Below are 56,546 nucleotides of genomic sequence, written 5' to 3'. Positions count from 1 at the left end.
GCCAGGCGAGGATCGCAAGGCCGGCGACGATGGCACCGGATGCTGGCGTGCCATCGGTGATCGCGCGGATCGCGCCGATGCTGCTCAGTGCCGCGGCGATCACGTGCTGGCCGATCAGCATTGCGCGGCCGACGGGGCCCACGCCCAGCGCCGGCCCCGCCGTCTCAGACCCCGACAGGGGAAGGTGCACGATGCTCACGGCTCGATTCTCTCCCCTCCGGGTGCGTGCCGCCGGGCCACCAGATGCGGTCGCCCAGGATGCCGAACAGCGCGGGCACGATCACCGTGCGCACCACCAGTGTGTCGACCACGACGCCGAGGCCGACGATGAGGCCCAGTTGCCCGAGCGTCACGAGCGGCAGCACACCCAGCGCGGCGAACACGGCGGCCAGCACGATGCCCGCGCTCGTGATGACGCCGCCCGTGCTCGCGACCGCGCGCACCATGCCGTCGCGCGTCCCGTGCATGCGCGACTCGGCGCGAGCGCGGTGCACGAGGAAGATCGTGTAGTCGATGCCGAGCGCCACGAGGAAGAGGAACGCCAGCAGCGGCACCTGGAGGTCGAGCGCGCTCTGATCGAGCAGCACGCGGCTGAGCCAGGCTCCCGCACCGATCGCCGCGAGCGCACTGGCGCCGTTCACCAGCAGGAGCACCACCGGTGCCACGATCGACCGCAGCAGCACGAGCAGCACGATGAAGCTCACCGCCAGCACGAGCGGCGCGATAACCAGCAGATCCTGCATGTTGCCGGCCCGCGCATCGAGGTCGGTCGCGGCGCCGCCGCCGACGAGCGCATCCGCGCCCGACACCGCGTGCACGGCGTCGCGGAGCCGCTCGGTCAGCGCGAGGCTCTGCTCGGTGCCCGGCGCGAACGCACCGGTCACCATGATCTTCGTGAGCGCGCCATCGCCGGTCCCCGCGACGGGGTGGGCGCGCACGACGCCCTCGATGCCGTCGATCGCGTCGAGCACCCGATCCGCGTGCCCGCTGTCGGACACCACGAAGGTGGGTTGTGCTTCCCCTGGCGGGAAGTGCGCGGAGAGCGTCTCGAGGCCCTCCGCCGACTCCGACTGCACGCGGAAGCGCTCGAGCTGGTCGAGTCCGACCGTCGTGCCCACCAGGCCACCGGCCATGACGGCGAGCAGCGCGAGGCCGGCGCCGAGACTGATCGCAGGGCGGCGCATCACGCCTCGGGCGATCGCCCTCCATGCCCTGCCGTGCGATGCCGCAGCGCCCGGGCGCGGGATGAACGGCCAGAAGACCCGCCGGCCCAGCAGCGCCAGCAGCGACGGCAGCGCCAGCAGCACCGCGCCGACGGCGATGAGCAGGCCGACAGCAGCGGAGAGCCCGAGGCCGCGCGTACCGGGGATGACGGCGAGCACGAGCGTCAGCAGCGCGAGCACGACGGTCACGTTCGACGCCAGGATCGCGGGCGCGGCGTGGCGCCACGCGTCACTCATGGCACGGCGGTGGTCGCCGGTGAGGAGCAGCTCCTCCCGATAGCGCGAGATCAGCAGCAGCGCGTAGTTCGTGCCAGCGCCGAAGACGAGCACGCTGATGATGCCTGCGTCGAACTGCAGTCCGAGCGCCGAGCCGAGCGCAGCGGTGGTGACGCCGGCGACGCGATCGGCGAGGGCGACGACCGTGAGCGGGATGAGCCACAGGATGGGCGAGCGGTAGGTCACGATCAGCAGCACGGCGACGATCAGGATCGTCACGAGCAGCAGCGTGAAGTCGGCGCCGTCGAACGCCGCCGCGACATCGGCACCGAAGGCCGGGCCGCCGGTGACCTGCAGCTGCAGCCCGGTGATCGGATGATCAGCGATCGTCGCTCGCAGCGACGAGATCGTCTCCGCCGTCTCGCCGTTGCTCTCCCCCACCGTGATGGGAGCGACCAGCAGCGCCGCGGCACCGTCATCGCTCACGAGCGGGCCCTGAGCATCGGCCGCGGTCTCTGTGCCGAGCACGGGCACGAACGCCTCGAGGGCGTCGAGGTCGGATGTCGCGAGCGCGCCGCCGTTGACACGCGACGCGACGACGAGCACCGACTGCTGGTCGGCGTTCGGGAACTCCTCAAGCAGCGCGGCGACGCGCGACGACTCCGAGTCCGCCGGCGCACTGTCGCTGCCGGCCGGCTGCTCGGCGCCACTGAACAGCCCGAGCAGCGCAGTGAAGCCGAGCAGCACGAGAACGAGACTCACCCACGCTCCGCGTCGGGAGGTCAAGCGGTCGGAGAGGGGCACGCGCCCGGCAGCAGCAGTCATGCATCCATCCCACCGAGGATCGCGGCGCGTGGCATCGTGCGCTTGACCGCGCCCGGTCTCCATCGTTCGATGGATGCGCGGGCATGCGCGGGCGGCGGTCACGTGACTGCGCGGCGACGGCGGCGTCCCGAAGCGAGGAGATGTCGCGGATCGAGGACGATCGCTCCTCTCCCGGAGACCCCTGCCGAATACGTCCGCTGCTTGGGACGCCGCGGGCAGGAGCGGGTGGGCAGGCGCCGCGGGAGCACGGCGAGAGCCGCAGGAGCGGGGCGCGGGAGCCGCAGGCGCGAGAGCCGCAGGCGCGAGAGCCGCCGGCGCGGTGCCGCGGGCGCGGTGCCGCAGGCACCGCCCGGAAACAGCGAACGGCCCCGGGGTGGAGCCCGGGGCCGATCGTGCGCGAGGGGGGACTTGAACCCCCACGCCCTTGCGGGCACTGGCACCTGAAGCCAGCGCGTCTGCCAATTCCGCCACTCGCGCGAAGCCCAGTCGGAACCGGGCAACTTGACGAGAATATCAGGTTCTTAGGCTCGGCAGGTACGCTAACGGCGGCTGAAGGGAGGTGATGGCACGCAATGGGATTCCTCGATTCGATCGAACGCGGTCTGGAGAAGGCCGTCAATGGCGCCTTCGCGAAGACGTTCCGCTCCGGCGTCGAGCCGGTGGAGATCGCCAGTGCGCTCAAGCGCGAGCTCGACACGCAGGCAAGCGTCGTCTCGCGCGACCGCATCCTGGTGCCGAACCGGCTGACCGTCCGTCTCTCGTCCACCGACTTCCAGAAGCTGCGCCGCCTGGGCGATGCGCTGCTCGACGAGCTGACCGACAGCGTGCAGGCGCACGCGCGCCAGTCGGGCTACTCCTTCCCCGGCCCCGTCGACCTCGGCCTGGAGCCCGATGAGGCCCTCACGACCGGGATGCTCGAGATCCGCTCCGACTCCGAGGCCGGCGAGGTGGTCTGGACGGCGGTCGTCGACATCAAGGGCAAGCGGCACAGGCTGCGCATGGGCCGCACCGTCATCGGCCGCGGCTCGGACGCCGACATCACCGTCGATGACGCGGGCGCTTCGCGCAATCACGCCGAGATCATCTGGGACGGCACACGGGCCCAGGTGAGCGACCTGGGCTCCACGAACGGCACGACACTGAACGGCAGGGCGCTGAAGCACGCGCTGCTCGAACCCGACTCGATCATCGACATCGGCGCAACGCGGATCGTCTATCGCCTCCTGGCGCAGCCGAAGGAGCAAGCGTGAGCGAACTGACCCTCATCGTCATCAAGATCGGCTTCCTCGCCCTCCTGTGGCTGTTCATCTTCATCGTCCTCTACTCGCTGCGCAGCGATCTCTTCGGTCCGCGCCTCACACAGCTCCAGCAGGTGGCCGTCCGCAGTGCCCGCACGCGCGAGGCCGGCGCAGCGTCGGCGGGCGCTGACGCGCCCACCACCGCGACGGAGCGCGCCGCTCCGCAGAGCGCTCCGAAGGCGGCGTCCGGGCAGGCACGGCGCATCGTGGTCACCTCCGGACCGAAGTCAGGCCTCGAGCTCGAGCTGCCGGAGACGGGGCTCACGATCGGGCGGTCGTCGGGCAGCGGGCTGCAGATCAAGGACGACTACACCTCGAACGCGCACGCCAAGATCGCGCGCTGGCGCGACCAGTGGGTGGTGCAGGATCTCGGATCGACGAACGGCACCTTCGTCGAGGGCAAGCGCATCAGCGAGTCGACGGCCGTGCAGGTGGGCACCTCCGTGCGCATCGGCACCACCACGTTCGAGCTGAGGCGCTGAGCTTGAGCACTCCGCTGTCCGCAGCGATCAGCCACGTCGGCCGGATCCGCACCGAGAACCAGGACTCCGGCTATGCCGGGGCCCGGCTGTTCTTCGTCGCGGACGGGATGGGCGGTCACGCCGGCGGCGACGTCGCGAGCGCGATCGTCACGCGCGGCGTGCGCGAGGCCGACAGGGAGTACGAGTCTGCGGAGGAGGCCGCGCAGACGCTCGCTCGAGCGCTGCGCGAGGGCAACGATGCGCTGCAGCAGGCGATGCTCGAGCATCCGGAGCTCTCCGGCATGGGCACGACCGGATCCGGCATCATCCGCGTCGGGGATCAACTGGGCATCGCGCACATCGGCGACAGCCGCATCTACCGCTACCGCGTGGGCGCGCTCGAGCAGATCTCGACCGACCACACGTTCGTGCAGAAGCTCGTCGACGCCGGCCGCATCACGCGCGAGGAGGCCGAGCACCACCCGCGTCGCAATGTGGTGATGCGCATCCTCGGCAACGTGGAGCACGACCCCGAGATCGACACGCTCGTCGAGGACGCGCTGCCCGGCGACCGCTGGCTGGTCTGCTCCGACGGCCTCTCGAGCTACGTCGACGAGGAGCGGATCCGCACGATCCTCGCGCAGGGTCTCGACACCCCGGCGACCGTGCAGCGGCTGGTCAACGAGTCGCTCTCGCGCGGCGCCCCCGACAACGTGACGGTGGTGCTGTGCGACATCGACGAGCGGCGCTCCTCGTCGATCGAGCCGACCACGGTCGGCTCGGCAGCGGCCCCCATCAGCTACGAGGCGGTCGAGCCCGAGCGCACCTTCGTGAGTCTCGGGCAGCTCATCATGCACCCGCGAAAGTCGCGAATGCAGCCGGCCTTCGAGCACTTCGAACCGGAGAGCGAGGAGTTCCTGCAGGAGCTGCTCGCCGAGCAGCGCCGCATGCGCCGCACCCGCCGCATCATCTGGAGCATCGGTGCGATGCTGGTGCTGATCAGCGTGCTCGTCGTCTCCACCGTGTTCTACAGCTGGACCCAGGATCGCTACTTCGTCGGGGTGAACGACACCGGCAACGTCGCGATCTACCAGGGCATCCAGCAGCAGATCGGCCCGTTCGTGCTCGCCACCCAGGTGGAGGAGACCGATATCGCCGTCGACGACCTCACCCCGTTCAATCAGCGCAACGTCGATCAGACGATCTCGGCCGGATCGCTGGAGGCTGCCCGCGCGATCGTCGAGCGATTGGAGCCGTCGCCATGACCGATCAGACCGCTCCGAACGCGCTGCAGACCGGCATCGTGCAGCTGCGCGATGTGACCGAGGCCATCAAGGTCCGCATCCGCAACCCCGCGAAGCTCCGCAACCTGGAGCTCTTCCTGCTGGTGATCGCCTGGGTCATCGCCGGTGGCGCGATGGTGCTCGTGCAGCTCGGCGCCCTGCAGCGCGTCGATCTGCTGCCGCTGCAGCTCGCGGCCGGCCTCGGGGTGCTCACCCTCGCGATGCACGTCGCGCTGCGCGTCGTCGCCCGCGAGGCGGACGCCATCATCCTGCCGGTCGCGACCGTGCTGAACGGCCTCGGGATCGCGATGATCTACCGGATCGACATCGCCGACGGCGTCACCGGGTGGGATGCCTCCTCGATCCGGCAGATCATCTGGACCGGCCTTGCCCTCGTGATCGCCATCGCCGCGATCGTGGTCGTCCGCAACCACCGGGTGCTCGCGCGCTACCGGTACCTCGCGATGGCCATTGCGCTCATCCTCCTGATCCTGCCGCTCGTCCCCGGGCTCGGCCGCACCATCAACGGCGCGACGGTCTGGATCAACATCGGCAGCTTCGCCTCCTTCCAGCCCGGCGAGCTCGCGAAGATCGCGCTGGCGATCTTCTTCGCCGGGTACCTGATGACCGCGCGCGATTCGCTCTCGGTGGTCGGCAAGCGCTTCCTCGGCATCCGCTTCCCGCGGCTGCGGGATCTGGGGCCGATCCTGCTCGTGTGGGGCATGTGCATGCTCGTGCTGGTCTTCCAGCGCGACCTCGGCACCGCGATGCTCTACTTCGGCCTGTTCCTGGTGATGATCTACGTCGCCACCGGGCGCCGCTCGTGGATGTTCATCGGCGTCGGCCTCGTCGCCGTCGGCGGTGTCGCCGCCTACTTCTCGCTCGGCTACGTGCAGCGCCGCATCCACGCCTGGATCCACGCCTTCGATCAGGATGTCTACAGCGCGCAGGGCGGCTCGTTCCAGATCGTGCAGGGCGTGTTCGGGATGGGCCACGGCGGCGTGCTGGGCACCGGTCTCGGCCTCGGTCGGCCCGAGATCACCCCGTACGCCAACAGCGACTACATCGTGCCGTCGCTCGGCGAGGAGCTGGGCCTCACCGGCCTGTTCGCCATCCTCGGCCTGTACCTGATCCTGGTCTCGCGCGGCGTGCGCATCGGCTTCCAGGGTCCCGACGACTTCACGAAGCTGCTGGGCGTCGGCCTCGCGTTCGTGATCGGCCTGCAGGTGTTCATCGTCGTCGGCGGCGTGACGCGGCTCATCCCGCTGACCGGGCTGACGACGCCGTTCCTGGCCGCCGGCGGTTCATCGCTGCTGGCCAACTGGCTCATCGTGGCGCTGCTGCTGCGATTGAGCGACTCGGTGCGCGGAAGGGGGATCGCATGAGCAACGTCGCGCAGGAGCAGAGCATGCGCCGGCCCATCCGGCGGGTGAGCACCCTGCTGCTGATCATGTTCGTCGGGCTGTTCGGGTCGTCGACGATGATCCAGGCGGTGCAGGCGGATGCGCTGCACGCGGACCCCCGCAACACGCGCACGCTCTACGACTCGTTCGCGGTCGAGCGCGGCTCGATCGTGGTCGACGGCGTGCAGGTCGCGCTGTCAGAGCCGTCGAACGACCAGTTCGAGTGGCAGCGCCAGTACCCGGCGGGCGAGCTCTACGCGCACGTCACCGGCTACAACACCCTCGGGCAGGGCAACACCGGCATCGAGGGCGCCATGAACTCCGAGCTGACGGGCACTGCCAGCAGCCAGTTCCTCGACCAGGTGCTCGCGACGCTCACGGGAGAGAGCCCGGCGGGCTCATCCGTCGAGCTGACGATCGACGCCGAGGCGCAGCGGGCGGCGGCGGCCGCGCTGGGCGACCGGGAGGGCGCGGTCGTCGCGCTCGATCCCGACACGGGCGACGTGCTGGCGATGTACTCGAGCCCCACGTTCGACCCCAACGCGTTCGCCAGCCACGACACGGCCGCGGTGACCGAGGTCTACGACCGACTGATCAGCGACCCCGAGGAGCCGCTGCAGAACCGCGCGATCGCCGGCGACCTCTTCTTCCCCGGGTCGGTGTTCAAGGTGGTGGTGCTCGCGGCGGCGCTGGAGTCCGGACGCTTCACGCTCGAGTCGGAGTTCGACAACCCCGCGGAGCTGCAGCTGCCGCAGTCGACGAGCGTGATCCGCAACGCATCGCGCGAGACCTGCGGCCCGGGTGAGACCGTCACGCTCGAGACGGCGTTCATCCTCTCCTGCAACATCCCGTTCGCGCAGCTCGGCCTCGAGCTCGGGCAGGATGCCATCGCCCAGCAGGCGGCCGAATTCGGGTACGGCGAGACGCTCTCCATCCCCCTCACCGTGCTCCCCAGCACCTACCCCACGGATCTCGATGATGCACAGACCATGCTCACCTCCTTCGGCCAGTACGACGTGCGCGTGACGCCCATGCAGATCGCGATGACGACCGCCGCGATCGCGAACGACGGCACCATGATGCAGCCGAACATGATCGATCGGGTGCTCGCCCCCAACCTGGACGTGGTCGCCGCTCCTGAGCCGACCATCCTCGGCAACCCCATCTCGGCGGATGTTGCGGTGCAGATGCGCGAGACGATGGAGCTCGGCGTCCGTGAGGGGCTCGCGACGAATGCGCAGATCCCCGGCGTCACCGTGGGCGGCAAGACCGGCACCGCGGAGACGGGCGAGAACAACGAGCCCTTCAACCTGTGGTTCACGGGGTACGGAGAACTGGACGATCGGAGCGTGGCGGTCGCCGTCGTGATCGTGCCAGATGAGAACATCGTCGGGGACACGTCGAACGTCGTCGCCGCGCCAATCGGGAGAGCAGTGATCGAGGCGGTGCTGAACTCATGAGACCATCCAGCGGACTCACCTTCGGTGGGCGATACCAGCTGACCAGCCGGATCGCCATCGGAGGCATGGGCGAGGTGTGGCAGGCGACCGATCAGGTGATCGGGCGCACGGTCGCGCTCAAGATCCTCAAGGACGAGTACATGGGAGACCCGGGCTTCCTCGAGCGCTTCCGCGCCGAGGCCCGGCATGCCGCGCTCGTCAACCACGAGGGCATCGCGAACGTGTTCGACTACGGCGAGGAGGAGGGCAGCGCCTTCCTGGTGATGGAGCTCGTGCCAGGGGAGCCGCTGAGCGCGATCCTCGACCGCGACCGCACGCTGTCGGCCGACAAGGTGCTCGACATCGTCGCGCAGACCTCCGCGGCGCTGCACGCCGCACACCAGGCGGGCCTCGTGCACCGCGACATCAAGCCGGGCAACCTCCTCATCACGCCGGAGGGTCGGGTCAAGATCACCGACTTCGGCATCGCTCGCATCGCCGACCAGGTGCCGCTGACCGCGACCGGCCAGGTGATGGGCACCGTGCAGTACCTCTCGCCGGAGCAGGCATCGGGCCAGCAGGCGGCGCCGTCGACCGACATCTACTCGCTCGGCATCGTCGCCTATGAGGCACTCGCCGGCAGGCGCCCCTTCACGGGCGAGTCGCAGGTCGCCATCGCGATGGCGCACATCAACGATGCACCGCCGGACCTGCCGGGCACCGTCCCGGAGCCGGTTCGCAACCTGGTCCTCTCCTGCATCGCCAAGACCCCCGCCGATCGGCCGACCTCGGCCGCGCACCTCTCGCGCGCGGCGACCATGCTGCGCCGCGGAGACATCGCCGGAGCCGCCGCGATCGTTCCCGGCATCGCATCGACGGACTCGTTCGCCACCATCGACTCCCCCACCCAGGCGGCGACGCGCGTGATCACGACGCAGTCGACGCCGGTGACTGCAGCCCTGCCCCTCACCGCGACGGTGCCGGCGAGCCGCGCGACCGAGCGTCGCCGCACCAACCCGTGGATCTGGCCGGTGGTCATCCTCGCGGTGCTGCTGGTCGCCGCGGGAGCGGCGATCGTCTGGATGATGATCAACAGCAACCAGGATCAGCCGCAGCCGACCGACACCTCTCAGGTCGCCGAGGAGCCGGATCAGGTGACGATCGATCTCGCCGACTTCGAGGGCATGACCGAGACCGAGTTCCGCAACGCGATCGAGGCGCTCGGTCTGGTGGCGAGCGTCACCACCGGTGACCCGGCGCCCAGCGCCGCGGACGTTGCGCGCGTCTACGCCGTCGACCCGACCGGACCCGTGGACGAGGGCTCCACCATCACCGGCACCATCCATGCACCGGTCGCGGCGATCGCGGATCCCACCGCTGCGCCGCGCCTGCAGGGCGATGCCGACCCGGCCGACCTCACCGCGGGTGAGGCCTACACGGTCGTCTGGGATGCGGCCACCTGTCCTGCCGGCTACACGCTGGCGGGCTACGACGTGCTCATCGAGTGGGCCGTCGGCGAACCGCAGACCCTGCAGATCAACGGGGCGCAGCTGAACATCACCGAGATCCCAGCGGGTGAGACCACCGTCTCCTACACCTACCGGTGCGATATCCAGGGCGGCCAGACCCTGACCAGCGGCTCCTCACCGGTGCTCGCGATGAGCGCATCGGAGCCGGAGCCGGAGCCGGAGCCGGAGCCCGAGCCCACCCCGACACCGACGCCGACGACCGAGCCGGAGCCCACGCTGCCGGTCGAGCCGCCGGACGGCCCGTGACCGCGCGGCTGACGTAGAATCGACCGATCCCTGCGCGAGCCGGGGCGCCCCAGGACCAAGGCACGAGCGGAGGAGCAACGATGACCGACAGCATCATCGCGTCGTTGCGCACGCTCGGCGACCGGTATGAGATCGGCGATCTCATCGGGCAGGGCGGCATGGCAGAGGTGCACCTGGCGCGCGACACCCGGCTCGATCGCCAGGTGGCCGTCAAGCTGCTGAAGCCCGATCTCTCGAAGGATCCGGAGTTCCGCACGCGCTTCCGGCAGGAGGCGCAGTCGGCGGCGCGGATGTCGCACCCCACGGTCGTGCGGGTGTTCGACGCCGGCGAGGAGCCGGCCGTCGACGCGGAGGGCGAGCCCGCCGCCGTGCCGTACATCGTGATGGAGTACGTCGACGGCCGGATGGTGCAGGACATCATCGCGGAGGGTCCACTGCCGGAGGCGGAGGCCGTCCGCATCACCAAGGGCATCCTGACCGCGCTCGAGTACTCGCATCGCTCCGGCATCGTGCATCGCGACATCAAGCCCGGCAACGTCATGGTCACGCCGGGCGGACAGATCAAGGTGATGGACTTCGGCATCGCGCGTGCCGTGAGCGAGACGAGCGCCAACGTCGCCCAGACCGGCACGATCCTCGGCACCGCCGGCTACTTCTCACCCGAGCAGGCTCGCGGAGAGTCGGTCGATGCCCGCACCGACCTCTACTCGACGGGCGTCATGCTCTTCGAGCTGCTCACGGGCAAGCCGCCGTTCGAGGCGGACACCGCGGTGGGCGTCGCGTACCAGCACGTCGCCCAGGAGGCGCCGACCCCGTCGTCCGTCACTCCGGGCATCACCCCGGAGATGGACTCGGTGGTCGCCAAGGCGCTCCGCAAGCCGCGCGACGACCGCTTCCAGACGGCCACGGAGTTCAAGCAGTCGCTCGACGACGCGCTGGCCGGCGTGCTCGAGCCGTTCGCCAAGCCCGTGACCGCGCCAACCGAGATCGGAGCGGCGACGACGATGTTCGCCGCGCTCGCCGCCGACGAGCCGGAACCGGAGACCACCGCGATCGCGACGCGCGAGCGCGCCCCGCACGTGGCCTGGTTGGTCGGCGCGGTGGCGCTCATCGCCCTGCTCGTCGTCGGCGCCGGGGTCTGGGCGTTCAGCATCGGCAACCTGCCGATCGCCGGCCTGTCGACGCCCGTTCCAGAGGTCGTCGGCATGCAGGAGGATCCCGCGGTCGCCGCTGTCGAGCAGGCCGACCTGGTCGCCGAGGTGCGGCGCACGATCGACGCGGCACCCTCCGGCACCGTGCTGCGCACCGAGCCAGAAGCGGGCATCAACATCGCACCGGGCTCCGCCGTCACGCTCGTGGTCTCGAACGGACCACCGCCGGCACCGCTCATGAGCGTCGCGAACCTCACCGAGGCGCAGGCGCGCCAGGCGCTCGAAGCTGCGGGGTACACGGTGGGCGAGGTGACGCGGTCCACGTCGCAGACGGTGGCCGCCGATCTCGTGATCAGCACCGATCCCAGTGCCGGCACTGATGTCTCGCAGGGTGACAGCATCGACCTGGTGCTCTCCAATGGACTCGTGACCGTCGGCGATGTGATCGGGCGACCGATCGCCGCGGCCGCGACCGAGATGCAGGAGCTCGGCCTCACGGTCGAGCGGCGGTACACGCTGCGCTGCATGGGCGGCGACGTCGTCGAGCAGTCGCTGCCCCCGGGCGATCATCCGCAGGGCAGCACCATCACGCTGCTCTACTGCAACGGCCAGCCACCACCCCCGCCTCGACCGGCTCCCGCACCGGCACCGCCGTCGAACCCGGACCCGGAGCCTGAGCCCGAGCCGGAGCCTGAGCCGAGCCCGCCTGGCGATGGCGGCGGCGACGACGAAGGCTGAGAGGCGCTCGGGGCGTCAGGCGACGTGATCCGGCGGCGGTGCCAGCGTCACGAGCGGGGCGCGCCCCATCGCACGCGCGGCGGCGCCGGGGAGGCCCGCGGCCTCGAGCCAGTTCCCGAGCATCCGGTACCCACCCTCGGTGAGCACCGACTCGGGGTGGAACTGCACGCCCCAGACGGGCGCGTCGCGGTGCTCGACGGCCATGATCACGCCCGCGCGCTCCGTGTCGGGCGCGTCGGGCACCGTGCGCGCCGTGACGCGCAGCTGCGCCGGCACGGTGCCGTCGACGACCGCGAGCGAGTGGTACCTGGTCGCGGTCAGCGGGCTCGGAAGCCCCGCGAAGACGGTGGTGCCGTCGTGCTCGACTCGGCTGGTCTTGCCGTGCATCAGCTCCGGGGCATGCGTGACGACCCCGCCGAGCGCCTCGGCGATCGCCTGATGGCCCAGGCAGACGCCCAGCAGCGGTGTGCGGCTCTCGATCGCCGCGTGCACCATCGGGATCGAGACCCCGGCATCGGCGGGTGCGCCGGGGCCGGGTGAGAGCAGCACGGCATCCCACTCCCCGATCGTCGCGGCGTCGACCCGGTCGTTGCGCATCACCTCGACCTCCGCGCCGAGCTCCTGCAGGTAGCCGGCGAGCGTGTAGACGAAGGAGTCGAAGTTGTCGACGACCAGGATTCGGGTCATGGGAGGTCCTCTGTGGAAGCGGGCAGCATGGATGGGGACGACGCAGGGAGGTGCGGCGCGGGCGAGGCGATGGCAGCGTCGAGCACCGGGTCCGGCGTCGGGAACCACTCCTGCATGATCCACGGATACACGTGGAAGACGAGCAGGTACGCGGCGCCCGCGACGAGCGCCACGGCGACGAGGAGCCGGAGGGGCCACGGCCCCGGCAGCGCGCGCCAGATCGCTGCGGACATCAGGCGCTCCCGAGCGACGCGGCGAGCTCGGCAGGCATGCCCGCATCGATGCTCTGCCAGCCGACGAGCGTGGCGTAGGCGATCAGCCGCCCCTCAGCCGACCACTCTGGGTTGCAGGTCGTCAGCGTCAGGTAGTGGCCGTCGGCGGGCGTCTGCGGCTGCTGCGGCACGGGCGCGACGACGCCGACGCTCGTGGGCGGCACGTACTCATGGTTGCGGAACTCGTAGACGTACCATGCGTCTGCCGTCTGCACGGTGATGCGGTCGCCCACACGCAGCTCGTCCAGCTGCGTGAACGGCCCGCCCTGGCCGTTGCGATGGCCGGCGACGGCGAAGTTGCCGCGTTCCCCGGGCATCGCGGAGTCGGCGTAGTGCGCGAGTCCCTGCTCCAGCGAATCGAGCACGAGCCGGCTCGTGCCCTGCCCGACCGTGCGCTCGAACTCGCCGAGGCGCGGGATGTACATGACCGCGAACGACTCGGTCTCGCCCGGTGCCGCACCGACAGGCGCCTCGTCGGTGCGCAGCGGCGCATCGGAGGCGGCGACGTGCATCGGCCCGAGGTCGGCCGCGAAGTCGCGCGCCGCGTCGTGCTGCTGCTGACCGAGCACCCCGTCGGCGAGCCACAGGTGCCAGCCCGCGTAGCCCAGGGCGAGCACCCCGACGGTCAGGAGCAGCTCGCCGAGCACGCTCGCGACCGTGGCGCGACGCCGCGGTCGGCGCCGGCGTTCTCGCTGCTGCCCGGCCACAGCACAATCCTAGGGCTCGCCTGCATTACCATGGCATGCATGAGCCCCAGCGAGAAGTCGGTCGAGAAGGCGTCGGCAGCGAAGTCCAAGCAGACCCGCGAGCGCAGTGCCCACGACCAGCAGCAGAACCCCGCGTGGTTCAAGCCCGTCATGTTCGGCTTCATGATCGTCGGGTTCCTGTGGGTCATCGTCTACTACATCTCGCTGCAGACGCTGCCGATCGCAGCGCTGGGCGCCTGGAACATCGTCATCGGCTTCGCCGTCATGTTCGTGGGCTTCATCATGACCACGAAGTGGAAATGACCGAATGACATCGGTGTAGTTCTCCCCAGCTGTGGAGAGAACTGTGGATAACGCTCAGAGGATGAGGGCGATCCGCAACCAGAACAGCAGCGCCAGGACGATCGCGACCCCGCCGATGACGAGCCACGCAGCCTTGCCAGCCTGATCCCCGCGCATGCGCTTGTGCACGAGGCCGATCCCGAAGCCGAGCGCGAGGCCGATCACGAGGCCGCCCACGTGCGCCGGCCACGAGATGCCGCCGAAGAGGAACGTGATGGCCAGGTTCACACCGACGATCAGGAGCAGCGCGGGCTGCACGCGCCCGACCATCCGCTGCATGCCGATCATCATGCCGAACAGCGCGTAGATCGCTCCGGAGGCGCCCACCACCGCCGTCGTGGGCGTCAGCCACGCGACCGCCACAGCGGCGCCCGCAGCACTGACCACGTAGGCGGCGAGGAAGGGCAGCTTGCCGATCCTCTGCTCGATGGTCGGGCCGACCATCCACAGCACGATCATGTTGAAGGCGAAGTGCAGCACGCCCGCGTGCACGAGCGCGTAGGTGACGAAGCGCCACGGCTCGACGAGCGAGTACCCCAGGAAGAACAGCAGCGAGCTCGTCAGGTCACCCGGCAGCAGCTGCAGCACGCCGACGAGCGCCGTGACCGCGACGATCGCGATCGTGACGGGCGCGGGCTGCGCGAGCCACTGTCGCGTCCGCCTGCCCACCGCCGTGCGCGGCGCACCGCTTGCGACGCGGGTCTCGCGCTGCAGCGTGCGCTGCTCCTGAGCGAGCTCGCGCACGCAGTCGGGGCAGCGCACGCCGACCGGCGCCTGCTGCTGGCACTCGCCGCAGATCGTGCGCCCGCAGCGCGAGCACAGCACCCAGCTGACCCGATCGGGGTGTCGGTAGCACCGATCGGAGGATGCGGCTGCTGTCACGGGAGGATCAGGCCTGTGCGATCTCGACGGTCTCGATGACGACGTCCTCGAGCGGCTTGTCGCGGCCATCGGTCGCCACGGCCTGGATCGCGTCGACCACGCGCTGCGATGCCTCGTCCTCGACGAGGCCGAAGATGGTGTGCTTGCCCTGCAGCCACGGCGTGGGAATCGTGGTGATGAAGAACTGGGATCCGTTCGTGCCGCGGCCCGCGACCTTGCCCGCGTTCGCCATTGCGAGCACATAGGGGGCGTTGAAGGTGAGGTCGGGGTGGATCTCGTCATCGAAGTTGTAGCCGGGGCCGCCGACGCCCTGTCCGAGCGGGTCGCCGCCCTGGATCATGAAGTCGGGGATGATGCGGTGGAAGATGACGCCGTCGTAGAGCGGCGCGGTGGACGTCTCACCCGTCTTCGGGTGCGTCCACTCCCGCGCGCCGGTCGCGAGGTCGGTGAAGTTCTTGACGGTCGTGGGGGCATGGTCGCCGAGGAGATTGACCTTGATCTCGCCGAGATTCGTGCGGATCGTTGCGACAGCAGTGTGATGAGCCATGGCTCGATCATCCCACAGGCGCACCGCCCCGACCCGGCCGGCGACGACCGGTTCGTGCACAGCGGAATCGACGGACGCTGGGTGACGGTCTCAGAAAAACCTGCAAAGATGGCGCCCAGGCTTCGACCACGGAAGGACAGATATGTCACTCGAACTCTCGCGCAAGCGCGCCAAGGAGATCAAGAAGCTCCGCAAGAAGGCTGACAAGCTCTGGGCTGAGCAGCGCGTCGTGAGCCAGCACGCCGCTGAGATCGCCCGCCAGGCCACCGACCAGGCCCGCGCCTACAGCAACGAGTCGCTCATCCCGAGCGCCGAGCGAGCGGTGCACCGCACCGTCGACGCTGGCCGCGACACCCTCTCGAAGGCGACCAGGGGCTGGAACCGCAGCGTCGTTCCCGCGATCGCCGGCGGTCTGGGCTCGTTCGCCGCCATGGCGCAGGTCGCCAAGGATGACCGCGTGAAGGATGCGATCAAGAGCGTGCGCCAGTACGCGACCGTGCCGGAGATCTCGCCGTCGCGGTCTGCGCGTTCGGGACCGAACGCCGTGCAGTGGATCCTGATCGGGGTCGGTGCGGTCGCCGTTGCAGGCGCCGCCTACGCCGCGTGGCAGACGCTGCGAGCCGATGACGACCTCTGGATCCCGGACGCCGACGACTCGGCGATCGACGCTCCGCGCTCGACCGACCAGAGTGCTGGTGGCCTCGCTGACGGCCCCGAGGCCGGTGCGCCGCAGGCCTGACCGGGACGACTGACGCAGGGGGCTCCGCCGAGAGGTGGGGCCCCTTCGTCGTGCCGGGCTGGTCCGACCACGCCCGTGGCTTGGTGCGGCCAGGCCGCAGCGGCCCGCTCAGCCCTGCACGAGCCCGATGATGACGAGGATCCCGCCCCCGATCAGCAGCGCCGCCGAAATGAGGAACGAGCGCAGCCGGCGCTCCGGCTCGCGACCCTCGCGGATGGTGCGGAAGATGTCGTACCCGCTCACGACGAGGCTCGCGACCATGAGCATGAGACCGATGGGGATGAGGGGATGCATCGTCAGCGCAGCGGGCTTCCCGCGTCGTCGAGGTGACGGATCGCCCAGTCGACCGCGTGCACGTGGCGGAGCGCGGGCACATCGGCCAGCCGGTGCCACGCCACATCATCCGTCGACCCATCGGCCTCGGCCGTCATCCGGCCATCGACGATCTCCGCGCGGTAGAGGATGCGCAGCGCCTGCAGCCGATCACCGCGACCGCTCGAGGGCAGCTGCGCGGAGTCGACGCCCAGCAGGCTCACGAGGCGCACGTCGTAGCCCGTCTCCTCCTTGACCTCCCGCACGGCGCCGTCGGCCGGATGCTCGCCCGGCTCAAGGCCGCCGCCCGGCAGCGTCCAGCCGCTCATCCCGCTCTCGTTCCAGTGCGGCAGCAGGATCTCGCGCTCGTCGCCATCGCCCCTCGTGATAAGGGCGTAGGCGGCCACACGCATGCGCATCGCCCCAGTCTAGGCGTGGCGGGGCGGAGCGCTCCCCCGGATCCGAACCACCGGCGACCGCGTCAGCGGATGCGGCCGCGCGCGCGCACGCGGCTCTGCACGGTGTCGCGCAGCGGCGCGCCGAGGAACAGCCCGAGCGACGAGCCAGCTGCGAGCGCGATGCCGATCGTCCCAGCGCCGATCAGCGTCGCGACCCCGAGCACCAGGCCCTCGGTGCCGCCATCCGACTCCACGAGCTCCAGCAGCCCCCGGAACACCGCGGAGCCGGGCACCATCGGCACGATCGCCGCCGTCGCGACCGCGATGGAGGGCACGTGCAGGCGGTGCGCGACGAGGATGCCGATGAAGCTCGCGACCAGCGCGCCGATGGCGCTCGCGACCGCGACCTCGAGGCCCGCGGCCGCGCTGGCGGAGTAGCCGGCCCACGCGATGCTGCCGAGCACGGCGCTCACGAGGATCGTGCGCAGGCCCGCGCCGTTCCACACCGCCACCGCAACGGCGACGACGAGCACCCCGAAGAACTGCACGGGCAGCGCGCCGAGCGCGGTCGCATCGCTCGAGACCACGAATCCCATGCCGAGCGCCCGTGCCACCCACAGGCCGCCGACGATGCCGATCACGACGCCCAGCGTCAGCAGGGCCAGGTCGAGGATGCGTCCGCCCGCGGTGAGCGCGAAGCCGTCGATGGCATCCTGCGCCGCTCCCACCACCGACATGCCCGCGAGCATGAGCACGATGCCCGCGGCGACGATGATCGAGGGCCGCGCATCCTCCAGCAGCGGCACCCCGAGCTGCGCGAGTCGACTCGTGCCCGCGGCCACCGCCGTGACGACGAAGGCTCCGACGATCTGGGAGAAGAAGAACGGCATGCGGATGCGAGACATGAGCCGCTGCGCCATCGCCGCCCCGCACGCCGCGAGGAACGCCACCACGGTGATGATCCACGATGCGCCGAAGAGCAATGCGACGCCCACCGAAAGGGCACCCTGGGCGAGCACGATGATCGCTGGCCGGTACATGAACGGCAGCCGCCGGATCGCGTGGAATCGCACGCGCGCCTGCTCGAGCTCCAGCCCCGCCTCGATCTCCGCCACGAGCGCCTGCAGCTGCTGCAGCTTCGAATGGTCCGGGACCGGCGCGTTCACCACGCGCAGCAGCGTGATGGGCACATCGGTCTCGTAGCGGTGGTAGGAGACGCCGATGGAGTTGTAGGTCACGTCGACATGCACGGGGCGGATGCCGAGCGAACCCGTGACGCGGATGGTGGCGAGGGCGACGTCGTTGGCGGAGGCGCCCACCGAGGTGAGCAGCTCAGCGATGCGCATCGCGAGGTCGATGACCTTGCGGGCATACACCTCGTCGATGGTGAGGATGGCCTCGGTCATCGGCCGTGATGCGGCGTCCGTGCGGATCGCCCCGACGATCCGCTGCCGCCAATCCTTGCGCCTGTCCATTCCGTCCATCCTGGCATTTCGCGTGCGACAGCGAGAAAGAGCCCCACCGAAGTGGGGCTCTCTCACCGAACTGTGGAGCCTGGGAGAATCGAACTCCCGACATCCTGCTTGCAAAGCAGGCGCTCTACCAACTGAGCTAAGGCCCCGTGGCACATGTGCCTCAGGAAGTGTACTTGGTGGGGCTACCTGGACTCGAACCAGGGACCTCTTCGTTATCAGCGAAGCGCTCTAACCGCCTGAGCTATAGCCCCAAGCACAAGCATCAACGCTACCATGTCGACGCGGTGCCCGGGAACACGCGGTCACTGGTTCGCGTAGCCCACCTGCAGTCCCCCGGTGACGCGCACCGAGAGGTTGTAGAGCACCGCGATGACCGCGCCCATCACCGTGATGACGACGAAGTTGAGCACCGCGACCAGCAGCGAGAACATCATCACCTGCGGCAGCGAGAGGATCGACGCGATCGCGAAGTCGGGCTGCGCGAGGATGTCCCGCAGCACCTCGTCGAGCTTGGCGAAGAGCCCGACGACCTGCAGCAGCGTCCACATGACGAACACGACCACGAGCTGCACGATGCCGAGCACGAGCCCGAGCACGGCGGAGACCTTCATCGCCGACCAGAAGTCGACGTGCACGAGGCGCAGCCGCACCTGCTTGTTCGATCCGCTGCGTCGAGGCGTCTTGCTCTGCAGCTTCTCGGCAATGCTCATGCGTCGTTCTCCTCGGGTGTGTCGTCCGCAGCGGTGTCGTCCGACGCGGTGTCGTCCGACGCCAGAGCGTCGTCCGTGGCGTCAACGATAGCGCCATCGCCCTCCGCCTCGGCGGCGGCCTCGACGACCTCCTCCTCCTCGACGTTGCGCGCGATCTGGATGACGAGGTCGGTCTCGGAGCGCTCCGCGAACTGCACCCCCATTGTGGTGCGCCCGGTGGCGCGCACCTCGTCGACGTGCGAGCGGATGACCTTCCCGGAGGTGCGGATGAGCAGCAGCTCGTCGCCGTCCTGCACGATCGTGGCTCCCACGAGCGCCCCGCGGTCGTGACCGCCGGAGGAGAACGTCAGCACGCCCTGCGTGCCGCGGCCCTTCGTCGGGTAGTCGGCCACGGCCGTCTTCTTGCCGAAGCCCTGCTCGGTGACGACGAACACGTAGCCCTCGTCCCCGATCACCATGGCGCCGAGCGCCTTGTCACCATCACGCAGTCGGATGCCGCGCACGCCGCCGGTCGCGCGGCCCATCGGCCGCAGCGCCTCGTCGGTCGCCTGGAAGCGCGCGGCGCGACCCTGCGTCGAGATCACCAGGATCTCGTCGTCCGAGTTCGCGAGCATCGCCGAGATCAGGCAGTCGTCGTCGGCGAGGTTGATGGCGATGATGCCACCCGTGCGGTTCGTGTCGTACAGCTCGAGCTTCGTCTTCTTGACCTGCCCCTGCTGCGTGGCGAGCACGAGGTACTCGGCCTGCTGGTAGTCGCGCAGCGTGAGCACGGTCTGCACGCGCTCATCCGGCTGGAACGCCAGCAGGTTCGCGACGTGCTGACCCTTCGCGTCCCGGCCGGCCTCGGCGATCTCGTAGCCCTTCATGCGGTAGACCCGGCCGAAGTTGGTGAAGAAGAGCATCCAGTCGTGCGTCGAGTTGACGCTGAAGTGCTCGACCACGTCGTCGCTGCGCAGCTGTGCGCCCTTCACGCCCTTGCCCCCGCGATGCTGCGCGCGGTACTGGTCGATGCGGGTGCGCTTGATGTAGCCGCCGGTCGTGAGACTCACGACCATCTGCTCCTCGGGGATGAGGTCCTCGATCGAGACGTCGCCGCCGTAGCCATACATGATCTCGGTGCGGCGGTCGTCGCCGAACTTCGCCACCAGCTCGCTCAGCTCGTCCACGATGATGGTGCGCTGGCGCTCGGGGCTGGCGATGATGCCCTGGTAGTCGGTGATCTTCAGCGCCAGCTCGGTCGCCTCATCCTGGATCTTCTGACGCTCGAGCGCTGCCAGGCGGCGCAGCTGCATCTCGAGGATGGCCTCGGCCTGCGCCCGGTCGAGCTCCAGCAGCTCCATCAGTCCCTCGCGCGCGGCCTCGGTCGTCGCGGAGCGGCGGATGAGCGCGATCACCTCGTCAAGCGCGTCGAGCGCCTTGAGGTAGCCGGTGAGGATGTGCATCCGCTCCTGCGCCTTGGCGAGGCGGAACTCCGTGCGCCGCACGATGACCTCGACCTGGTGGTCGGCCCAGTGCAGGATGAAGCCGTCGATCGGCAGCGTGCGCGGCACGCCGTCCACGATCGCCAGCATGTTCGCGCCGAAGTTCTCCTGCAGCTGCGTGTGCTTGTAGAGGTTGTTCAGCACGACCTTCGGCACCGCGTCGCGCTTGAGCGTGATGACGAGGCGCTGGCCGGTGCGGCCGGAGGTCTGATCCTCGATGTCGGCGATGCCCGAGAGCCGGCCGTCCTTCACCAGGTCGGCGATCTTGCGCGCGAGGTTGTCGGGGTTCACCTGGTACGGCAGCTCGGTGATCACGAGCGCCGTGCGGTTGTTCACCTCTTCGACCGTCACGACCGCGCGCATCGTGATCGAGCCGCGGCCGGTGCGGTACGCCTCCTGAATGCCCTTCGTGCCGAGGATCTGCGCGCCGGTCGGGAAGTCCGGGCCCTTGATGCGCTCGATGAGCGCATCCTGCAGCTCCTCGCGCGAGGCGTCGGGGTGCTGCAGGTGCCAGATGGCGCCGTCTGCCACCTCGCGCAGGTTGTGCGGGGGGATGTTCGTGGCCATGCCGACCGCGATGCCCACAGAGCCGTTGACGAGCAGGTTCGGGAAGCGGGCCGGCAGCACGGCGGGCTCCTGCGTGCGGCCGTCGTAGTTGTCCTGGAAGTCGACGGTGTTCTCGTCGATGTCGCGCACCATCTCCAGCGACAGCGGCGACATCTTCGTCTCGGTGTATCGCGGGGCGGCGGCCTCGTCGTCACCGGCAGAGCCGAAGTTGCCCTGGCCGAGCGCGAGCGGGTAGCGCAGGCTCCAGGGCTGGACGAGTCGCACGAGGGCGTCGTAGATCGCCGTGTCGCCGTGCGGGTGGAACTGCCCCATGACGTCGCCGACGACGCGCGAGCACTTGGAGTAGGCCTTGTCGGGGCGGTAGCCGCCGTCGTACATCGCGTAGATCACGCGGCGGTGCACGGGCTTCATGCCGTCGCGCACCTCCGGCAGCGCGCGGCCCACGATCACGCTCATCGCGTAGTCGAGGTAGGAGCGCTGCATCTCGAGCTGCAGGTCGACCTGCTCGATCGCGCCGTGGTTGGGGGCGTCGCGGTCGAAGGGCTCGGCCGCAGGAGTCGTCTCGTCAGTCATCGGTCTCTCTCACTCAGGGTCTCGGCGGCGTGCCGCCTGCGGCAGCGCGCTCCTCGACCTTGCTGCTTCCGCGCGCAACGCGCCTTCGTCGCATTGCGTGCTGCAGCATCAAATATCCAGGAAGCGGACGTCGCGGGCGTTCTTCTGGATGAACGTGCGGCGGGCCTCGACGTCCTCCCCCATGAGGGTGGAGAAGATCGCATCGGCGACGGCCGCGTCGTCCAGGGTCACCTGCTTCAGGGTGCGCGTCTCTGGATCCATGGTGGTCTCCCACAGCTCCGAGTAGTTCATCTCGCCCAGGCCCTTGTAGCGCTGCACGCCGTTGTCCTTGGGGATGCGCTTGCCGCCAGCCTGGCCGGCCTCGATCATCTCGTCGCGCTGCCGGTCGCTGAAGGCGTACTCGTGGTCGGCATTCGTCCACTTGATCTTGTAGAGCGGCGGTGCCGCCAGGTAGACGTAGCCCATGTCGATGAGCGGCCGCATGTAGCGGAACAGCAGCGTCAGCAGCAGCGTCGTGATGTGCTGGCCGTCGACATCGGCATCGGCCATGAGCACGATCTTGTGGTACCTGGCCTTCTCGGGGTTGAAGTCCTCCCCCAGCCCTGCGCCGAACGCCGTGATCATCGACTGGATCTCTGCGTTGCCGAGCGCCCGGTCGAGCCTCGCCTTCTCGACGTTGAGCACCTTCCCACGCAGCGGCAGGATCGCCTGCGTGTAGGGGTTGCGCCCCTGCACGGCCGAGCCGCCTGCCGAGTTGCCCTCCACGATGAAGATCTCCGAGATGGTCGGATCCTTCGACTGGTTGTCCTTGAGCTTGCCGGGCATGCCGGCCGATTCCAGCAGGCCCTTGCGGCGCGTCTGCTCGCGCGCCTTCCGCGCGGCGATGCGAGCGGTGGCAGCGCCGATCGCCTTGCGGACGATCTCCTTCGCCATCACGGGGTTCGACTCGAACCAGTGGCCGAGCTCCTCGCCGGTGACCTTCTGCACGAATGACTTCGCCTCGGTGTTGCCGAGCTTGGTCTTCGTCTGGCCCTCGAACTGCGGCTCGCCGAGCTTCACCGAGACGATGGCGGTGAGGCCCTCGCGCACATCGTCGCCGGAGAGGTTCTCCTCTTTTTCTTTCAGCAGGTTCGTGCTGCGGGCGTAGCGGTTCACGAGCGTGGTGAGCGCCGCGCGGAAGCCCTCCTCGTGGGTGCCGCCCTCGTGCGTGTTGATCGTGTTCGCGTAGGTGTAGACGGCCTCCTGGTAGGAGCTCGTCCACTGCATGGCGATCTCGACCGAGATGCGTCGCTCGGGGTCCTCCGACTCGAAGTCGATGATCTCGTCGTGCACCGGCTCCGACTTCTTCGACTCGTTCAGGTAGGCGACGTAGTCCTTCAGCCCCTGCTCGTACAGGTAGGCGTCGGCGCGATGCTCGGCCTCGGCGCTGTCGTCGCCGTCCGGCTTGATGAGCGATTCGGGACGCAGGTCCTCGATCGCGATGCGCAGGCCCTTGTTCAGGAAGGCCATCTGCTGGAATCGCTTCGCGAGCGTCTCGTAGTCGAACTCCACGGTCTCGAAGATGTCGGTGCTCGGCCAGAAGGTGATGAGCGTGCCGGTCGAGTCGGTCGCCTCACCCGTCTGCAGGGGGCCGACGGGCTCGCCGACCTCGAACGACTGGCGATGCACGTGGCCCTGCCGGTGGATCACGACATCCATGCGCGACGAGAGCGCATTCACGACCGAGCTGCCGACGCCGTGGAGTCCGCCGGAGACCGCGTAGCCGCCACCGCCGAACTTGCCGCCGGCGTGGAGCACCGTGAGGACGACCTCGAGGGTCGACTTCGACGGGTCCGAGGAGTGGGGATCGACCGGGATGCCGCGGCCGTTGTCGCTCACGCGGAGGCCGCCGTCGGCCAGGATCGTGACCTCGATGTTGTCGCAGTGGCCGGCCAGGGCCTCGTCGACCGCGTTGTCGACGATCTCATAGACCAGGTGGTGCAGCCCGCGCGGCCCGGTCGAGCCGATGTACATGCCGGGGCGCTTCCGCACCGCCTCCAGTCCCTCGAGGATCTGGATCTGGTCCGCGCCGTAATCGCCCTGCTGGGGGGTCGGTGCCAGCCGGGCCTGCATCGCCTCGGTGGACTCGGTCGCCGGCTCTCCGGGCTGTGCGTCGTGCTCGTTCGCCATGGGTGTCGCATCCGCCTTCCGCGCCATCCACCCGGGACGGCGCAACCCTCCGATTCTAGCCTGTTTCCGCGTCTTCGTCAGTCTCCAACGCGCGTCTAAGCCACGATCAGGGGGCACGACGACAGGAAACCCTGCTTCGATGCCGTTCCGGGGTGCAGCAGGCCTCCACAGGCCTGCACGGGGCCGCTCAGAAACGGCATCCATCCCCCGGCAGGAGCAGCACGGATGCGCTCGCCGGGATGCGAGGGGTCAGCGGCTCAGCGTGCGGACGACGCGCGCGAGCGACGCCGTGTCTCCGACGTTGCCCGCGAAGACCACGAACGGGATACCGATCGCAGGGCCATCCTGGGGCTGCCAGAGCGAGACGATGCCCGGCAGCATGGGGCCGACGACCCGCGCGCGGTGGATCCTCAGCGCTGCCGACGCGATGTCGCTGGAGGTGATCCCGCCCTTCGCGATCGCGAAGCGAGGTGGCGCGATCTCGAGCACGCGTGCGACGAGCTCGACGATCCCGGCCGACACCCGGCGCGCGATCTCGAGGCTCTCGTCGCCGTTCCGCCCCGTGACGAGCGCACGACTCGTGTGGACGATCACGGAGCCCGATTCGATCGCGCGCGCCGCCGCATCCGCCTGCGCCGCGAGGTGCTCGTCGCGTCGGTGGTCGATCAGCGCACGGACATCGAGCTCGATCGTGACCGTGCCCGGCCGGTCGATGATGAGCGCGTCGAGCTGCGCGGTCGTCAGTGGGACGTGGCTGCCCACCACGATGAGACCGCCGCGCTCGTGCACGAACTCGATGCGCTCCGCAGTGACAGGCTCGGCGATCTCCTGGCCGATGTGTGCGCGCAGGTAGGGGGACCGATGCGCAGCAGGGCCGCGATGCCTTCGCGATCGAGGGCGTGGAGCGCCAGTGCCACCTGGCGCATGTCGTGCTCGTCGACCGCGTCGACGACGACGACCGTTCCCGCCGGCAGAGCCCGCAGGAACGACACGACGGCATCGGTGCCGGCTCGGATGATCGAGAGCGTCAGCGCGGCTACGTCGTCGCGCCGCACACGGCCGGCGGTCTTCTCCTCCACCCACTCGCGCAGGTCGGACGATCGGTAGCCGAACGTCGCGTCGGCGGCGAAGGGCGTGGCACCGACGGGCGTCGCCTCGCCATCGACCACCCAGTAGTGCACGCCGTCGACCGTGATGCGCCCCGCATCCGGGAACGCGGGCACCAGCATCGTGAGCTGTGGTGCGGTTCCGCGCTGCTCGGCGATCGCCTCGCGCAGGACGTCGGTCTCGAGCGGGAAGTGGCCGCGCAGGGTCGAATCGCCGCGGCTGACGAACGAGAGGCGCACGCCGGCTCGTTCGGCCGCGGCCGTCGCGGTCGCCACGACATCCCGATTCCGCGCTGCCGCAGCATCCGCACCCAGCGCGCGAGTGTTCGTGAGCACGTACACCGCGGGAGCGCGCTGCGCGAACGCCCAGTCCAGATCCGCGGGCTCCCAGCGGGTGAGCACGGGCAGTGCCTCGACCGACTGCGTTCCCGTGGGGTCATCATCGAGCACGACGACCACGAGGTCATCGCTTCGCGCCGCCGCAACCTCCGCGGCTGCAATGGTGAGCGGTGCCGGCAGCTCGGCCAGCAGATCATCGATGCGCACGTGCATATGCCGAACCGGACCGTCAGTCGAGCACGAGCGCGAGCAGGTCCTCGCGGGTCTGCACCATGTGTCGGGCCATGGCGGCGCGCGCAGCCTCGGGATCGCTGCGGCGGACGGCATCCAGCACGCCCTGGTGCTCATCGATCGCGTGCGAGCGGATCTCGGGGACAGCGCTCGTCTCACCGCGCGTCTCGGTGAGGATCGACGTGAGCGGCAGGAGTGCCGCGATGAGGATGCGGTTGTCGGCTGCGTGCAGCACGGTGTCGTGAAATTCCAGATCGGCTGCCACGAAGGCATCGATCTCTGCCGCAGCGTGGTGGTGCTGCATGCGTTCCAGTGCGTCGTCGAGCGTCGCCAGGTGCTCGTCGGTGCGCCGCTCGGCCGCGAGCTGCGCGGCACCTGTCTCGATCATCATGCGCACCTCGAGCAGCTCCAGCGATGAGGTGCGCCGCTGACCGGCGCTTCGCGCGTGCCGCACCACCGCGTCCATCCCCGTCCACTGCGCCACCGGCGCGATCCGATGGCGACTGCCGGGCACCTGCACGATCACGCCCTGCGCCTGCAGCAGCCGCACCGCCTCGCGCATCGTCAGGCGGGACACGCCGAAGTCGACGGCCAGCTCTCCCTCGGGCGGCAGGGGCTCCCCGGCCGTGAGCGTGCCGGCGATGATGGCGTCCAGCAACTGATCGACCGCGTCCTGGGTGCGCGATGGCCTTGGCATGTCTCCTCCTCGAGGCAGGTATCTGACAGCGTAGCCGCCGGCCGTCCATCCACGATTCGTCGGCCCTCAGCCCCAGGTGTCGCGCGGTCCCCGGCCGGGAACGGAGCGACGCCCCCGCTGGAAGGTGGGCAGGTCGGGCCCGATGAAGCGCACCGAGGTGAGCCCGCACTCAGGGAAGCGAGCGAGGATCCGGGTGGTGGTCTCTGCACGCAGGATGCGCATCTGCTGGGTCCACGCGGTTGACGCGCAGCGCACCGTGAGCACCCCCTCCTCGAAGGCGATCGGCTCGGTGCGTGTGGCGTTCTCTGCTCCCACCAGCTCGGGCCAGTGCGCCATCACATCCGCCCTGGCGAGCGTCGCCGTCCAGCCGCGATCGTCCGCGAAGCCGGCGAGCACGTCCCCGATGCCACGGGGGTCTCTGCCCTTCCCGAACGGCTGCGAGGCCCCCGGTTCGCGCCTCGCCCGTCGCCGCCCGTCGCGCGAGACCATCTCTGGGTCTCCCAGCTTCGCCTTCAGCCGGAGCCAGACACGCTCCGGTTCCGTGGCTGCGAGCTCACGCATCGGTCACGACCATTCCCGCATCGATGCGGATCCGGTGGTCTCGCAGTGCCGCAGGCACATCATCCTCGACCGCAGCGGTGATGAGCACCTGCTCGAAGCGGCCCGCCGCCTCGGCGAGGCGCTGGCGGCGACCCGCATCGAGCTCGGCGAACACATCGTCGAGGATCATCACGGGGTCTCCTCCGGAGCCATCGCGCAGCAGCTCTGCGGACGCGAGCCGGAGCGCGAGTGCGAACGACCACGACTCCCCGTGGCTCGCGTAGTGCCTGGCGAGCAGATCGTTCAGGTGCAGCTCCAGGTCGTCGCGGTGCGGCCCGACCAGGCTCACGCCACGATCGAGCTCGTCGCGGCGGCGCTGTGCGAGGAGCGCGGTGAAGTCCTCGGCGGTCTCCGGCACGTTGGTGACGAGACTGATCCGCGCCTCGTGCTCGTCGCCCGCGACCAGCCGGTACGCCGCTGCCACGTGGGGCGCGAGCTCCGACACCAGGGATCGACGCGTGTGCAGCACCTCGAGTCCGAGCTGCACCAGCCGGCCATCCCACACCTCCAGCGTCGAGAGGTCGTCCGGCCGCAGGCGAGCCGCCCGGGCACTCTTCAGCAGCGAGTTGCGCTGCTTCAGCACACGATCCAGATCGCTGTGCACGCTCGCCATCCTGGGCGCGCGCATCACGGCGAGCTCGTCGAGGAATCTGCGCCTCCCGCCGGGATCGGAGCGCACCAGCTGCAGATCCTCGGGACTGAAGAGCACCGCCTGCAGATAGCGGGGCAGATCCCGGATGCGCACATTCTGCCCGTTGGCCTGCGCGCGGTTCGCACCTCGCAGATTGAGCTCGACGTCGAGCTGGAACGCGCGCTCGTCGTTCGTGACGGTGCAGCGGACGATCGCCTGCTGCTCACCGGCTCTGATCAGGGCGACATCGGTCGGCACGCGGTGACTGGATCCGGTCGCGATCCAGACCACCGACTCCACCATGTTGGTCTTGCCCTGGCCGTTGCGACCGACCAGCAGGTTCGCCCCGGGAGCGAATTCGACGTCGGCACTCCGATAGTTGCGGAAGTCGGTGAGCGCCAGCCGACTGACACGCACCTATGCCTGCTTGACCGCGTGACCGCCGAACTGGTTGCGCAGTGCAGCGACCGCCTTCATCGCGGGGCTGTCCGTCTGTCGCGACTCGAACCGCGCGAACAGCGATGCGGAGATCGCAGGCATCGGCACCGCGTTCGCGATCGCCTCCTCGACCGTCCAGCGACCCTCGCCCGAGTCGTCGACGTAGCCCTCGATCTCCGAGAGATCGTCGTCCTCGTCGAGCGCTCGCACCATGAGGTCCAGCAGCCAGGAGCGCACGACCGTGCCGCGCTGCCACGCCTTGAACGAACCCGCGACGTCGTGCACGAGCTCCTTGCGCTCGAGCAGCTCGAAGCCCTCGGCGTAGGCCTGCATCAAGCCGTACTCGATGCCGTTGTGGACCATCTTCACGTAGTGCCCGGCGCCGACCGGACCCGCGTGCACGAAGCCCTCCTCGCGCGGTCCCTCTGGGCGCAGGGCATCGAAGACCGGCATGATCTCCTCGACATCCGCCTTCGCACCGCCGACCATCAGGCCGTAGCCGTTCTCGAGGCCCCAGATGCCGCCGGAGACTCCCGCGTCGACGAACCGCACACCTCGTTCGCCGAGACGTGCGGCGTGGACCTCGTCCTCGGTGAAGCGCGAGTTGCCTCCATCGATGACGAGATCGCCCTCCCCGAGCCGTTCGCCCAGGTCGGTGATGACCGCGTCGGTGATCGGACCCGCGGGCACCATCACCCAGACGATTCGCGGCGTCGGCAGCGCGGCGACCAGCTCGTCGACGGTCGCGACATCACTGATCTCGGGGTTGGTGTCGTACCCGGTGACCTCGATGCCCGCCCGCTCCAGACGTGTGCGCATGTTGCCGCCCATCTTGCCGAGGCCGATCAGTCCGATGTGCATCGTCATGGGTGCTCCCTCGTCGCAGGATCCTGGTCAGCGCAGCAGCAGGTTGGGCTGCAGCAGGTACTTGAAGTCGGTTGCCTCGGCATCATCGCGCGAGGTCTGGCCACGGATGAGCATTGGGCCGGGCTTGTTGGTGTTCTCGGAGTGCGTGAACGAGATCCGCACGAATTCGGAGTGCGTGGCCTGGATCCCGTCGATGAGCAGCTGCGGCTTGATCGACAGCACGATCTCGTCGCCCTCGAGCACCGCGTCGATGATCTCCGACGCCTGGGCCTGCTCCGAGCCGATCGCCTCGAGCTGGGCCTGCCCGTCGCTGAACGTGTAGCGGATCGCGGCCTCCGCATCGAGCACGAGCTGCACGCGACGGGTCGCATCCACGAGCTCGGCGGTGTTCACCACGGCGTGGTGATCGGCCGACTCGGGGAAGAGCCGCCGCACCGGCGGGTAGTTGCCCTTGATGAGCAGGCTGGTCACGGTGCGGTCCGCGGTCGAGAACGCGATCTGCTGCCGCTCCCCCGCCTCGCTCATGGTGATCTCGATGCGATCCGCACCGCCGAACGTGCGACCCACCTCCGTCAGGGTGCGCGCCGGCACCAACGATGTAAGCGCCTCGGTCGCATCGCCGGCGTCCCACGGGATGCTGCGCACGGAGACGCGGTAGCGGTCGGTCGCGATGAGGGTCAGGGTCGTGTCGGAAGCCTCGAGCTGCACGCCGGTGATCACGGGGGTGACATCCTCGCGCGACGCCGAGATCGCGGTCTGGCCGATGGCTTCCGCGAAGGCCTTGCCCTGGACGACACCGGTGCGCCCCTCGACGGTCGGGACCGTCGGGTACTCCTCGAGGGGCATCTTCGCGAGCGAGAAGTTGGCGTTGCCGCAGCGGATCGAGACCTTCGAACCATCGTCCTCGACCCGCACCTCGCGCTGCGGCAGCTTCGCCGCGATGTCGCTCATCATCTTTCCGGAGACGAGCACCACGCCCTCGCGCTCGACGTCGGCCTGCACCGAGGTGCGAGCCGATGACTCGAAGTCGAACGACGAGAAGACCACTCCGTCCGCCGTCGACTCGATGCGCACACCGCTGAGGATGGGCATCGTGGGCCGCTGGGGCAGCAGCTTGACGGCGAACGACACGGCATCGCTGAAGACATCGCGGTTGATGACGAACTTCACGGGTCTCCCTCGTTCACTGAGCAGTCTTCGGCGCTCGTGGCGTCGAAGAACCGTGCCGCAGCGCAGAGCGTGCACGGCGGTGTCGATTCTGGCACAGCCTTGTGATGCTCGAGCCGCCCGTGCACTCACTGCCGACCGTCATGGTTGGCGACTGGCCCCATCCTCTTCTCACTCAGACTTGTATTCATAACCCCTGTGCAACCTGTGGATCACTCACCTCCTCGGCATGCACCGGTTGGGAACTACAACCGTGGAAGTTGTAGAGCCCCTGTTGACCGGTGTCCCCACCTCGGTGGACGGCCCGTCGGAGGGTGCGTGGTGCCGCTCACAGCCTTCGGTCTGTTATCCACAGAAGTCGTGAGTTGTGCACAGGTCGAATCACATGAAGTGCACATTGAGGGTTGCGTGCGGAGCGCTCACCCTCGCGGTGAGCGCGGAGCACGCAAGATCGAGGAGCTCGCGCCGAAGGCGCGCGCGTCACGAGATCTCTTGCCTGGGTGCTGCTTCCCGAGCAGTGTCAGACGCCCCGGACCGGTCTCGGCGGTGGCCGGCGAGGGGCGTCAGGCGCGCCCTAAGCGCCCGCGCGCTGCCTGATACGGGCCGTCAGCTCCGTCACCTGGGTGTAGACCGAGCGGCGCTCCTGCATGAGCTTCTCGATCTTCTTGTTCGCGTACATCACCGTCGTGTGATCGCGATTGCCGAACAGCTGCCCGATCTTCGGCAGCGACATGCTCGTCATCTCTCGGCACAGGTACATGGCGATCTGGCGTGCGAGCGCGATGGTCTGCGAGCGCGACGAGCCGTGCAGATCATCGACGGTGAGCCTGAAGTAGGCGGCGGTGTGGCTGATGATGTCGCTCGGCGACACCGGCGCCTCTTCGTCGAATGCGAACAGATCCTTGAGCACGGTCTGCGCCAGTTCCATCGTGACCGGCAGCCGGTTGAGGCTCGCGAATGCCGTGACGCGGATGAGCGTGCCCTCGAGCTCACGGATGTTCGACTGCACCTTGTCGGCGATGACGGACAGCACCTCCGGCGGGATCTGGATCCGCTCCGCCTCCGCCTTCTTGCGCAGGATCGCGATGCGCGTCTCGACGTCGGGCAGCGTGACGTCGGTGATCAGTCCCCACTCGAAGCGGCTGACCATGCGCTCCTCGAAGCCCTGCAAGTGCTTCGGTGCGACATCGGAGGTGATGACGACCTGCTTGTTGTGATCATGCAGCGTGTTGAAGGTGTGGAAGAACGCCTCCTGGGTCGACTCCTTGCCGCGCAGGAACTGGATGTCGTCGATCAGCAGCACGTCGACCTCGCGGTAGCGCTGCTGGAACGACTGGTTCAGGTTGTTCGCGATCGCATTGATGAAGTCGTTCGTGAATTCTTCGCTCGAGACGTATCGAACCCGGATGCCCGGGTACATGCCTTCTGCGTAGTGCCCGATGGCGTGCAGCAGGTGCGTCTTGCCCAAGCCGGAGTCGCCGTAGATGAACAGCGGGTTGTAGGCCTTGGCCGGCGTCTCCGCGACTGCGAGAGCAGCGGCGTGCGCGAATCGGTTCGAGCCGCCGATCACGAAGTTGTCGAAGGTGTACTTCGGATTCAGCCTCGAATCGACACGCCGCTGCGTTCTGTCGCTGCCCTCCCGCTCGTAGCTCGTGACCGGAGCCACGACGGGGTCGGAGTCCGGGTCATCGATGAGGTCGGGCAACGGCTCCTCGCGCTCGAGATCCGTGTTGACCACGATCTTGAACTGGGAGATCTCCACAGCGTTCTCCACAAGCGCTTCCGTGACCGGAAGACGAAGGCGCTGCTCGAGCATGTCGCGCGTCAGATCATTCGGAACGTCCAGGTAGAGTACGGCACCCATGACCCCCTGCGGCTCGACGAGGTCGAGAAAACCCCGCAAAGACGGGGGGATTCGGCTGTCGGTCTCCAGGGTCGTCAACACTGAGGACCAGAGCTTTCCGGTGCGTTCGTCCGGGGCCATCGGATGCGGTTCCTCTCCGCGAAGCGTCTCTCGACGGTTGGTGTCCACACCATTATCCACAGGTCCTGTGGATGAGAGGTCCGCTGTCGGCAGTGCATCCTGCACCCATGCCGCGGCGCGGATTCATAGAGTCTGCACGCATAGTCCATCGGGTGCAAGTCCCGGCTCTGCGACGTCGGCGTGGCGCGGATCGCGTGCGGGAGTCGTTGACCACAAGACCCGGTTCGCGTATGCTCGTCAGGTTGCCGCTCCCGCAGTGCGGCACGCCGTCGAGCCCACCGGCTCGCCACCTCGACTTCCGGCGCGAACGGCGCCGAACCACGGGAGAACACCATGAGCAAGCGCACGTTCCAGCCGAACACCCGCCGCCGCGCCAAGAAGCACGGCTTCCGTCTCCGCATGCGCACGCGTGCCGGACGCGCCATCCTGGCCTCGCGGCGCCGCAAGGGCCGCACCGAGCTCGCGGCCTAGACCCCTCGAGGTGCTCGCGAAGGCGAACCGGATCGTGCGCGGCGATGACTTCCGTCGAGTCGTGCGCACCGGTCGTCGCGCGGGCTGCGAGTTTGCGGTGGTGCACCGCGCACAACCCGAAGCGGCAGCTGCTCGCTTCGGGTTCATCGTGTCGAAGCGGGTCGGGAACGCCGTCGTGCGCAATCGCGTCAAGCGCCGGCTCTCTGCGCTCGTGCGAGCCGAGCTCGGGGACATCGAGACAGCCGACATCGTGATCCGCGCTCTGCCACCCGCTGGCGAGGCCGACCTCGCTACACTGAGGGCGGGCATCGTGCCGCTGCTGGTGCGTCGGTGAGCAGCCTCCTGCTGCTGCCGCGCAACATCTGCGTCGCGATCCTTGTCGCCTACAGAGCAGTGATCTCACCGCTCTACGGCGATGTGTGTCGGTACTACCCCAGCTGCTCCGGATACGCCATGCAGGCCATTCAGCAGCATGGAGTGGTGCGCGGCATCTGGTTCGGTGCCAGGCGAATCCTCCGCTGCCACCCGTGGTCGGCAGGCGGAATCGACGACATCCCTGAGCCGCGAGAGCGGTTCGCAACGACTCGGGCTGGTTTCGTGCTCGCCCGCAAGGAGCAGTGACAGCTTGGACATCTTCGCCCTGCTGATGTGGCCCATCAAGTGGGTCATCGAGGCAATCCTCGTCGGCTTCCACACGCTGATCACCACGCTCGGCGGCGACCCGGGCTCCGGCCTGACGTGGGTGCTGTCGATCGTGGGCCTCGTGCTCGTGATCCGCAGCGCGATGATTCCGCTGACGGTGCGCCAGATCGTCTCCTCGCGGAAGTCGCTCGAGATCCAACCCGAGATCCAGCGCATCCAGAAGAAGTACAAGGGCAAGAAGGACCAGTTCTCGCGCGAGGCTATGCAGCGCGAGACGATGGAGGCATACAAGAAGGCGGGCACGAACCCGTTCGCGTCCTGCTTGCCGCTGCTGGTGCAGATGCCGATCTTCATCGGCCTCGTGCAGGTGCTCACCGACGCGAACCGGCAGCAGCCCGGGGTCACGGCGGACGCTGGTTTCCTGACGGTGGAGCGCGCCGTGCAGTTCAGCGAGTCGCAGCTCTTCGGCGTCGTTCCGCTCCATATGACGATGCAGGACGGCTTCGCCCAGGGCAGCGTCCCCGTCATCGTGACCGCGATCGTCCTGACGCTGATCATGGTCGTGACGCAGTTCTACACGCAGCTGCAGATCATGACGAAGAACCAGACGCCGGCGATGAAGGAGTCGCCGATGTTCAAGCAGCAGCGCGTGCTGCTGTACATCATCCCGGTGTTCCTGCTCGTATCAGCGTGGCTCTTCCCGCTCGGCACGATGTTCTACTGGCTGGTGTCGAACGTCTACACCCTCGTGCAGCAGCTCATCATCATCAACAAGCTGCCCACGCCGGGCTCCGAGGCAGCGCTGGCGCGCGAGGCCCGTTTGGCGCGCAAGCGCCAGCGGATGGGTCTGCCGGCCGTCGACGACGGGCACGCGACGGAGACGCAGGCCGAGATCGACCTCAGGACGCAGCGACAGCAGCCCCGGGGCAAGAAGCCGAAGTCACAGCGAGAGGGCTGAGCATGACGGAGCAGGAGACAACGGTGGAGGACACGACCCGAGAGGACCGGAGCGAGGTGCGGGCGGGTGACGAGGGCGAGATCGCCGCGGACTACATCGAGGGCCTCCTCGACATCGCAGATCTCGACGGAGACATTGAGATCGAGCAGACCGACACGCGCACGACCATCGTGGTCGGTGAGAGCGGTGATGACCTCGCCGGTCTCGCCAAGTCGGAGGTCGTCTCGGCACTGCAGGAGTTGACGCGTCTGGCCGTCCAGCAGCAGACGGGAGAGTTCTCGCGCCTGGTGCTGGACGTCGCGGGCTCGCGTGACGCACGCGCCGAGCAGTTGCAGACCCTCGTCGACCGAGCCGCGGCATCGATCGACGAAGGCGCGGACCGTGTCGCCCTCGAGCCGATGTCGTCCTACGAGCGCAAGCTCGTGCACGACCTCATTCGCGAGCGTGGTCTCGCGAGCGAGTCTGAGGGCGAGGCGCAGGGACGCCACATCGTCGTCCTGCCTGCGTAGGTCGATGAGCGAGGTCACTCCCCCACTGCCTGAGGTCGAGCCACCCGTTGCCGGTGCCCTGTTCGGTGACCGCATCGAGCTCGCGCGTTCCTACGCCGCATCGCTGGCGACACATGGCGAGACGCTCGGGCTGATCGGACCGCGAGAGCTGCCGCAGCTCTGGAGTCGACATATACTCAACTCTGCGCTCGTGGCACCCCTCCTCGCCGGACGGGTGGGTGACGTGGGATCGGGTGCCGGCCTGCCGGGTCTGGTGCTGGCGATCGCTCGCCCGGATGTCGAGTTCACGCTGATCGAGCCGATGGAGCGTCGCACCGACTGGCTGCAGTCCGAGGTCGACCGGATGGAGCTCGCCAATGTCAGCGTGCTGCGCGGGCGCGCGGAAGACATTGCGGGTTCGGGTGCGCTGCGCCCACTCGATCAGGTCACAGCCCGGGCCGTCTCGGCCCTGCGCACACTCATTCCGCTGACCGCTCCCCTGGTCCGCAGTGGAGGACAGCTCGTGCTGCTCAAGGGCACGCGCGCGGCCGATGAGATCGCCGCGGCGCAGAAGGTCATTCGGCGCCATCGGCTGCAGCAGGTCGAAGTGCTGGAGCTCGGCGCTGAACACGGGCTCGACGTGACGCGCGTCGTGCGGGCTGTCGTCGACCCCTGAGGCGTTGTTGGCCACCGGGGCCGAGGCGGTACCGTCCTCCGACGGAACGGTCTGCCGGGATGACGGCGGATGTTCCACGTGAAACGTGTGCGTCCTCGTTGCCAGCGTGCATGCCGCGATCGGTTCCCACTAGGCAAGCACGGCGATCGCAGGCAGGTGCCCGTGCGGTTCCATCGGCAATGGCACACTGGTCGCCCTCCGGGCGATGATCCTCGTTGATGGTGCTCTCCACGAGGGCACGCTCCTTCCATGTTTCACGTGAAACACTGCTGGAGTACCGCAAGACGATTGGCCTCCAGAACCGGCGCCACGCATCGATCCGCGACGCCCGCCCTAGCAGGGACTCCGAACGTCACGAAGGTGTCCCACGGTTACCGCCAGAGCTCAGAAGCCGCGCCGATCGCGCCGACCGCGGCAGCGTTGTCGTTGACCCCGCCAACACGCTGGTGCTCCATGTTTCACGTGAAACACTTCGACAGCCGGTTGAGTGCCGGGCCGACGTGCGGTTGCTCGCGCTCGACACGCACTGCTCGATCCGAGGGCTCGGATTGCTCGAGGCGCGAACGTCTCGAGACCTGACGACCGCGATGCCATGGCGCCCGCAGCCGCGACGTGCACGCTTCAACCTCGCAGGCGCCATGTTTCACGTGCAACATCCGCTCGGAACCGTCGATGTGATCTATCGGACGCGAGGAGGGGGAAGTTGCGACGCACACGGTTGAGATCATGATGACACGTCATTTCCCGCATGGTGCGCTGACAGCGGTTGAACTGTGGAGAACTGTGGATAACGCTGCTCATCGCGCCGTGCTGTCTGGCGAGGGATGAGCATGCACCTCGCGCAAAACTTCAGTGTTCTCCTGGAATTCTCTGCGTTCGACGCACAGGGTCACGCGAGCCCGCGCGCGTCACCGTGATCTCGCAGTTATCCACAGGCCTGTGGAGGGACATGTCTTGCGCGTGCACGATCTAGCTGCAGATGGCCGGTTCGACTTGGAGTTTTGTCGGCATCCAGCCAGACTGGGTGTCTTGCACACACACGGGAGGGTCGTTGCCCACGCAGCGATGTTCCACGTGAAACATCACTTCGAAAGGCACGCGTGAGCACGGGAAAATTCGACACGACTCCGATCGCTCGCGAGCTCGCAGCGATGGCGCGACGTCGACAGGCGCTCTCGGCCCAGGAGCTCCCGCTTCCCGCTCGAACCCGCATCCTCACCGTCGTGAACCAGAAGGGCGGCGTGGGCAAGACGACCACCGCCGTCAACCTGGCAGCGGCACTGACCCAGGCAGGCGCTCGCGTGCTGGTGCTGGATCTGGACCCGCAGGGGAACGCATCGACCGCACTCGGCATCGACCACCATGCGGACGTCGTGAGCACCTACGACGTGCTCATCGACGGAGAGCCGCTCGGCAACGCGATCGCCATCAGCCCGCAGCACAAGCAGCTGCAGGTCGTCCCCTCCACGATCCACCTCGCCGGCGCCGATCTGGAGCTTGCCGGTATGGAGCGGCGTGAGCACCGGCTGCGCGAAGCCCTCGACGCGCATCTGTCGACGGTCGAGGATCCACCGCACTATGTGTTCATCGATTGCCCACCCTCGCTGGGTCTCCTGACCATCAATGCCTTCACGGCCGCGAGCGAGGTGCTGCTGCCGATCCAGTGCGAGTACTACGCCCTCGAGGGGGTCACGCAGCTGATCGACACGATTGCCCGCATCCAGGCGCACCTCAATCCCGCGCTCACCGTGAGCACGGTGCTCCTGACGATGTTCGACGGACGCACGCTGCTCTCGCGCCAGGTGGTGGACGAGGTGCGCGCACACTTCCCGGAACAGACGCTGCAAGCGGTCATCCCGCGCTCGGTGCGGGTCTCGGAAGCCCCGGGGTACGGCCAGACCGTGATCGCCTACGATCCCAACTCACCCGGCGCGCTCTCGTACCGCGAAGCAGCCGCAGAGATCGCACACAGAGGAACCCCATGAGCAAGAAGGCAGGACTCGGCCGCGGCATCGGCGCCTTGATTCCCACGGGGCCGCCAACCCCGGCCCCGGATGCTGCGCAGCGCGACAGCGCGGCAGCGCGCGGCCCGATCGGGGATGCGAACGCGCGCGATGAGGCACCAGGAGCCCGTCCAGACGGCTCGGCCTCGTCGCGTCGGCGCCGACCTGCAAAGGCGGGCACGCGCCCCGTCGATGTCTTCTTCTCCGGAGAAGAGGACGGTCACGAGCTGCTGGAGGTCCCGGGAGCCACACTGGTCGCCGTGCCCCCGTCATCGATCCGTCCGAACGCGAGCCAGCCCCGCTCCGTCTTCGATGAGGACGACCTCAGCGAGCTGGAGCACTCGATCCGCGAGTTCGGCGTGCTCCAGCCGATCGTCGTGCGTCCAGCGGAACCCGGCAACGACGGCACGCGATACGAGCTGATCATGGGGGAGCGGCGCTGGCGAGCGAGTCAGCGCGCCGGGCTGGAGACGATCCCGGCGATCGTGAAGGACACTCCCGACGACGCGATGCTGCGCGACGCACTGCTGGAGAACCTGCATCGAGCGGAGCTGAATCCGCTCGAGGAGGCCTCGGCCTACCAGCAGCTGATGGAGGACTTCGCCATCACCCAGGACGAGCTCTCACAACGCATCGGGCGCAGCCGACCGCAGATCTCGAACACCATCCGGCTCCTCAAGCTGCCGGAGTCGGTCCAGACTCGCGTCGCGAGCGGCGTGCTCTCTGCTGGACACGCGCGCGCCATCCTGTCGCTCGCGGGAGCGGACGCGCAGGAACGGCTCGCCGCGAAGATCATAAACGAGGATCTATCAGTTCGTGCAGCCGAGACGGCTGCAGGGCTCGTGAAGACGCGCAGCCCGCGCACCGCGCCGACCAAGGGTGCTGTGCAGCACGGGCTGGACGAGATCGCCACCCGCCTCGAGGACCGTCTCGACACGAGGGTGAAGGTCTCTCTGGGGCGTTCCAAGGGGCAGCTCACGATCGATTTCGCGACGGTCGCCGACCTCAACCGCATCCTCGCGCAGCTCGGCGAGCAGGGCTTCGACGGAGCCGGCACGCACGAGCAGCCCTGAGCGGTCGCCAGCGCGGCACCGTCGCACACGAAGGGCCCGAGGACGCGTCCCCGGGCCCTGCGCGCTGTGCGGATCAGAGGTATGCGGCGAGCTCCTGCTCGATCGCCGGGCGCGGACGGGCGCCGATGAGCTCGTGCACGACCTCGCCGTTCTGGAACACCTTCATCGCGGGGATGGAGGTGATGTTGTAGCGCATCGCGAGGTCCGGCTCCTGGTCGACGTTCACCTTGACGACGTCGAGCTTCTCGGTGCTGTCGTTGATCTCCTCGAGGATGGGGGAGACGGCGCGGCACGGCCCGCACCATGCGGCCCAGAAGTCCACGACGACCGGCTTGTCTGACTTGAGCACGTCCTGCTCGAACGATGCGGTGGTGACTTCCTTCACAGTGCTGCCTCCGTAGGGGTGGTGATCAAGGCCGGCGCGGCATGCGCGGCCAGGTAGTGCTGGGCGTCGAGCGCCGCCACCGTGCCGGATCCGGCGGCGGTGATGGCCTGGCGGTACGTGGGGTCGACGACATCCCCAGCGGCGAACACGCCGGGGAGCGACGTGCGCGATGACCGGCCCTCGACGGCGATGGTGCCATCGCTCGTCAGGTCGAGCTTCCCGTGCACGAGGTGCGTGCGGGGGTCGGAGCCGATGGCGACGAAGACGCCGTCGATCGGCATCTCCCACGTCTGCCCAGACACCGAGTCCCGCAGCGTGATGCCGGAGACCTGCTGGGTGCCGTTGGTCTCGGTGCCGTTGATCTGCTCGACCAGGACGTTCGTCAGGAACTCGATCTTCTCGTCCTGCCGTGCACGATCGAGCATGACCTCGCTCGCGCGGAAGTTCTCGGAGCGGTGCACGATCGTGACCTTGTCGGCGAACTTGGTGAGGAAGGTCGCCTCCTCCATGGCGGAGTCGCCACCGCCGACGACGACGAGCTGCTTCTGCTTGAAGAAGAAGCCGTCGCAGGTGGCGCACCACGAGACGCCGTGACCGGAGAGCGGCTCCTCGCCGGCGATGCCCAGCTTGCGATACGCGGAGCCGGTCGCGACGATCACGGTGCGCGCCTCGAGCACCTCGTCACCGACGTGCACGCGCTTCACCTCGCCGTCGAGCTCGAGCTCGGTGGCATCCTGCATGCGCACGTCGGCGCCGAACTTCTCGGCCTGCTGCTGCATGGCGAACATCAGGTCGGGACCCTGCACGCCGTCGGGGAACCCGGGGAAGTTCTCGACGTCGGTGGTGGTCATCAGATCGCCACCCATCTCGACGCTGGAGGCGAGCACGATCGGCTGCAGGTTGGCTCGGGCCGCGTAGATGGCGGCCGTGTAGCCAGCCGGTCCGGAGCCGATGATGATGACGTCGTGCACGAGGCCTCCTGGTTCGTGGCGGGGATGCTTCTGGGTCAACCGAGTCTAGGTCGTGGGTATTCCCTGCCGCCCCGGGGCGTCGACCACGGTCAGCAGGTCGCCGGTGGCCGCGTCGACCACGATCAGCCCGGCCGACGGCCATTCCGGCGTGCGTCGCACCACCGGGTGGCGCACTCGATCGTGCGTGCGGCGATCCCACGAATCGACGAGCGCCGCGGTGTCGGCGTCCACGATCAGCACCGCGGGGTGGGCGTGCGCGAGCGACGACGACGTGTCGGCCGACCACCATCCCTGGATCGCGAGCGGCCGCGGAGCAGGGGAGAGCGCAAGCTGCTCGAGCCGCTCTCGGGAGAGGCTTGTGGCGATGATGGCGCCGGCGGCGGCGAGCGCACCGACGACGAGCGGTGCCGCGATGCGGAAGAGTGGATTCGCCATGTCGTGCCTCCAGACGGCCGGGCCGGTGCGCAGCGGCTCGACCCTCGGCAATGCTAGACGGCGCGCTTGTGCGCCGGCAGTGGACGGCGTGCCGAGCGCGCGAGGCCGGTCACGGCTCGCCGGGCCCGTCGGTGACGACGGCGCCGCCGCCGTTGCCGCGGCCCCGGAACTTGCCGACCACGATGTCGACCGTCGAGCGGAAGTCGGGGTTGCGCGTGACGTACAGGATGCCGAAGTAGATGACGCCCATGACCACGCCGGCCGCGAGCGACGTCGTGAGCGCCCCGACGAAGTTCTGCGTGCCGAATCCGTCTGGTCGATAGCCTCCGAGCGCCCACGCGGTGGCAGCGCCGGCTGCTGCGGCAGGCAGCGCGTAGGCGAGGTACTGCACGTGGCGCAGCGCGATGAGCTTGAACCCGAAGGGGCCGATCTTGCGGCGCACGAGCACGAGCCAGATCGCGGCCGAGATGAGGTTGGCGCCCGAGACCGCCAGCGCCGTGCCGACGATGATCCACTCGGCGGGCAGCGTGGAGGCGGCCCAGAGCAGCCCGAAGGTCACGAACATGCCGAAGACCGCGTAGAAGAACGGGGTGCGCGTGTCGCCGAGCGCGAAGAAGACGCGCTGGATCACGTACTCGGCGCTGAAGGCGACGAGGCAGATCAGGAATGCCCAGATCACCTGGGCCATGGCGACCATGAGCACGAAGTCGGGGTCGAGCAGGCGGGCGAACGGCACGGCGATCACCGCGATCACGAATGCGGAGATGGTCGTGAGCATCCCGACCCCGCGGAGCGCGGAGGAGAGGTCTGCGCGAATGCCCGCCATGTTGGACTCGCTGGCGTGATGCGACATCCGCGTGAAGTACGCGATCGCGATCGACACCGCGATGATCGAGTGCGGGAGCGAGAACACGTACCAGGAGTTCTGCATCGTGGCGATGTTCGCGACCTCGCCAAGGGTTGCGACGCGCGACTGCACGACGCCCTTGATCTGACCGATGATGACGATGCCGAACAGCCACAGGGCTGCCTTGCCGGTGGCTCGCAAGCCCACGCCTCGCCACCCGAAGTCGAGCCGGAACTGCAGGCCCGTCTTGCGGAAGAAGAGCACGAGCACGAGTGCCTGCACCGCGACGCCTCCCGTGGTGACAAGGCCCAGCACCGTGATCCGGTCGGCATCCCACACCTCGACCGAGCGGTTCACCTGCTCTCCGCCGAACAGCAGCATGAACGCGCCGAGGCCCGCGATCGAGACCACGTTGTTCACCACCGGAGCCCAGGTGTAGGGGCCGAACTGGCTGCGTGCGTTGTAGATCTCGCCCAGCAGCGTGTAGATCGCGTAGAAGAGGATCTGCGGCATGCACCAGTACGCGAGCGCGATGGCGAGCGCCATCTGGTCGCCGGAGAAGCCGCGCCCGTCCTCACCAGCGCTCACCGCGTAGATGTCGACGAGCCAGGGGGCGGCGACGGTCGCGATGGCGGCCAGCGCGACGAAGACCGTGCCGCCCAGCGTGAGGATCTTCGAGATGTACGATTCCCCGCCGTCCGCAGCCTTCGACGCCTTCACGATCTGCGGCACCAGCACGGCGCTCATCACGCCGCCGGCGACGAGCGCGTAGACGTTGTTCGGCAGCTGGTTCGCCAGCCCGAACGTCTTGGCCGCTGCCGAGCCCGACTGGCCGATCGCTGCTGCGAGCATCACCATCTTCACGAAGCCGAGGAGCCGCGACACCATCGTTCCGGACGCGATGATCGCGCTCGCTCTGCCTGCGTTCACGCGGTGCCCTCCGAGGTGCCCGTGGTGGTGCGGTGCCGGTCGCGATCGTGACTGCGGGCCGCGAGATCGATGTCCCCGTACGCGTCGCCGCGTCGTCGCTTCTGGATCGAGCGGAAGATGCCGAACCCGAGCAGCAGCACGATCGCGGCGCCGATGCTCCAGGCTACGGCGACCTCGATGGTCGGCTGCGCAGAGATCCGCAGCCGCTGCATCTCACCGAGCGGGACGCCGTCGGGCGTCTGCAGCTGCACGAGCATCCACAGCGAGCCCGTGCCGACGACGTCGATCGGCACCTGCACGCGCTGCTGGCTCTCGGGTGCGATCGTCACCTCGACACGGGGCTGGTCCACGCTGACGAGCGCGTTCGTGGCCCGCAGCGTCAGCACGACGTGCGCGGGCACCTCGAGTCGATTGGTGATGGTGATCGGCAGCCCCACGCTCTCGCCGACCGCGTGGATGTCGCTGCCCTCGACGATCTGCACCGCATTGCGCACCTCCTGCAGGCTGTCCTCCAGGCTTGCGATCGCGAGCCGGTCGGCGTCGGTGACGTCGCGGCCTGCACTCGGGAGCGCGGCGAGCACCGTGAGCCGCAGCTCCGCGAGCAGGGTGGCGGGCTCGTCGACGATCGAGGCGATGCTGGCGACAGCGGCCTCCTGCTCCAGCGCGGCGCTGACGAGCGCAGCGCCCGCGCCGCGATCGGGGTCCTCGAGCGGCACGAGCGACGCCTCGCGCGCCGGAGCCTCCATCGCCGCGTCGAGACCTGCGGTTCGCACGAACTGCGCTTCCGCCAGATCGGCGAGCAGCGCGGCCGTGTCGCTCCCGCTCGCTGCCGGCAGCATGGCCGCGAGCGTCCTGGGATCACTCGGTCGCTCGCGCGTGATGGTCGCCAGCAGTGCGACGATGCGTGCGCGGACGGCCGAGGATTCCAGCGGATCGGCCGTGCCCGCGGCATGCACGAGCGCCTGCAGCTCGGCGTCAGCGGCAAGCACGTCGACGTCTCCGACGCGCGCGTGAGCGCTGGGCGTCGCGTTCTGGAGCGCATCGTCGAGCATCGCCGTCGAGACCACCACCGTGCCGGCTTCGGCCAGCGTCGCGAGCTCCTCCTGCTGCACGATCGCCTCGGTGGCATCGATGACGGGCTGCCGCTGCCCGATCGAACCGAGGCTCGCGGGCAGCGGGTCGCCGTCCTCGCGCGGTATGCCCTTGGGCTGCAGCGGGAACGTGCCGGCGCGCACCTGCGCGATCGGATCGGCGTTGCCGTAGAGGAGTGGATAGGTCGCCGGGGTGTCGGCGCGATCGAGCCAGTCGACGGCCGTCTCTGGCGCATCGCTGCCCAGCGCTTCGATGCTGGTGCCGAACGCTGGATCGATGCCGATGGTGGCGCCCGCACCGAGTGCCGCGTCGAGCGCACGGCGGGGCCCGCCGCCCATGCTGGTCTGCGCCTCGAGCGCCTCGGCGTCGAGCAGCCCATCGACGCCGATGTCGGCATCGATGGGCGACGCGAGCGCGAGCGTGGTCGGCTGCGATTCGCCGGGCGCATCGCGGACGATGAGCGTGCTCGCGTCGCCCAGGTCGGCAGCCGAGGCCGCGACCCCGTAGGCACCCCAGGCCCGGCCGTCCAGCCCGAGCTCCTCGGCTTCGACGGTCGCCTGCAGGCTGAGTCGCTGGAAGGCATCGATCGCGGGCACCTCGACGGAGGCGACCACGGCGCTCGCGAGGAACGCGTCACCGGCGAACCAGCGGCTGAGGCTGTAGCGCGTGCTGATGGGCGCGGATGTCACCAGCACTTCGAGGGTCGTCGGCGCGGTCGCATCGGTGCCCTGGTTCTGGATCTCGATCTCGAGCGCGAGGCCCTCGCCGTCCTGCAGCAGCGGATCGAGCGGGGCGACGCGCAGCGTCGGGTTCCGCTCCGCGACGTCGACGGGCTGGCTGGCCGCCAGCGCCGCCTGCGGGGCCAGCATCGATGCTGCGGTGACGGCGGTCGCGAGCGCGACGGCGGCGCAGACGGTCGCGCGCCGCGGCGCAAGGCGACCTGCCGACAGCATGGTCGCAAGTCTAGGCGGTGGCCGCGGACGCCGACCGGGCCCTGGAACCTGCCAGAATGATCGGTCGTGACCGACATGGCTGAGGCGACCGCGCGACTGCACGCGCTGGTCGCCGCCGCGCCCACCAGACAGCTGGCCGCCGCGTTCACCGCTGCCGGCCACGAGCTCTCGCTCGTCGGAGGCCCGGTGCGAGACGCGTTCCTCGACCGAGCGGTCACCGATCTCGACTTCGCATCCAGCGCTGCGCCCGACGAGATCCTGGCGATCATCGAGCCGCTCGCGGATGCGACGTGGGACGTCGGCCGAGAGTTCGGCACCATCGCGGCGCGCATCGGGGACGACACGGTCGAGATCACGACCTACCGCGCCGATACGTACGACGGGCTCTCCCGCAAGCCGCAGGTCGCCTTCGGCGACACGCTCGAGGGCGACCTCGGTCGACGCGACTTCACGGTGAACGCCATGGCGCTGCGCGTCACGCCACTGCGCGCCGGCAGGCGCGACCGAGCGGAGCCGACGAACGGCGCCCCGCAGCTGGTCGATGTCGGCGGCGGCCTCGAGCACCTGCTGCGGGGTGTGCTCGACACACCGCAGGCGGCGGAGCGCTCGTTCGACGACGATCCCCTCCGGATGCTCCGCGCCGCCCGCTTCGCCGCGCAGCTGGGCTTCGCGGTCGCGCCGCGCGTGGTGACCGCGATGACGCAGCTGGCGGAGCGCATCCGCGACATCTCCGCGGAGCGCGTGCGCGATGAGCTCAGCAAGCTGCTGCTCACGAGCGATCCGGTGCCGGGGATCCGGCTGCTGACCGAGACCGGCCTGCTCGACATCGTGCTGCCCGAGGTGCCAGCGCTGCGGCTGGAGGCGGACGAGCACGCGCACCACAAGGATGTCTACGAGCATTCGCTCACCGTGCTGCAGCAGGGGATCGAGCTGGAGCAGTCGCGGCACCCGGATGCCGACCCCGACCTCATCTCACGACTCGCGGGTCTGCTGCACGACATCGGCAAGCCCGCGACGCGGCAGATCGAGGGCCGCACCGTCACCTTCTACCAGCACGACCTCGTCGGTGCGCGGCTGGCGAAGAAGCGGCTGAAGGAGCTGCGCTTCGACAACGAGACGGTGAAGTCGGTCGCGCGGCTCATCGAGCTGCACCTGCGCTTCTACGGCTACGGCGAGCAGGCGTGGACGGATTCGGCAGTTCGTCGGTACGTGCGCGACGCCGGCCCGCTGCTCGAGCGACTGCACATCCTCACGCGATCGGATGTCACCACCCGCAACCGCCGCAAGGCTGAGCGCCTCGAGTTCGCCTACGACGATCTGGAGCAGCGGATCGCCGAGCTGCGCGAGCAGGAGGAGATGGATGCGGTGCGCCCCGATCTCGATGGCGAGCAGATCATGGCGATCCTCGGCATCCGGCCCGGTCGCGAGGTGGGCGAGGCGTATCGGATGCTGCTGGAGCAGCGCCTCGAGCACGGGCCGCTCGGGCCCGAGCGCGCGGAGGCCGTGCTGCGCGACTGGTGGGCCGCACGCGGCTGAGCGTCGCAGCAGGAGCTGCCCTGGCGCCGGGGCGGTGAGGTGCGCTACGATCGACAGGTTGCGCTGGGCTCTGCCCGCGCCGACATGCATACCCTCCTGCTGCAGACCGTCTGCAGCCGTTCTAGTCCGAAGGAGGTGGGTGAAGCATGCAGGAATACGAACTGATGGTGATTCTCGACCCAGAGATCGACGAGCGCACGGTCGCTCCGTCGCTCGACAAGTTCCTCAACGTCGTCCGCAATGACGGCGGCTCGATCGACAAGGTCGACATCTGGGGCCGTCGCCGCCTGGCATACGAGATCGACAAGAAGGTCGAGGGCATCTACGCCGTCGTCAACTTCTCCGCCGAGTCGAAGACCACGACGGAGCTCGAGCGTCAGCTGGGCCTGTCGGAGGCTGTGATGCGCACGAAGGTGCTCCGCAGCGAGACCGCCGTGTCGCAGACCAGCGTCTCGAAGCGGGTTGCCGAGGCGAAGGCCGCGAAGGCCGCCAGCGCTCCGGCAGCGGCCGCAGCCCCGGCCACGGACGCGAAGCCCAGCGACACGAAGGCGGCTCCGGCAGAGGCCGCGGAGACGACCACCGAGGCAGAGGCCGAGTAGCGATGGCTGGCGAGACGATCATCACGGTGGTCGGCAACCTGACTGCCGACCCCGAGCTGCGCTACACGCAGAACGGGCTCGCGGTCGCGAACTTCACGATCGCCTCGACCCCGCGCACCTTCGACCGCCAGGCCAACGAGTGGAAGGACGGCGAAGCGCTGTTCCTCCGCGCATCGGTGTGGCGCGAGTTCGCCGAGCACGTCTCGCAGAGCCTGCAGAAGGGCAGCCGGGTCATCGCCCAGGGCCGCCTGAAGCAGCGCTCGTTCGAGACGCAGCAGGGCGAGAAGCGCACCGTCATCGAGCTCGAGGTCGACGAGATCGGCCCCTCGCTCCGCTACGCGACCGCGCAGGTCACACGCACGACGGGCGGCGGCGCAGGCCGCAGCTCCGGCGGCAACCAGGTCGGCGGCGGTCAGGGCGGCGGCTTCGGCCAGCCGCAGCAGGCCGCCGAGGAGCCGTGGGGTCAGCCGCAGTCGCAGCCGCAGCAGGGCGGCGGCGACGTCTGGGGCGCCCCCGGTACCTCCTACAACGACGAGACGCCCTTCTAGGGCGTCTCTCCATCACAGTTTCCGGGACGGCAGTCCCGAGCAAGGAAGAAGGACACATGGCTGGCAAGCCGCAGAACCGCAAGCCGCGGGGCCCGAAGGGCGGCAAGAATGTCGCTCCGGCAAAGGCGATCAGGGTCGGCGTCATCGACTGGAAGGACGTCGCGACGCTCAAGAGGTTCATCTCGGAGCGCGGCAAGATCCGCGCCCGTCGTATCACTGGCGTGTCGGTGCAGGAGCAGCGTCTGATCGCCAAGGCGATCAAGAACGCGCGCGAGATGGCGCTCCTGCCCTACTCCGGCGCCGGACGCTGAGGGGGCTGAACAATGGCAAAGGTCATTCTCAAGAACGAGGTCTCCGGCCTCGGTTCCGCTGGTGATGTCGTCGAGGTCAAGAGCGGCTTCGCGCGCAACTACCTCGTTCCCCAGGGTCTGGCTGTCGCGTGGACGCGCGGCGGCGAGAAGCAGGTCGAGGCGATCAAGGCTGGCCGCGTCGCACGCGAGCACGCCACGATCGAGGAGGCGCAGGACCTGCGCGCTCGCCTCGAGGCGAACCCCGTGACGCTCACGGCCAAGGCTGGCGCAGAGGGTCGCCTCTTCGGGTCGATCCAGACCAAGGACATCGCCGACGCGGTCGAGGCAGCCGGTCACGGCTCGCTCGACAAGCGGGTCATCGAGATCCCGTCGCCGATCCGCACGGTGGGCGACTTCCAGGCGACAGCGCGACTGCGTGACGAGATCATCGCCACCATCACGCTCAAGGTGGTCGCAGCGAAGTAGTTCGTCGCGCACACCGGAGGGCCCGCATCCATCTCGGATGCGGGCCCTCCGCTCGTGCAAGGAGGCCGAGCGCACGTGTCAAATCCGACCTGCACGACCAACCTTCAACGTGCACTTCATGCTTGCTTCTGCCCACCGGTTGTGGAATCGAAAACGTCCGGTCAGAAGCGGTATTCCCGTCTTTCAGGTTTCTGGTTGCACAGGTCTATGCACAGGCCATCGGCGCGCCGCGCGGGCCCCTCCCCGGCGTTGTCCACAGCTGTCCACAGCGCTGTCCACAGGGCGATTTCGTCCGCGCGTGACCGGCTCCTAGCCTGTGCGAGGCTCCCTCTGCCGATCGCGATCGCTCGCGGTCGTTGTGGGTGGGGCGCGGCATCGTCGAGGTGAAAGGAGCTGCACGATGACGGATCTTGCAGAGGTCGCCCTCGATCAGGGTCGATACAGCGAGCGCACGCCACCGTTCGACATGCTCGCCGAGCAATCGGCCATCGGCGGCATGCTGCTGTCGAAGGATGCGGTCGCCGACTGCCTCGAGACCGTCCGCGGGCCGGACTTCTACCAGCCGAAGCACGAGATCGTCTACGAGGCGATCCTCTCGCTCTACTCGCGCGGCGAGCCCACCGACGTCATCACCGTCTCCGACGAGCTGACGAAGACCGCGATGCTCTCGCGCGCGGGCGGCGTGGAGTACCTCCATTCGCTCACCTCAATGGTGCCGACGGCAGCCAACGCGGGCTTCTACGCGGAGATCGTGGCGGAGAAGGCGGTGCTGCGGCGCCTGGTCGAGGCCGGCACCCGCATCGTGCAGATGGGCTACGCCTCGGAGGGCGAGGTCACCGATCTCGTCAACCACGCGCAGGCCGAGATCTACGCCGTGATGGGCGAGGACCAGTCCGAGGACTACGTGCCGCTCAGCACGGCCGTCGAGATGGCGATCGAGGAGATCGAGGCCGCAAAGGGCCTGGACGGCGTCATGACGGGCGTGCCCACCGGCTTCCGCGAGCTCGACGAGCTGACGAACGGCCTGCACCCCGGCCAGCTGATCGTCATCGCCGCCCGCCCGGGTCTCGGCAAGTCGACCCTCGCGATGGATCTCGTGCGCTCCGCATCGATCAAGAACGACATGCCGTCGTGCTTCTTCTCGCTCGAGATGGGTCGCACGGAGATCGCGATGAAGCTGCTGTCGGCGGAGTCGAGCATCCTGCTGCAGAAGCTGCGCAAGGGTGCCATCGAGGGCCGCGACTGGACGACGCTCGCGCAGGTGCGCGGCCGCATCAACGACGCGCCGCTCTACATCGACGACAGCCCCAACCTGACGCTCGTCGAGATCCGCGCGAAGTGCCGCAGGCTGAAGCAGCAGGCGGGGCTGAAGATGGTCGTGGTCGACTACCTGCAGCTGATGACGAGCGGCAAGAAGGTCGAATCCCGCCAGCAGGAGGTCTCCGAGTTCTCCAGGTCGCTCAAGCTGCTCGCGAAGGAGCTGCAGGTGCCGGTGATCGCGCTGTCACAGCTGAACCGCGGTCCGGAGCAGCGCGGCGACAAGAAGCCGGCGATCAGCGATCTCCGCGAGTCGGGCTCGATCGAGCAGGACGCCGACATCGTGATGCTGCTGCACCGCGAGGACGCCTACGACCGCGACATCCGACCCGGTGAGGCAGACATCATCGTCGCCAAGCACCGCGGCGGCCCCACCAAGACGATCCCGGTGGCCTTCCACGGCCACCTCGCGCGCTTCGCCGACATCGCGCAGGGAGCCGGCCCCGGCGACGGCGGCGGCATGTACGGCGCTCCGGCCCTGCCGCCAGGCGGCACGCCCTTCGGCGGCTCGCCCTACGGTGCGCCCTCGGAGCCCCCGCCCGACCACGACTGACGAGGGCGCTGGGGCGCAGCGCGACCCACCCCTCGGAGACGCCAGAGGCGGGCACCGGCGATGCCGGGCCCGCCTCTGGCGCGCGCGATCAGTCCTGCTGACCGATCGCGAAGTCGACACGGCCGTCGGGCTGCGCAGCGGCATCGAGCACCTTGTCGTCGAGCGCGACCGCAGCCTGCGGGTCGAGGAAGACCTTCGCCCCTGCCGACTCGACCACCTGGTCCTCGGCCTCTGGCTGGTTGGCGACGGCGACGTTGAGGCCGGAGCCCTCGAGGTCCTGGGAGATGCGGATGCCGCCGGTCTGCGGCGCCTCGGCGCCGTCGACGATGCCGGTGATGACAGTCTGAGCGTTCTCGGTGAGGGTGAGCATGGCGCTCCTTCCGATCGGTGAGCCCGCCACGATGCCGTGCCGCGCCGGGATGCGCAACCCGCGTTCGCCGTGAGCGTGCCGCGTCTACCGGCCAGAGATCACGTCGGCGACGCGTGCGACGCGCGACGTGTGCCCGCCGCGCGTCTCGAGCCGGTCGGCGAGGCCGTAGGCGCCATAGATGCCCTGCACCGCGAGCCATCGCAGCGGCTCGGGCTCCCAGCGCTTCGCGCGGTGCCCGACCCACGGCAGCCGCACGAGCTCCGTGTCGTTGCCGAGCACGAGGTCGGCGAGCGTGCGACCGGCGAGGTTGGTGGCGGTGACCCCGGTGCCGACGTAGCCGCCGGCCCACCCGAGCCCCGTCGAGCGGTCGAGGCCGACGCTCGCCGACCAATCGCGGGGCACGCCGAGCACACCCGACCAGGCGTGCGCGATCGGGAAGCGTGCGGCATCGGGGAAGAGGCTGTGCAGCGCGGCCGTCAGGCTCTGCACGGTGCGCTCGTGCGTGCGACCCCGGTCGTCGATACGCGAGCCGTAGCGATACGGCACCCCCCGGCCTCCGAGCGCGATGCGGCCGTCGGCAGTGCGCTGCGCGTAGAGGTAGACGTGTGCGAGGTCGCCGAGCGTCGCGGCGCCGTCCCAGCCCACGACGTCCCAGAACGCCGCCGGCAGCGGATCGGTCACGATCATCGACGAGTTCATCGGCAGCCAGGTGCGGTGCTCGCCCGCGAGGTCGGCGGTGAAGCCCTCGGTCGCGCGCAGGATGAACTCGGCGCGCACGGTGCCGCGGTCGGTCACCGCGCGCCCCGGGCTGATCTCGCGCACGGTCGTGCCCTCGACGATGCGCACCCCGAGCCGCTCCACCTCGGCCGCGAGGCCGCGGACGAGCTTCGCGGGATGCACGCGCGCGCAGTGGGGATGCCAGAGGGCGCCGAGGGCACCATCGATGCGGATGCTCTCCCGCAGCCGGTCGGCGTCCAGCAGTTCGACGTCGGTGTGCGGCCATGCGGCCTCGGCCGCGTGCATCCCGCGCAGCCGCTCCAGCTGCGCGGGGCCCCGCGCGACGCTGAGCTCGCCGCCGGCGACGATGTCGGCGTCGACCCCGGCACTGGCGGCCCAGCGGATCACCTCGTCGACGGCATCGTTCATGGCGCGCTGCTGCGCGATCGCCGCAGTGCGGCCGTGCGTCTGCACGTACTGCTCGCGACCGCCCGTGACGGAATTCGTCAGCCAGCCGCCATTGCGCCCCGATGCGCCGAAGCCCGCGAACCGCTGCTCGAGCACCGCGATCCTCAGCTGCGGCCGCTGCGTGGCGAGCGCGAGCGCCGTCCAGAGCCCCGTGTACCCACCCCCGACGATCGCGACGTCGACATCCGCGTCGCCATCGAGCGCCGCTCGCTGCCGCGGGATCCCCAGCTGCTGCCACCAGAACGAGACGCCGCCGTTGACGGTCATGCCAGGAATGCCTTGCGCAGCGTCTCGTGCACCGTCCAGCGGGTGCGCATGCCCGCATGCAGTCGCATGATCGAGCCGGGCCGCAGCTCGGCGTCAGGGAGTGCCGGCTCGACGAAGGCGACGGTCGCGGACCCCGCGAGCACGACGAACACCTCGTCCTCCTCCAGGTCACGCATGCTGCCGGGCGTCATCTCCCACACGCCGACCTGCTCGTCGAGCATCGTCCAGCCCGTGCTGGGCGTGCCCGCCAGCACCTGGTCGTCCGGCACGGGCTCCAGCGCGATCCGGAGCGCGAGCGCGTCCGCCGCCGCGCCCGCGGGCAGCGGCGTCACGAGTCGAACCCGAGGCCGACCGCGTCGAGCCCGCGCAGCAGCAGGTTGCGCTTCCCCTCCCGGTGGTCGGCGCGGTCGAGCGACCAGCGGGTGGCGTTGATGCCGGCGGCGGCGAACGGCTCCGGGGGGAACGGCAGCGGTCGTCGTCGCACCATCTCGAGCTGCGTGCGCTCGGTCTCGACCCCCTCGAGCAGGTCGAGCATGACCTGGGCGGCAAAGCGCGTGGAGGCGACGCCGAGCCCCGTGAAGCCCGCCGCATACGCGACCCGGCGTGATCGCGCGTGCCCGAAGAAGGCCGCGAACTGCGTCGATGTGTCAATGGCACCGGCCCAGCGGTGCGAGAAGCGCACCCCCTCCAGCTGCGGGAAGGTCGTCAGGAGGTGGCTCGCGAGCCGCTCCCACGCCTCGGGCCGATGCTCGTACCGGCCGTCCACCCGCCTGCCGTAGTGGTAGATGGCGTCGTAGCCGCCGAACAGGATCCGGTTGTCGCGCGTCAGCCGGTAGTAGTGGAACTGGTTGGCCAGATCGGCGAGACCCTGCCGGTCGCGCCACCCGATCGACGCGAGCTGCTCTGGCGTCAGTGGTTCGGTCATCAGCACGTAGTCGTAGACCGGCACCGTCATCAGCCGATTGCGACGCAGCAGGGAGGGAAAGGCATTGGTGGCCAGCGCGACGTGCTTGGCGCGGATGCTGCCCAGATCGGTGGAGACCGTCACGTCGCCCGTCGCCGGGGTGTCGATGCCGGTCGCCTGCGTGCGCTCGAAGATCTCGACGCCGCGCTCCTCGGCGGCCCTGGCGAGCTCGGCGGCGAACAGCGCCGGGTGCAGCATGCCGCAGGTGCGCTGCTCCCACAGGCCCGCGAGGTAGGTGGGGGAGGCGACGGTCGCCTGCACCTGGTTGCGGTCGAGCAGCACCGCGTCTGCATCGGCATGCGCCTCGGCGGCCGCCTCCTCGAGCCACGCCACCTGGTGCGGCTCGATGGCGACCGACAGTTGCCCGGTGCGCTCGAACTGGAAGTCGATGCCGTAGCGCGCCTCGGCAGCCTCGATCTCGTCGAGGTTCTCCATGCCCAGGCGGCGCAGCTGCGGCATCTCCGCCGGCCAGCGGCGCTCGCCGTTCTCGTCGCCGTGCGTGAGGCTCGCCTCGCAGAAGCCGCCGTTTCGGCTCGAGGCCGCCCAGCCCACCCGATGCGCCTCGACGACCACCACCCGCCTCGCGGGATCGCGCTCCTTCGCCAGCAGTGCGGTCCAGAGCCCCGCGTAGCCGCCACCGACGACCACCAGGTCGGCCGTCGTCTCGCCACGGAGCGGAGGCCGCCGCGGCCGCAGCCGCTCGGGCACATCCTCGGTCCAGAAGACCGCCGAACGGACGTGCTCGAGGCTGTGTGCGATTGCGCGGGGGTCCGGCGCCTGTCGCTCGAAGATCGTGGTGTTCACGGGTGCTATCGCTCTCGTTGTCGTCATGCGTCGTCGGATGCGAATACGCGCGCGCCGTCGACGAAGGTCTGCAGCACGCGCGTCGCGCCGATCTCGTCGGCGGGGCCCTCGAACGGGTCGCGGTCGAGCACCGCGAGATCGGCCAGCGCCCCCACGCGGATCGTGCCCGTGTCGGCATCCAGGTGGTTGACCCATGCTGAGCCCGCCGTGTACGCGGCGAGCGACGTCGCCAGGTCGATCGACTGCTCCGGCAGGAAGGGCTCGTAGTCGCCCTCCTCGAAGCCTGGAGCCGCCTGCCGGTTGACGGCGGTGTGGATGGCCGCCATCGGGTTGGGGGAGGAGACCGACCAGTCGCTGCCCGCCGCGAGCGTGGCGCCGGTGCGCAGCAGGTCCCCAAACGGGTACTGCCAGGCCGAGCGCGCCTCGCCGAGGAAGGGCAGCGTGAGGTCGACCATCTGCGGCTCGAGCGTCGCCCACAGCGACTGCATGTTGGCGACGACGCCCAGCGCGCGGAAGCGGGGCACGTCCTCCGGGTGGATCACCTGGATGTGCGCAATGTGGTGCCGGCCGTCGCCGCGTCCGTTGCGCGCGATCGCGTGCTCGACGGCATCGAGGCACTCCCGCACCGCGCGGTCGCCGATGGCGTGGAAATGCACCTGGAACCCGTGCCCGTCGAGCTGCGCGACCGCCTCCCGCAGCAGCTCCGGCGGCACGAACGAGATCCCCGCGTTGTCGGTCGCGTGGCCGTGCCCGTCGCAGTACGGCTCGAGCATCGATGCCGTGAAGTTCTCGGCGACGCCGTCCTGCATCACCTTGATCGTCGTTGCCTGGAACCGCCCCCCGCTCAATCGCTCGCGCCGTTCGAGCAGCGATGGGATCTGCTCCAGCCCCGCTGAGCGATCCCACCAGAGTGCGCCGACCACGCGCCCGGTGAGCGAGCCGTCCGCGGCGGCGAGACGATACGTCTCCCCGGGGTCGCGCAGGTCGCTGTAGTCGCCGACGATGGCGTCCTGCCACGCGGTGATGCCGAAGGAGTGCAGGTAGCGCTGACCGGCCAGCAGGGCCTCGTGCAGCAGCTCGCGGCTCGCCGCCGGCACCAGCGTGTTGACGAGCGACATGGCGCCCTCGTGCAGCGTGCCGGTCGGATTGCCGTCGGCATCGCGCTCGATGCGGCCGTCGCCGGGGTCGGGCGTGTGCCGGTCGATGCCTGCGAGGCGCATCGCCGCGGAGTTCACCCACGCGCCGTGCCCGTCGCGATTGGGCAGGAAGGCGGGCCGGTCGGGCAGCACCCGGTCGAGCGTCGCGGCAGTGGGTGTGCCGCCCGGGAACGCCGACATCGACCAGCCGCCGCCGAGGATCCATTCGGCGTCCGGGTGCTCGGCGGCGTAGCGAGCGATCGTGTCGAGGTACTCGGCCTCCGACGTGTGCTCGGCGAGGTCGCAGCGCAGCAGGTCGAGCCCGCCGGAGACCGGGTGCACGTGCGCGTCCTGGAAGCCGGGCACGAGCATCCGTCCCGCGAGGTCCACGCGCTCGGTGCGCGGGCCGATGAGCTCTCGCACGGCATCGCCGCCCACCGCGACGATGCGGCCGTCGGTGACGGCGACCGCGCTCGCGCGGCTGCGCGCGGCATCCGCCAAGAACACGGGTCCGCCCGCGAGGACGAGGTCGGCATGGGGCATGGGGATTCCTTCTCTGGCGGCTCAGCCGCCGGTCATGGTGCGCGCGATCTGGGTCGCCGAGTCGCCCGCGCGGCGCAGCACCATGGCGACGATCGCGAGGGCGATGAGCGTGAGCACGAGCATGATGGTCGACACCGCCGCGATCTCCGGGCGCAGGCCGGAGCGCACGGCAGAGAGCACGTAGACGGGCCACGGCGTCGTGCCCGAGACCTGCACGAACGCGGCGATGATGGTGTTGTCGAGGCTGAGCGTGAACGCGAGCAGGAAGCCGGCGAGCACGGCGGGCATCGCCCGCTTCAGGGTGACGCGGCGGAAGGTCGTGAACGGCGTCGCGTAGAGGTCGCCGGATGCCTCCTCCAGGTTGCCCTCCTGACCGATCAGGCGAGCGCGCACGATGTAGGAGACGATGGCCATCGCGAACAGCGATGAGCCGATCGACAGGCGCACGTAGCCGTTGTCGAACAGCGGCATCCCCGCATCCTGGCCGAGGAAGACGAACCAGGGCAGCAGCGCGATCGCGTCGACGATCTCGGGCGTCACCGAGACCAGCAGCAGCAGCCCGAGGAACCACCACGTCCAGCGACCGGGGTGCCGAGCCATCGCGATCCCCGCGAGCGTGCCGAGCGACGTCGCGATGATCGCGGAGATCGCAGCCGTGATGACGGAGACGCGAACGGCGTCCTGCACGACCGGGCTGTCGACGATCGCACGGAAGGCGTTGAAGCCGAAGCTGTCGAACGACACCAGCAGGCGCCCGTCGTTGAACGAGTGCACGAAGATGACGATGATCGGCGCGAACAGGAACAGCAGCACCAGCACGCCCCAGATCGAGAGCGCCAGGTCGCTCCCCGAGCGGTGGGGGCGCCGTGCCTGCACCGGGCGGGGCTCTGCGGCGCTCATCGCGCGATCCCGCCGACGGGCTCGGGGCGCCGCGCGGCATCGCGGTCGACCACCGATGCTTCGGGCTCCGGCCCCAGCACGAGCCTGCCGCGCATGCGCAGCGGCAGCGCGAGCAGCCACAGGAGCAGCCCGCAGACGGCGATCGTGAGCGTGATCACCAGCATGAGCACGACGGCCATCGCCGATCCGAGCGCCCAGTTCTGCGCGGTCTGGAACTGACTGGCGACGAGCTGGCCCACCATGTTGCCCTGCGCGCCGCCGAGCACGGTCGCGGTGATGTAGTCGCCCATCAGGGGGATGAACACCAAGAGCACGCCCGCGATGATGCCGGGCTTCGACAGCGGCAGCGTCACGCGCGTGATGGTCGCGAGCGACCCGGCGCCCAGATCCTTCGAGGCCTCCCGCACCTGGGGCCCCACGCGGTCGAACGCGACGTAGAGCGGCAGGATCATGAGCGGCAGGTAGTTGTAGACCACGCCCAGCAGCACCGCCGATCGCGTGTAGAGGATGTCGATCGGGCCGAGCCCGATCGCCTCGAGTGCCTGGGACGCCCATCCCTCGGGTGCCAGGATCACCTGCCACCCGATGGTGCGGATCAGGAAGTTCGTCCAGAACGGGATGAGCACGAGCGCGAGCATGATGCCGCGCCGCTCCGGCCGCACCTTGAACGCCAGCCAGTAGGCGACCGGCGCGCCGATCAGGAAGCACAGCAGCGTGCCGAGCAGCCCCACCCACAGGGTGTTCTGGAAGGTCATCGCGAACGTGGGCGAGAGCGCTTCGACATAGCGGTCGAAGGAGAGGATGTCGTTCGCGTGCGTGCCGAACACACCGGGCTTGTAGCCGAAGCTGAACCAGAGCACCATCGCGACGGGCGCGATGAAGAAGAGGGCGAGCCAGGACCACGCCGGCAGTGCCAGCAGCGCGCCGAACGACCGTCTACGCACCGGCAGCGGCCTTCATCTCGTTCCAGATCTCGACGCGACGCCCCTGCGACTCGTTCAGCTCGCCCTCGTGCATGGTCGCGAGCTGCTCGTCGCTGAAGAACAGCAGGTCGGTCATCTCCAGGCCCGCATCGGCGGCGACCTGCTCAAGATCCTTGCCGCCCACGTGGTAGCCGATGTAGTCGAGGTTCGCGAGCATGCTGTCGGGGGTCATCGACCAGTTGATGAACGCGTGCGCGGCCTCGGGGTGCGGCGCACCGGCGGCGATCGCCCAGTTGTCCATCCACAGCTCGGTGGCCGGTCCCGGCAGCACCCAGGTCCAGCGCTCCGGATCCGGCGACTCCATGATCCCCAGGCGCGCGTCGCCGTTCCACGACTGCATGAGCACGTGGGTGCCCTGCGGGATCGCGCTGCCGCCCGGGTAGGAGTCGAAGGCGACGATGTGGGATG

Annotated in this window: 55 protein-coding genes, 3 tRNA genes and 2 pseudogenes (2 of these 60 only partly in view); 23 read left to right on the top strand and 37 right to left on the bottom strand. The window is 69.2% G+C overall.

The features are described 5' to 3' along the window. The 3 genes from ACJJVL_RS11340 to ACJJVL_RS11330 form a co-directional block, all read right to left on the bottom strand. Window positions 1–199, bottom strand: the beginning of a protein-coding gene (locus tag ACJJVL_RS11340; protein WP_405218769.1) for a sensor histidine kinase. It extends 1,076 nt beyond the left edge of the window; the window shows 199 of its 1,275 coding nt (coding positions 1–199); its start codon is at window positions 197–199; the stop codon falls past the left edge of the window. Next, a complete protein-coding gene (locus ACJJVL_RS11335; protein WP_405218768.1) occupies window positions 165–2,201 on the bottom strand; it encodes an MMPL family transporter in 2,037 nt (678 codons plus the stop codon). Before ACJJVL_RS11335 ends, ACJJVL_RS11340 begins: the two co-directional genes overlap by 35 nt. Before the next feature lie 456 nt (window positions 2,202–2,657). Beyond that, window positions 2,658–2,741: transfer RNA gene (locus ACJJVL_RS11330), tRNA-Leu, on the bottom strand. A gap of 95 nt (window positions 2,742–2,836) precedes the next feature. On the opposite strand from ACJJVL_RS11330, the gene ACJJVL_RS11325 reads away from it, so the two are divergent. The 7 genes from ACJJVL_RS11325 (at window position 2,837) to pknB (ending at window position 11,812) form a co-directional block, all read left to right on the top strand. Then, window positions 2,837–3,514, top strand: coding sequence for an FhaA domain-containing protein (locus ACJJVL_RS11325; RefSeq protein WP_405218767.1), 678 nt, complete (start codon window positions 2,837–2,839; stop codon window positions 3,512–3,514). Further along, entirely contained in the window at window positions 3,511–4,044 is a 534-nt protein-coding gene (locus ACJJVL_RS11320; RefSeq protein WP_405218766.1) for an FHA domain-containing protein, read from the top strand. Before ACJJVL_RS11325 ends, ACJJVL_RS11320 begins: the two co-directional genes overlap by 4 nt. Window positions 4,045–4,046: 2 nt before the next feature. Then, entirely contained in the window at window positions 4,047–5,288 is a 1,242-nt protein-coding gene (locus tag ACJJVL_RS11315; protein ID WP_405218765.1) for a PP2C family protein-serine/threonine phosphatase, read from the top strand. Next, window positions 5,285–6,691, top strand: a complete 1,407-nt coding sequence (locus tag ACJJVL_RS11310) for an FtsW/RodA/SpoVE family cell cycle protein (RefSeq protein ID WP_405218764.1) — start codon at window positions 5,285–5,287, stop codon at window positions 6,689–6,691. The genes ACJJVL_RS11315 and ACJJVL_RS11310 overlap by 4 nt, the downstream gene beginning before the upstream one ends. Further along, window positions 6,688–8,169: a peptidoglycan D,D-transpeptidase FtsI family protein gene (locus tag ACJJVL_RS11305; RefSeq protein ID WP_405218763.1), complete on the top strand. Its 1,482-nt coding sequence runs from the start codon at window positions 6,688–6,690 to the stop codon at window positions 8,167–8,169. Before ACJJVL_RS11310 ends, ACJJVL_RS11305 begins: the two co-directional genes overlap by 4 nt. Continuing rightward, entirely contained in the window at window positions 8,166–9,923 is a 1,758-nt protein-coding gene (locus tag ACJJVL_RS11300; protein ID WP_405218762.1) for a protein kinase domain-containing protein, read from the top strand. The genes ACJJVL_RS11305 and ACJJVL_RS11300 overlap by 4 nt, the downstream gene beginning before the upstream one ends. An 80-nt stretch (window positions 9,924–10,003) precedes the next feature. After that, window positions 10,004–11,812 carry a Stk1 family PASTA domain-containing Ser/Thr kinase gene (gene pknB, locus ACJJVL_RS11295; RefSeq protein ID WP_405218761.1) on the top strand — a complete coding sequence of 603 codons (1,809 nt, stop codon included), beginning with the start codon at window positions 10,004–10,006 and terminating at the stop codon, window positions 11,810–11,812. A 15-nt stretch (window positions 11,813–11,827) separates the two neighbouring features. Here the strand turns inward: pknB and ACJJVL_RS11290 are convergent, their stop codons facing one another. The 3 genes from ACJJVL_RS11290 to ACJJVL_RS11280 are packed head-to-tail and all read right to left on the bottom strand — an operon-like array spanning window position 11,828 to window position 13,478. Next, window positions 11,828–12,499, bottom strand: a complete 672-nt coding sequence (locus ACJJVL_RS11290; RefSeq protein WP_405218760.1) for an anthranilate synthase component II — start codon at window positions 12,497–12,499, stop codon at window positions 11,828–11,830. Then, on the bottom strand, window positions 12,496–12,732 hold the full coding sequence (locus ACJJVL_RS11285; RefSeq protein WP_405218759.1) for a hypothetical protein: 237 nt from the start codon (window positions 12,730–12,732) through the stop codon (window positions 12,496–12,498). Before ACJJVL_RS11285 ends, ACJJVL_RS11290 begins: the two co-directional genes overlap by 4 nt. Next, complete coding sequence (locus ACJJVL_RS11280) at window positions 12,732–13,478, bottom strand: class E sortase (RefSeq protein WP_405218758.1); 747 nt, start codon at window positions 13,476–13,478, stop codon at window positions 12,732–12,734. The genes ACJJVL_RS11285 and ACJJVL_RS11280 overlap by 1 nt, the downstream gene beginning before the upstream one ends. 39 nt (window positions 13,479–13,517) lie before the next feature. Here ACJJVL_RS11280 and ACJJVL_RS11275 point away from each other — a divergent pair, with 39 nt between their 5' ends. Then, window positions 13,518–13,781: a cell division protein CrgA gene (locus ACJJVL_RS11275; protein ID WP_405218757.1), complete on the top strand. Its 264-nt coding sequence runs from the start codon at window positions 13,518–13,520 to the stop codon at window positions 13,779–13,781. Between the two features lie 54 nt (window positions 13,782–13,835). On the opposite strand, the gene ACJJVL_RS11270 is transcribed toward ACJJVL_RS11275, so the two are convergent. After that, complete coding sequence (locus ACJJVL_RS11270) at window positions 13,836–14,702, bottom strand: rhomboid family intramembrane serine protease (RefSeq protein ID WP_405218756.1); 867 nt, start codon at window positions 14,700–14,702, stop codon at window positions 13,836–13,838. A 7-nt stretch (window positions 14,703–14,709) separates the two neighbouring features. Continuing rightward, complete coding sequence (locus ACJJVL_RS11265) at window positions 14,710–15,249, bottom strand: peptidylprolyl isomerase (protein WP_405218755.1); 540 nt, start codon at window positions 15,247–15,249, stop codon at window positions 14,710–14,712. A gap of 142 nt (window positions 15,250–15,391) precedes the next feature. Between ACJJVL_RS11265 and ACJJVL_RS11260 the strand changes: the two genes are divergently transcribed. Beyond that, window positions 15,392–15,988 carry a hypothetical protein gene (locus tag ACJJVL_RS11260; protein ID WP_405218754.1) on the top strand — a complete coding sequence of 199 codons (597 nt, stop codon included), beginning with the start codon at window positions 15,392–15,394 and terminating at the stop codon, window positions 15,986–15,988. A gap of 108 nt (window positions 15,989–16,096) precedes the next feature. On the opposite strand, the gene ACJJVL_RS11255 is transcribed toward ACJJVL_RS11260, so the two are convergent. From ACJJVL_RS11255 to dnaA, 16 genes are all read right to left on the bottom strand, one after another. Beyond that, entirely contained in the window at window positions 16,097–16,282 is a 186-nt protein-coding gene (locus ACJJVL_RS11255; RefSeq protein WP_405218753.1) for a hypothetical protein, read from the bottom strand. A gap of 2 nt (window positions 16,283–16,284) precedes the next feature. Continuing rightward, window positions 16,285–16,719 carry an NUDIX hydrolase gene (locus tag ACJJVL_RS11250; RefSeq protein WP_405218752.1) on the bottom strand — a complete coding sequence of 145 codons (435 nt, stop codon included), beginning with the start codon at window positions 16,717–16,719 and terminating at the stop codon, window positions 16,285–16,287. Between the two features lie 62 nt (window positions 16,720–16,781). Then, complete coding sequence (locus ACJJVL_RS11245; RefSeq protein ID WP_405218751.1) at window positions 16,782–18,173, bottom strand: threonine/serine exporter ThrE family protein; 1,392 nt, start codon at window positions 18,171–18,173, stop codon at window positions 16,782–16,784. Window positions 18,174–18,246: 73 nt separating this feature from the next. Continuing rightward, window positions 18,247–18,319, bottom strand: a tRNA-Ala gene (locus tag ACJJVL_RS11240). Window positions 18,320–18,347: 28 nt separating this feature from the next. Next, window positions 18,348–18,424: transfer RNA gene (locus ACJJVL_RS11235), tRNA-Ile, on the bottom strand. 51 nt (window positions 18,425–18,475) lie between these two features. Then, window positions 18,476–18,883, bottom strand: a complete 408-nt coding sequence (locus ACJJVL_RS11230) for a DUF3566 domain-containing protein (protein ID WP_405218750.1) — start codon at window positions 18,881–18,883, stop codon at window positions 18,476–18,478. Next, window positions 18,880–21,504: a DNA gyrase subunit A gene (gyrA, locus tag ACJJVL_RS11225; RefSeq protein WP_405218749.1), complete on the bottom strand. Its 2,625-nt coding sequence runs from the start codon at window positions 21,502–21,504 to the stop codon at window positions 18,880–18,882. Before gyrA ends, ACJJVL_RS11230 begins: the two co-directional genes overlap by 4 nt. Before the next feature lie 108 nt (window positions 21,505–21,612). Next, window positions 21,613–23,616 (bottom strand): DNA topoisomerase (ATP-hydrolyzing) subunit B, encoded by a 2,004-nt coding sequence (gene gyrB / locus ACJJVL_RS11220; RefSeq protein WP_405218826.1) that lies wholly within the window; start codon window positions 23,614–23,616, stop codon window positions 21,613–21,615. A gap of 306 nt (window positions 23,617–23,922) precedes the next feature. Beyond that, window positions 23,923–24,462, bottom strand: coding sequence for a nucleotide-binding domain containing protein (locus ACJJVL_RS11215; protein WP_405218748.1), 540 nt, complete (start codon window positions 24,460–24,462; stop codon window positions 23,923–23,925). Further along, window positions 24,414–25,331: a four-carbon acid sugar kinase family protein gene (locus ACJJVL_RS11210; RefSeq protein ID WP_405218747.1), complete on the bottom strand. Its 918-nt coding sequence runs from the start codon at window positions 25,329–25,331 to the stop codon at window positions 24,414–24,416. Before ACJJVL_RS11210 ends, ACJJVL_RS11215 begins: the two co-directional genes overlap by 49 nt. A gap of 16 nt (window positions 25,332–25,347) precedes the next feature. Beyond that, on the bottom strand, window positions 25,348–26,046 hold the full coding sequence (locus ACJJVL_RS11205; RefSeq protein WP_405218746.1) for a FadR/GntR family transcriptional regulator: 699 nt from the start codon (window positions 26,044–26,046) through the stop codon (window positions 25,348–25,350). 66 nt (window positions 26,047–26,112) lie between these two features. Next, window positions 26,113–26,607 carry a DUF721 domain-containing protein gene (locus ACJJVL_RS11200; RefSeq protein ID WP_405218745.1) on the bottom strand — a complete coding sequence of 165 codons (495 nt, stop codon included), beginning with the start codon at window positions 26,605–26,607 and terminating at the stop codon, window positions 26,113–26,115. After that, on the bottom strand, window positions 26,600–27,694 hold the full coding sequence (recF, locus tag ACJJVL_RS11195; RefSeq protein WP_405218744.1) for a DNA replication/repair protein RecF: 1,095 nt from the start codon (window positions 27,692–27,694) through the stop codon (window positions 26,600–26,602). Before recF ends, ACJJVL_RS11200 begins: the two co-directional genes overlap by 8 nt. Then, on the bottom strand, window positions 27,695–28,576 hold the full coding sequence (gnd, locus tag ACJJVL_RS11190; RefSeq protein WP_405218825.1) for a phosphogluconate dehydrogenase (NAD(+)-dependent, decarboxylating): 882 nt from the start codon (window positions 28,574–28,576) through the stop codon (window positions 27,695–27,697). Between the two features lie 33 nt (window positions 28,577–28,609). Next, window positions 28,610–29,752: a DNA polymerase III subunit beta gene (gene dnaN / locus ACJJVL_RS11185; RefSeq protein WP_405218743.1), complete on the bottom strand. Its 1,143-nt coding sequence runs from the start codon at window positions 29,750–29,752 to the stop codon at window positions 28,610–28,612. Between the two features lie 571 nt (window positions 29,753–30,323). Beyond that, the gene (gene dnaA / locus ACJJVL_RS11180) at window positions 30,324–31,733 is read right to left on the bottom strand and encodes a chromosomal replication initiator protein DnaA (RefSeq protein ID WP_405218742.1); all 1,410 of its coding nucleotides are present in this window, start codon (window positions 31,731–31,733) and stop codon (window positions 30,324–30,326) included. 333 nt (window positions 31,734–32,066) lie between these two features. On the opposite strand from dnaA, the gene rpmH reads away from it, so the two are divergent. The 8 genes from rpmH (at window position 32,067) to ACJJVL_RS11140 (ending at window position 38,044) form a co-directional block, all read left to right on the top strand. Next, on the top strand, window positions 32,067–32,204 hold the full coding sequence (rpmH, locus tag ACJJVL_RS11175; protein ID WP_405218741.1) for a 50S ribosomal protein L34: 138 nt from the start codon (window positions 32,067–32,069) through the stop codon (window positions 32,202–32,204). Window positions 32,205–32,214: 10 nt separating this feature from the next. Beyond that, a complete protein-coding gene (gene rnpA, locus ACJJVL_RS11170) occupies window positions 32,215–32,538 on the top strand; it encodes a ribonuclease P protein component (RefSeq protein WP_405218740.1) in 324 nt (107 codons plus the stop codon). Beyond that, window positions 32,535–32,825, top strand: coding sequence for a membrane protein insertion efficiency factor YidD (yidD, locus tag ACJJVL_RS11165; RefSeq protein WP_405218739.1), 291 nt, complete (start codon window positions 32,535–32,537; stop codon window positions 32,823–32,825). Before rnpA ends, yidD begins: the two co-directional genes overlap by 4 nt. Window positions 32,826–32,829: 4 nt before the next feature. Beyond that, entirely contained in the window at window positions 32,830–33,804 is a 975-nt protein-coding gene (gene yidC, locus ACJJVL_RS11160; protein ID WP_405218738.1) for a membrane protein insertase YidC, read from the top strand. Window positions 33,805–33,806: 2 nt separating this feature from the next. Next, complete coding sequence (locus ACJJVL_RS11155) at window positions 33,807–34,313, top strand: protein jag (RefSeq protein WP_405218737.1); 507 nt, start codon at window positions 33,807–33,809, stop codon at window positions 34,311–34,313. A 4-nt stretch (window positions 34,314–34,317) separates the two neighbouring features. Further along, complete coding sequence (gene rsmG / locus ACJJVL_RS11150; RefSeq protein WP_405218736.1) at window positions 34,318–34,968, top strand: 16S rRNA (guanine(527)-N(7))-methyltransferase RsmG; 651 nt, start codon at window positions 34,318–34,320, stop codon at window positions 34,966–34,968. Window positions 34,969–36,119: 1,151 nt separating this feature from the next. Then, window positions 36,120–36,953, top strand: coding sequence for a ParA family protein (locus tag ACJJVL_RS11145; protein WP_405218824.1), 834 nt, complete (start codon window positions 36,120–36,122; stop codon window positions 36,951–36,953). Then, a complete protein-coding gene (locus tag ACJJVL_RS11140) occupies window positions 36,950–38,044 on the top strand; it encodes a ParB/RepB/Spo0J family partition protein (protein WP_405218735.1) in 1,095 nt (364 codons plus the stop codon). Before ACJJVL_RS11145 ends, ACJJVL_RS11140 begins: the two co-directional genes overlap by 4 nt. A gap of 73 nt (window positions 38,045–38,117) precedes the next feature. Here ACJJVL_RS11140 and trxA read toward each other — a convergent pair whose 3' ends face one another. The 5 genes from trxA to ACJJVL_RS11115 form a co-directional block, all read right to left on the bottom strand. After that, entirely contained in the window at window positions 38,118–38,429 is a 312-nt protein-coding gene (gene trxA, locus ACJJVL_RS11135) for a thioredoxin (RefSeq protein ID WP_405218734.1), read from the bottom strand. Beyond that, complete coding sequence (gene trxB, locus ACJJVL_RS11130; protein WP_405218733.1) at window positions 38,426–39,400, bottom strand: thioredoxin-disulfide reductase; 975 nt, start codon at window positions 39,398–39,400, stop codon at window positions 38,426–38,428. Before trxB ends, trxA begins: the two co-directional genes overlap by 4 nt. A gap of 45 nt (window positions 39,401–39,445) precedes the next feature. After that, window positions 39,446–39,835: a hypothetical protein gene (locus ACJJVL_RS11125; RefSeq protein ID WP_405218732.1), complete on the bottom strand. Its 390-nt coding sequence runs from the start codon at window positions 39,833–39,835 to the stop codon at window positions 39,446–39,448. Between the two features lie 109 nt (window positions 39,836–39,944). Next, window positions 39,945–41,612 (bottom strand): murein biosynthesis integral membrane protein MurJ, encoded by a 1,668-nt coding sequence (gene murJ / locus ACJJVL_RS11120; RefSeq protein WP_405218731.1) that lies wholly within the window; start codon window positions 41,610–41,612, stop codon window positions 39,945–39,947. Next, complete coding sequence (locus ACJJVL_RS11115) at window positions 41,609–43,657, bottom strand: DUF6049 family protein (RefSeq protein ID WP_405218730.1); 2,049 nt, start codon at window positions 43,655–43,657, stop codon at window positions 41,609–41,611. The genes murJ and ACJJVL_RS11115 overlap by 4 nt, the downstream gene beginning before the upstream one ends. Before the next feature lie 66 nt (window positions 43,658–43,723). On the opposite strand from ACJJVL_RS11115, the gene ACJJVL_RS11110 reads away from it, so the two are divergent. From ACJJVL_RS11110 to dnaB, 6 genes and pseudogenes are all read left to right on the top strand, one after another. After that, window positions 43,724–45,193, top strand: coding sequence for a CCA tRNA nucleotidyltransferase (locus ACJJVL_RS11110; protein WP_405218729.1), 1,470 nt, complete (start codon window positions 43,724–43,726; stop codon window positions 45,191–45,193). A gap of 146 nt (window positions 45,194–45,339) precedes the next feature. Beyond that, window positions 45,340–45,628, top strand: a pseudogene (gene rpsF, locus ACJJVL_RS11105) (30S ribosomal protein S6); the annotation flags it as partial. Window positions 45,629–45,794: 166 nt separating this feature from the next. Further along, window positions 45,795–46,340 carry a single-stranded DNA-binding protein gene (locus ACJJVL_RS11100; protein ID WP_405218728.1) on the top strand — a complete coding sequence of 182 codons (546 nt, stop codon included), beginning with the start codon at window positions 45,795–45,797 and terminating at the stop codon, window positions 46,338–46,340. 56 nt (window positions 46,341–46,396) lie between these two features. Beyond that, a complete protein-coding gene (gene rpsR / locus ACJJVL_RS11095) occupies window positions 46,397–46,651 on the top strand; it encodes a 30S ribosomal protein S18 (protein ID WP_405218727.1) in 255 nt (84 codons plus the stop codon). 12 nt (window positions 46,652–46,663) lie between these two features. Further along, a complete protein-coding gene (gene rplI / locus ACJJVL_RS11090; RefSeq protein WP_405218726.1) occupies window positions 46,664–47,116 on the top strand; it encodes a 50S ribosomal protein L9 in 453 nt (150 codons plus the stop codon). Window positions 47,117–47,516: 400 nt separating this feature from the next. Continuing rightward, a pseudogene (dnaB, locus tag ACJJVL_RS11085) lies at window positions 47,517–48,863 on the top strand (replicative DNA helicase); the annotation flags it as partial. Between the two features lie 211 nt (window positions 48,864–49,074). On the opposite strand, the gene ACJJVL_RS11080 reads toward dnaB, so the two are convergent. The 8 genes from ACJJVL_RS11080 to ACJJVL_RS11045 form a co-directional block, all read right to left on the bottom strand. Next, on the bottom strand, window positions 49,075–49,356 hold the full coding sequence (locus ACJJVL_RS11080) for a Fe-S cluster assembly protein HesB (protein WP_405218725.1): 282 nt from the start codon (window positions 49,354–49,356) through the stop codon (window positions 49,075–49,077). An 84-nt stretch (window positions 49,357–49,440) separates the two neighbouring features. After that, window positions 49,441–50,808, bottom strand: coding sequence for an NAD(P)/FAD-dependent oxidoreductase (locus tag ACJJVL_RS11075; protein ID WP_405218724.1), 1,368 nt, complete (start codon window positions 50,806–50,808; stop codon window positions 49,441–49,443). Continuing rightward, window positions 50,805–51,140: a cupin domain-containing protein gene (locus ACJJVL_RS11070; RefSeq protein WP_405218723.1), complete on the bottom strand. Its 336-nt coding sequence runs from the start codon at window positions 51,138–51,140 to the stop codon at window positions 50,805–50,807. Before ACJJVL_RS11070 ends, ACJJVL_RS11075 begins: the two co-directional genes overlap by 4 nt. Then, window positions 51,137–52,576, bottom strand: a complete 1,440-nt coding sequence (locus ACJJVL_RS11065; protein ID WP_405218722.1) for an NAD(P)/FAD-dependent oxidoreductase — start codon at window positions 52,574–52,576, stop codon at window positions 51,137–51,139. The genes ACJJVL_RS11070 and ACJJVL_RS11065 overlap by 4 nt, the downstream gene beginning before the upstream one ends. 23 nt (window positions 52,577–52,599) lie before the next feature. Then, window positions 52,600–54,255, bottom strand: coding sequence for an amidohydrolase (locus tag ACJJVL_RS11060; protein WP_405218721.1), 1,656 nt, complete (start codon window positions 54,253–54,255; stop codon window positions 52,600–52,602). Window positions 54,256–54,276: 21 nt separating this feature from the next. Then, window positions 54,277–55,155, bottom strand: coding sequence for an ABC transporter permease (locus tag ACJJVL_RS11055; RefSeq protein WP_405218720.1), 879 nt, complete (start codon window positions 55,153–55,155; stop codon window positions 54,277–54,279). Further along, on the bottom strand, window positions 55,152–56,099 hold the full coding sequence (locus ACJJVL_RS11050; RefSeq protein ID WP_405218719.1) for an ABC transporter permease: 948 nt from the start codon (window positions 56,097–56,099) through the stop codon (window positions 55,152–55,154). Before ACJJVL_RS11050 ends, ACJJVL_RS11055 begins: the two co-directional genes overlap by 4 nt. Continuing rightward, window positions 56,092–56,546 carry the 3' portion of a spermidine/putrescine ABC transporter substrate-binding protein gene (locus ACJJVL_RS11045; RefSeq protein WP_405218718.1) on the bottom strand. The gene runs 736 nt beyond the window's last position, so the window shows 455 of its 1,191 coding nt (coding positions 737–1,191); its start codon lies beyond the right edge, outside the window; the stop codon is at window positions 56,092–56,094. The genes ACJJVL_RS11050 and ACJJVL_RS11045 overlap by 8 nt, the downstream gene beginning before the upstream one ends.

Origin of the sequence: Agrococcus sp. Ld7 (assembly GCF_045064095.1) — a bacterium.
Taxonomy (GTDB): Bacteria; Actinomycetota; Actinomycetes; order Actinomycetales; family Microbacteriaceae; genus Agrococcus.
The sequence above is the reverse complement of the archived record's forward strand: the minus strand, read 5'-3'. Positions and strand labels throughout refer to the sequence as shown.

Coding starts and splice junctions, on each gene's coding strand:
- ACJJVL_RS11325 (WP_405218767.1), top strand. CDS start 2,837: ATGGGATTCCTCGATTCGATCGAACGCGGTCTGGAGAAGGCCGTCAAT.
- ACJJVL_RS11310 (WP_405218764.1), top strand. CDS start 5,285: ATGACCGATCAGACCGCTCCGAACGCGCTGCAGACCGGCATCGTGCAG.
- ACJJVL_RS11305 (WP_405218763.1), top strand. CDS start 6,688: ATGAGCAACGTCGCGCAGGAGCAGAGCATGCGCCGGCCCATCCGGCGG.
- ACJJVL_RS11300 (WP_405218762.1), top strand. CDS start 8,166: ATGAGACCATCCAGCGGACTCACCTTCGGTGGGCGATACCAGCTGACC.
- pknB (WP_405218761.1), top strand. CDS start 10,004: ATGACCGACAGCATCATCGCGTCGTTGCGCACGCTCGGCGACCGGTAT.
- ACJJVL_RS11290 (WP_405218760.1), bottom strand. CDS start 12,499: ATGACCCGAATCCTGGTCGTCGACAACTTCGACTCCTTCGTCTACACG.
- ACJJVL_RS11285 (WP_405218759.1), bottom strand. CDS start 12,732: ATGTCCGCAGCGATCTGGCGCGCGCTGCCGGGGCCGTGGCCCCTCCGG.
- ACJJVL_RS11275 (WP_405218757.1), top strand. CDS start 13,518: ATGAGCCCCAGCGAGAAGTCGGTCGAGAAGGCGTCGGCAGCGAAGTCC.
- ACJJVL_RS11265 (WP_405218755.1), bottom strand. CDS start 15,249: ATGGCTCATCACACTGCTGTCGCAACGATCCGCACGAATCTCGGCGAG.
- ACJJVL_RS11260 (WP_405218754.1), top strand. CDS start 15,392: ATGTCACTCGAACTCTCGCGCAAGCGCGCCAAGGAGATCAAGAAGCTC.
- ACJJVL_RS11255 (WP_405218753.1), bottom strand. CDS start 16,282: ATGCATCCCCTCATCCCCATCGGTCTCATGCTCATGGTCGCGAGCCTC.
- ACJJVL_RS11250 (WP_405218752.1), bottom strand. CDS start 16,719: ATGCGCATGCGTGTGGCCGCCTACGCCCTTATCACGAGGGGCGATGGC.
- ACJJVL_RS11245 (WP_405218751.1), bottom strand. CDS start 18,173: ATGGACAGGCGCAAGGATTGGCGGCAGCGGATCGTCGGGGCGATCCGC.
- ACJJVL_RS11230 (WP_405218750.1), bottom strand. CDS start 18,883: ATGAGCATTGCCGAGAAGCTGCAGAGCAAGACGCCTCGACGCAGCGGA.
- gyrA (WP_405218749.1), bottom strand. CDS start 21,504: ATGACTGACGAGACGACTCCTGCGGCCGAGCCCTTCGACCGCGACGCC.
- gyrB (WP_405218826.1), bottom strand. CDS start 23,616: ATGCAGGCCCGGCTGGCACCGACCCCCCAGCAGGGCGATTACGGCGCG.
- ACJJVL_RS11210 (WP_405218747.1), bottom strand. CDS start 25,331: ATGCACGTGCGCATCGATGATCTGCTGGCCGAGCTGCCGGCACCGCTC.
- ACJJVL_RS11205 (WP_405218746.1), bottom strand. CDS start 26,046: ATGCCAAGGCCATCGCGCACCCAGGACGCGGTCGATCAGTTGCTGGAC.
- ACJJVL_RS11200 (WP_405218745.1), bottom strand. CDS start 26,607: ATGCGTGAGCTCGCAGCCACGGAACCGGAGCGTGTCTGGCTCCGGCTG.
- gnd (WP_405218825.1), bottom strand. CDS start 28,576: ATGCACATCGGACTGATCGGCCTCGGCAAGATGGGCGGCAACATGCGC.
- dnaA (WP_405218742.1), bottom strand. CDS start 31,733: ATGGCCCCGGACGAACGCACCGGAAAGCTCTGGTCCTCAGTGTTGACG.
- rpmH (WP_405218741.1), top strand. CDS start 32,067: ATGAGCAAGCGCACGTTCCAGCCGAACACCCGCCGCCGCGCCAAGAAG.
- ACJJVL_RS11155 (WP_405218737.1), top strand. CDS start 33,807: ATGACGGAGCAGGAGACAACGGTGGAGGACACGACCCGAGAGGACCGG.
- rsmG (WP_405218736.1), top strand. CDS start 34,318: ATGAGCGAGGTCACTCCCCCACTGCCTGAGGTCGAGCCACCCGTTGCC.
- ACJJVL_RS11145 (WP_405218824.1), top strand. CDS start 36,120: ATGGCGCGACGTCGACAGGCGCTCTCGGCCCAGGAGCTCCCGCTTCCC.
- ACJJVL_RS11140 (WP_405218735.1), top strand. CDS start 36,950: ATGAGCAAGAAGGCAGGACTCGGCCGCGGCATCGGCGCCTTGATTCCC.
- ACJJVL_RS11125 (WP_405218732.1), bottom strand. CDS start 39,835: ATGGCGAATCCACTCTTCCGCATCGCGGCACCGCTCGTCGTCGGTGCG.
- ACJJVL_RS11115 (WP_405218730.1), bottom strand. CDS start 43,657: ATGCTGTCGGCAGGTCGCCTTGCGCCGCGGCGCGCGACCGTCTGCGCC.
- ACJJVL_RS11100 (WP_405218728.1), top strand. CDS start 45,795: ATGGCTGGCGAGACGATCATCACGGTGGTCGGCAACCTGACTGCCGAC.
- rpsR (WP_405218727.1), top strand. CDS start 46,397: ATGGCTGGCAAGCCGCAGAACCGCAAGCCGCGGGGCCCGAAGGGCGGC.
- rplI (WP_405218726.1), top strand. CDS start 46,664: ATGGCAAAGGTCATTCTCAAGAACGAGGTCTCCGGCCTCGGTTCCGCT.
- ACJJVL_RS11080 (WP_405218725.1), bottom strand. CDS start 49,356: ATGCTCACCCTCACCGAGAACGCTCAGACTGTCATCACCGGCATCGTC.
- ACJJVL_RS11075 (WP_405218724.1), bottom strand. CDS start 50,808: ATGACCGTCAACGGCGGCGTCTCGTTCTGGTGGCAGCAGCTGGGGATC.
- ACJJVL_RS11060 (WP_405218721.1), bottom strand. CDS start 54,255: ATGCCCCATGCCGACCTCGTCCTCGCGGGCGGACCCGTGTTCTTGGCG.
- ACJJVL_RS11055 (WP_405218720.1), bottom strand. CDS start 55,155: ATGAGCGCCGCAGAGCCCCGCCCGGTGCAGGCACGGCGCCCCCACCGC.